Source organism: Stappia sp. MMSF_3263 (assembly GCF_030733745.1).
Taxonomy (GTDB): Bacteria; Pseudomonadota; Alphaproteobacteria; order Rhizobiales; family Stappiaceae; genus Stappia.
This window is the reverse complement of sequence record NZ_JASHIK010000016.1, coordinates 1-57544: the sequence shown is the minus strand read 5'-3', so window position 1 is coordinate 57544 and position 57544 is coordinate 1. Positions and strand designations below refer to the sequence as shown.

The window sequence follows — 57544 nt, the reverse complement described above, 5'->3', positions numbered from 1 at the left end:
CGACGAGAGCATTCGCTCGGCGGCAGACGCCCGAAAGGCGCTGGCCAACGATGCAACCCGGGTTATCAACATCAAGGTGGGCCGGGTTGGCGGCCATGCCGAGGCGATGCGCATCCATGACATCGCCGCCGCCTGGGCCGTGCCGGTGTGGTGCGGTGGCATGCTGGAAGCCGGCATCGGCCGCGCCCACAACATCCATCTCTCCACCCTGCCGAACTTCCGCAAGCCGGGCGACACATCGAGCGCCAGCCGCTATTTCCGCAAGGACATCATCATGGAAAGCCTGGAGACAGAGGACGGCATGATGGCGGTGCCGCAAGGCCCGGGCATCGGCGTGCGCCTCGACCGGGAGTTCCTGGAAAGCGTCACCGGCGAACGCGAAACGTTCTGAACCGCGAACGGGCCGGAGGCAGGCACAGGATGCGAAATCGCAGGGCTGCGCACGCATCCGGGCCGTGCTAGCTAGGAGCAATGTCAGCGGGGCCGGCAGCGTCCGGGCTTCCGCACCTCCGCCAGCCCTTCTCCTGCGGGATCAGCGAACCCATGCTCGAGCGCCGGATCTTCTGTTTCTGGACCGGGGAAAACCCGTTGACGGAGAACCGGAAGAAAGGGCTTGCAGCGCTTCGCTACCACTCCGGTTGCGAAATCGAGCTGATCACCGCCGAGCGGGTGGGCGAATTCATCCCGGCGGACCAGCTGCATCCCGCCTATCCCCATCTCAATCTCGCGCACCGGGCCGACTTCCTGCGCTGCTATGCCATGCTGCATCATGGCGGCGGCTATGCCGACATCAAGCCCCACTACCACAGCTGGGAACCCGCCTTTCGGCAGCTGGACGGCAACGCCGCGATATGGGCCGCCGGCTACCGGGAGCCCTCGCCCGGCGCCATTTCCAACATGTACTCGTCAAGCTGCCTGCTTGGCAAAAGCCTCGACCGGCGGGCGCAGGCCTACCTCCATCGCAAATGGCTGCAGCTGCAGTTCCGTAGCCTGATCGGCTGCTGCGCCTTCGTGTTCAAACCGCAAACGCCCTTCGCGAAGGCCTGGTGGGAGGAGATGAACCGGCGGCTCGACGCATTGCTGCCGGCGCTGACGGAGAATCCGGCGCGCCATCCGCGCGAACAACCCGGCGACATGCATGACGGCGAGGCATCGCGCTACCCCGTACCCTGGACCCATATTTTCGGAGACATTTTCCATGTCCTGGGCGGACGCCACCAGTCGAGGCTTTCGACGGTCCTGCCGGCGCCGGATTTCTCCAACTACCAGTAACCTCCCGGTGGCGGTCCGCAGCCGGTATCAGGCCGCGAGATAACCGCCGTCGACCGGAATGATCGCACCGTGAACGTAGGAGGCCTCCTCCGAAAGCAGGAAGGCAATGACCGATGCGATCTCGGCAGGCTGCGCCCAGCGGCCGAGCGGTATGCGAGCCTCGATCCGGGGGCCGCGCACCGGATCTGCCTTCGCCCGGGCCGACAGTTTCGTGTCGACCCAGCCCGGTGCCACAGCGTTGACGCGGACCCCGCGCCCGCCCCAGGCAACAGCCAGCGAGCGGGTCAGCGAGGAGACCGCCCCCTTGCTTGCGGAATAGGCCGGCGCGACACCATTGCCGAACCAGCTCCACATCGAGGCGATGTTGACCACCGCCCCGCCCCCTCGCTCAAGAGCCGGGAGAGCGGCCGTCGCGGCGGCGAAACTGCCCCCGACATTGATCGACATGACCTTTTCGAAGACATCCGCGTCCCATTCCGCATCGAAACGGATCACCCCGGCGCAATTGACGAGCCCGTGCAGCTCGATCACCGAGGAGAAGAGCGCCTTGCGGGCCCCCTCATCGGTGACATCGCATTCGAGGAAGGAAATTCCGGAGGAAAGGTCCGCATCGCACTCCAGACCTGCCGCGGTCACCTGCCAGCCGTGCCCTGCCAGATATTCCGCCGTCGCGCGCCCGATGCCGGTTCCCCCGCCCGTTACAATTGCCCTTCGCATCGCAGTTCCCCTCAGGTGTGGTGGGCGCATCAAGACCGCCGGTCGAGGGAGCGCATGGCCGCAACCAGATCGCCCGGCTCCAGCCGGCGCATGTAGTTCCCGGCATAGGGTGCCGTCAGCGAGATCTCGGCCATCTTCCGGAAATCGCCTTCCTCAGCGAGCCCGAATTCCGCGAACGACACCGGCAACCCCATTCTTTCGAAGAAGGCGGTCAGCTCCTCGATTTCCTCGTTGCTGCCCTGCCCGGCGGCAAGCTGTGTCAGCGTGCCGAGCGCCACCATCTCGCCATGCAGGAGGCGGGCGAGCTGCGGCATTGCCGAAAAACCACGCACCATGGAATGGGCGATGGAAAGTCCGCCGCTTTCGAAAGCCAACCCGCTCAGCAGGATCGAGGCTTCCACGACCCGCTCGAAGGCGTCGTCCGGTTTCCCGGCCCGCATCGCCGCTTCCCCGTCGTCCAGCAGGATGGCACGGGCGCGTTCGACGATGGCTTTTGTCAGCTCGGTCGGGGTACCGCCGAAGAAGTTCAGTCCGCCGCCTGCCAGCGCACCGGCAAGTTCATAGGGTTTCGACATGGCATCGCCGATGCCTGCGGCCAGAAAGCGGCGTGGCGCCGATGCGATAACGGCCGTATCGACGAGCACCAGAACGGGATTGGCCCGCATATGGCGCACGCCCTCGACGGCATGATCGGCCGTGTAAACCACCGCGATGTGGCTCGTCGGGCTGTCATTGGAGGCAATCGTGGGAACGATCGCTACTGGCAGGTCGCGCAGGATCGCCGCGCCCTTGGCCGTGTCGATCGCCTTGCCCCCGCCAATGCCCAGGATCAGGCGCGCGTCGCCGATCTCGGCGGCGCGAGCCTCGATCTCTCCTGCCGTACACTCCCCTCCGAACGACAGGAGGCGGGCCTGCGGTAGGCAGCGCCCGATCTGATCGCCGAGCAGGTCGCGGGCAACCGGGTCGATCACGATGGCAACCGGGCCGCCTCCCAGGCGTTCCACCTCGGCGCCGAGCGTGTCGATCGCGCCGGGACCCTGAACATAGCGTTGCGGGGCGCCGAGAATACGCAGAGCCATGACCTATCCTTTCACCGCGCCGGCCGTCAGACCTTGCACGAAATAGCGGGAGAGCAGGATGAAGGCGATAAACAGAGGCATCGCGATCAGGGTTGATCCAGCCATGATGTCGCCCCAGCGTAGGTCGAACGCGCCGATCATGGACGCAAGCCCGAGCGGCACGGTCTTGTTCACGTCCGAACCGATCATCACCAGCGCGAACGTGTAGTCGGTCCAGGACAGCAGGAAGGCGAAGATCGCCACCGTCACCAACCCCGGCACGGAGAGCGGCAGCACCACCCTGAGGAAGGCCCCGAGCCGCGTGCAGCCATCGACCATCGCCGCCTCCTCCAGTTCAAACGGCATCGCCTTGAAGAAGCCCCACAGGAACCAGACCCCGAGCGGCATGGTCATGGTCAGGTGCGAGATGACGAGGGAAAAGAGCGTGTCGTTCAGCCCGACCTTGGTGAACATCGCGTAGAGCGGGATGGCGAGCAGCAGCGGCGGGAACATGTAGGCATAGAGCATGCCGGCGATGATCGCCTTCTTGCCGCGGATCCTCTGCCGAGTGACGCCATAGGCGATCATCACCGACAGGAACATGGTCAGGACGACCGTCGACAAGGCAACGATCAGGCTGTTCAGGAACTGGCGGGGATAATCGGTCTGGGCCAGCAGGCTGTAATAGTACTGAAGGGTGAGTTCGGTCGGGACGAGCGTCGGATTGAGCAGCATCTCCTGCGTCGGCCGCAGCGAGGACGACACCATCCAGTAGATGGGAAAGGCGCTGTAGAGCGCGATGGCGATTGCCGCGAGATAGAGGCCGATACGGGCGAGCGGCCGGCGCGATGCGGTTGTCATGCATCGTCCTCCATGGGAAAGGCTCGGAAATAGAGGAAAACGGCCAGTGACAGGAACAGGAACGAGATCGTCGCGACCGCCGCGCCCGTACCGATGTCATAGAGCGCGAAGGCCGTCCGGTAGGACAGGATCGGAAGATGCTCCGTCGCCCCCAGGGGACCGCCGCCCGTCGTCAGCCAGATGACGTCGAACTTGTTGAACATCCACACCCCGCGCAGCAGCACGATCACCGTCAGGATCGGCCGCAGCACCGGAAGCGTGACGTGGAAGAAGCGGCGGACAGGACCGGCTCCATCGACGCGGGCCGCCTCATAAAGCTGGGTGGGCACGGTCTGCAGGCCGGCAAGGAAGGTCGTGGTGACGAAGGGCGTCCACAGCCAGACCGAAATCAGGATCACCGATATCATCGCCGCCTGCTCGGTCTCGAACCAGTAGATCGGCGGCAGGCCCCAATCGTCCATCAGGATGGTGACGATGCCGAGTGACCCGTCGACCATCCACTTGAAGGTCAGAACCGCGATCACGGTCGGCAGCAGGTAGGGCAGGAACGCCATCCCGCGCACCAGAGCCCGGCCGCGAAACGGCTGGTGCAGCACCAGCGCGAAACTGATACCCAGCACAACTTGGAGTACGATTGCCAGACCGGCATAGACGATGCCGTTCCACAACGCGTTCCAGAACTCCGCGCTTGCCAGCACGGCCTGGTATTTCGCCAGCCCCACCCAGACCGGGTCGGAGGTCAGCGACGGCAGATCGAAGAAGCTCAGCGACACGGCATAGACCGCCGGACCGACAATCAGCACCAGTGTCACGATCACGCCCACAGCCAGGAAGGCCGGCAGCATCCAGCGGGTCATTCTTGCACCCTTTTCGCAATCCGGAAGGCCGGAGGCGGCAGGTCTCGCCGCCTCCGGGTTGGTGTCGGGAACGAGACCGGCGGTCAGTTCACCAGGTCGCGCATCCGCGCTGCCGCCGTCTCGACGGCTTCCATCGACGACATGCCCTTGATCAGCTTGTTCTGGAGCATCTCCGGCATGACGAAGGCCTCGAACACCTTGCCCGGGCGGATATCCGGATACGGTCCCTGGGTGTCGATCGAGGTGACCAGCATCTTGTCGTCGGTGACCATCCCGCGCATCGTCTCGATCTGCTGGGAGTATTTCTTGATCATCGCGTTGTCGCGCCAGCGGTCATTGTCGTAGATGTCCAGCCGCGCCGGCTGGAAATGAACAGGCGCGGTGTGCAGGAAGTCGACCAGGCGGTCGGTGGTCATCCAGCGCATGAACTCCATCGCCGGGCCCGTGTTGTCGGTCTTCAGGACCACCCAGCCGTCATAGCCATGACTGACCGCCTTGTTGTTCCCGGCGCTGTCCATGTAGGGCATGATGCCGAGGTTTTCCGCAACCTGCGGATTGTCCCGCTCCGCCGCCTCGAGAACCCGCCCCGCATAGGCCCCATGCGCGACGGACCCGCCCACGACGTTGGACAGCACCGTCGCATAGTCGGCCTGGATCGCGCCCGGCGGCATGGTCGGGTAGAGCCGCTCCATGAAATCGAGATAGGCGGCGGCCTTGGACTTCATGCCCTCGGCATCCAGCGTGACATTCCACTGGTCGTCGAACAGCTTGACGCCCTCGGCCCACATGAAGGCGACCGACATCCAGTTGGTGGCGCCGTTTGAGCCGATGGGGAACAGGCAGCCCTTGCGCCGGCCCTCGATGGTGGCCTGGCAATTGGCGACGAAATCGTCCCAGGTGTTGGGGATCGACAGGCCTTTCTGCTCGTAGAGATCCTTGCGGTAGTAGATGACCGAAAGGTTGTAGTCGAACGGGTACCAGTAGACCTTGCCGTCCATCGGGAACAGGATGTTGTTGCCCCATTCATACGGATCTGTGAGTTCGTTCAACGGCACGATCTGCCCCTGGTCGGCCAGGATCAGCACATGACCGATGAAGCCGACATTGGCAATGTCGTAGGGCGTTCCGCTGCGAATGCCGTTGGTGATCTTGGTGAAGGCCTCGCCAAGGGGGACGGAATCGATCCGCACCTCGATGCCGGTCTTCTCCTGGTACTCCTTCGCGATCCTGTCGAAGAAGGCGAGCGTGTCCTTGCCGGTCTCGCAGTTCAGGAACCGGATTTCCTTGCGTCCCTGCGCGCGCAGGGCGGGTGCGCCGAGGCTGGACAATGCCGCGCCAAGGCCCAGAATGCCGGCCCCCTGCAGGGTCTGGCGCCGTGTGATCAGCGGTGAATTGCTTGATTTCTTCATGGTTTCTCCTCCCGAGTTGCCCCGCGTCCTCCGCCGCGGTGATTTCGTTCAGTCCCGCGCTGGTTCCGCAGAGGCGGACAGCGCCAGTCGCAGTTCGGTCTCCTTGTCGAAGAGATGGATGCCCGCCGGGTCGGCCGAAACATGTACGGTGTCGCCCGCGCGGATGTCGTCGCGCCGATCTTCCATGACGCGCAGCTGGTGCTCGCCGATCCGGCCGATCAGCAGGGTCTGCGACCCGAGCTGCTCGACGGCGCGCACGGCAAACGGAATGCCCTCGCCTGCGACAAAGAGCGCTTCGGGCCGCACACCGGCGATGACCGGCCCGTCCGGCGCGCCAGACGGCACCGGCAGCGACAGGTCGTCGGACGGCCCCATGCGCAGGCGTCCCTCGCCGATCTCGGCGGGAAAGAGGTTCATTTCCGGCGATCCGATGAAGCCTGCGACGAACACGTTGCGCGGCCGGTCGTAGACCTCCAGCGGCGCGCCGATCTGCTGGACGTGGCCGTCGCGCATGATCACGATGCGATCCGCCAGCGTCATGGCCTCGGTTTGGTCATGGGTGACGTAGACCATCGCCTTGCCGATGCGCTTCTGCAGCAACGCGATTTCCTCACGCATGCGCACCCTGAGCTTCGCATCGAGGTTCGACAGCGGCTCGTCGAGCAGGAACACGGCCGGGTCGCGCACCAGCGCCCGGCCCAGCGCGACCCGCTGCATCTGCCCGCCGGAAAGCTGGCGCGGTTTGCGATCCAGCAGATGCGTGATCGCCAGCATCTCGGCAACCTCGTCGACGCGCCGGGCCGTGTCGGCGGTGGTCATGCCGCGCATCTTCAGGCCGAAGCCCAGATTGGCGCGGATCGTCTTGTGCGGATAAAGCGCGTAGTTCTGGAAGACCATCGCGATGTCGCGATCCTTGGGCTCCAGGTTGGTGACATCGCGCCCGCCGATGAACAACTCCCCGCCGGAAATGCTTTCAAGGCCCGCCACCATGCGAAGCGTCGTCGACTTGCCGCAGCCCGACGGCCCCAGCAGGACGATCAGTTCGCCCTTGGCGATATCCAGGTTGACCCCCTCGACGGCAGTCACGCCGCCATAGGTCTTGCGCAAGTTGCGCAGGCTCACTTCGGCCATCAGTTCCCTTCCCTGCCGGCTGCGGCGATGCGATGGTTGACAGGCGTCAGCGCGTCCTTGGTCTCGCGGTAGATGGCAAAACCGTCCTCGTAACGCCGTGCGGCTTCCGGGTTGGGCCGCCGGGTTGCCTTGACCTCGATCACGGATGCCGCCGCCTGCGTATCGGCGAAGACGCCTGCGCCGAGACCGGCGATCAGGGCGGCGCCGAAGGAGGCATCGCCCTCGCGCGGGATCTCGATGACCAGGCCGGTCACATCGGCGATGATCTGCTGCCAGAGCTCGCTGCGCGTGCCCCCGCCGACCAACCGGGCCGTAGAGAACCCCATGTCGAGCCCGCGAAGCACTTCCAGGCAGTCGCGCAGACTGAAGGCGATGCCCTCGTAGAGCGCCCGCACGAAATGGCCGGGACCGTGGGCAAAGCCGAGACCGACATAGGAGGCCCTCAGGTCCGGGTCCCAATACGGGCTGCGCTCGCCGTTGAGATAGGGGTGGAAGACCAGTCCCTCGCTTCCCGGCGGCACGGCCTGCGCCGCACGGTCCATGCCATCGAAGCCGATGGTGCCGAACAGGGTGTCGCGCAGCCAACGATGCGCCGACGCACAGGAATTGGTCCCCAGGATCGTGTAGCAATGGCCAGGCACCAGATGCGGGTAATGGATGACCTTTTCCGAGAAGGACGGGGTTGCCGTCAGCGTCGACACGGTTCCCGCGGTCGCCAGCTTGAGCGCGCCGAGCCCTGCGCGGGTCATGCCGCCGCAGAAGGTCTCGGCATTGGTGTCCGACGTCCCGCAGATCACCGGCGTCCCGGCCATCAAGCCGGTCGCCTGCGCGGCGGCCGCCGTGACCGTTCCGGTGACCTGCGTCGAGCCGACGATGGGCGGCAGGACGGACGCGTCGATCCCCGCCATACGGCAGAGTTCATCCGACCAGCCGGAGCCACCGGCATCGGCCAGCATCAGCCCCCAGGCATCGGTGATATCGGTTGCATCGCTTCCGTCGATCTGGCGCCGCAGCCAGTCCTTGGCCGGACGGACCCGGTGGATGCGGGCGAACAGTTCCGGCTCGTTCTCCCGCGTCCAGACAAGCTGCGGCAGGGTCCAGGTCGCGCTGACCAGATTGCCCGACAGCTCCAGGATCCGCGCACCCTGCGCCTGCCGAAGAGCCGCCACCTGCCGCCCCGAGCGCTGGTCGTTCCACATAATTGCCGGTCGCAAGGCACGGCCGTCGGCATCCTCGAGAACATGCGTATGGGCGCCGGCCGTGAAGGCGATGCCACCGATCCGGGCAGGGTCGATCCCCTGCCGCCAGAGCTGCGACAGGGTGTCGATCATCGCCGTCCGCCAGCCGAGCGGGTCCTGCTCGCTGAACCCGGGATGCGGGGCCAGCGTCTCGACGGCGGCCGAGGCCGCGCCGTGGACCTTGCCGGCGCCGTCGATCACGGTCGATTTGAGCGAGCCGGCACCGAGGTCTATGCCCAGCAGCAACGGATCAGGCATGGTCCACCCTGTCTCGATAGGGGTCGATGGAGCCGGCGCGCGGCGGCAGGCCGAGCTTGCCGGGGTTGAAAAGGTTCTGCGGGTCGATCGCCTGTTTCACCGCACGCAGCAGGTCCATGCCGACCCCGAGCTCGTCATCCATCCAGGGACCGCGGAACAGGCCGCTGCCGTGATGGTGGGCGATGGAGCCGCCATGGGCGAGCGTTTCGCCCTCCAGCAGTTCCCACAGTCGCGCATGCAGCGGAAGGGCCTCGTCCTGCGGCATTTGCGGCAGGCGGATGGTCATGTACTGGCACACGCCCTCCGGATAGACATGCGACCAGTGGGCGCTGAAATGCGCCTCCGGGAAGATCCCCGGCACCTGCTTCTCGATCGCCTCGTAGAGCGCGGCGGCACGAGACCAGTTCACAGTCACCTCGATGGTGTCGTTGTAGTAGCCCTTGTCCTGCCACAGCTTGCTGATCGACTTGTATCGGGTCGCCCGCCATTCGTCGAAGGGCCGGGTTTCGGTTTCCACCGCGCCCGCCTCGGCGGCGAAGCTGCGAACCAACGCAGCCTCGGCGGCCACGAGGCCCGGTTCGCCGCACACCACGATATTGGCCATCACGGGCCGCTCGGCGAAGGCGGCGATGCCTTCGGTGCGCGATGCCGTTTCGCGCTCGTCATAGAGCCGCACGATCCTGGGATGCAGCCCCGCCTGCATGATACGGCGGGCAAGGCCGAGCGCCGCGGCACGCTCCGGCAGCGCGAACACCATGACCTCTTCCGCCTCCGGCTGTTTCCAAAGGCGCAGGGTGAGTTCGGTGATGATGGCAAGCGTGCCCTCGTTGCCAACGATCAGGTCGCGGATCGACGGGCCGGTCGCCCGCTTCGGCAAGGGCCGGACCTCCAGCAGCCGACCGTCGGGAAGCACTGCCTTGAGGCCGACGACAATGTCCTCGATCTTGCCGTAGCGGCTGGACTCCTGCCCGCCGCCCCGGCAGGCCGCCCAGCCTCCGGTGGTGGAAATGGTCAGCGACTGGGGAAGGTGGCCAACCGTGTAGCCTTTCGCATTGAGTTCCGCTTCGAAAAGCTCGCCGTTCATGCCCGCCTGGACCGTCACCAGCGCATTCTCGTAGTCGACGCCGGTGATCCGATCCATGCGCTGCATGTCGATCATCACCTCGCCCTCGAGCGGAATGGTGCCGCCAAGGACGCCCGAACCGCTGCCATAGGGGATGACGGGGAGACCGGCCTTGGCCGCATGGCGCACGATCCGCTGGACCTCGTCGGCCGAACCCGGGCGCAGGACGACACCCGGCAAGGTGCCGACCAGCGCCCCGGCGCGGGCCCGGAAATTCGCATAGGGCAGCTTGTCGTGGGCGTACCGCCTGCGGTCGTCCTCGGTTGTAAGGACGTTCTCCGCCCCGACGATATCCGCAAACTCCGCGAACCGCGTTTCACTGCTCACCATGGTCCTCCCTTCTCGACTACGGCGGCGTGATTTTGCGCGGCCGGACACTTGAGCAAACGTTTGTTCAAATAGAATGCAAAAGACCCGGCTGCGTCAACACCTAAATTTTCAGGGAAGAGGCAGAGCCCCGAACGACGAGGTTTCCCGGCGCCAGCAGCAGCACGGGAGGCCTTTGGGACGCTGCGTCGGATGGCATCCCGAGTTGATCCACAAGCATTCGCACGGCCTCGTGTCCCATTTCCGAAGTGGGCAGTCCGACCGTCGTGATTTCGGGATAGACGACCCGTGCGAGAAGGTCGTCATGCATCGTGACCACCGAAATATCGCCCGGCACGTCGAGCCCGAGCTTGTGCAGATGCGCGATGGTGGCCGCCCCCGTCAGCAGCGTCGCGGCATGGATGGCCGTCACCTTGCGCTCCAGCAGGCGATCGACCGCCGCCGGAACCCGCTCGGGATCGTATCCGGCCTCCGCTACCAGTTGCGGATCGGGGTCGAGACCGGCAGCCGACATCGCCTCCTCCCAGCCCTGCCGGCGGGCGTTGCCGTTGAAGCGCCCCAGCCGGCCCGCCACATGCCCGATACGCCGGTGCCCCAGATCGATCAGATGCCGCACGCCGATCGCGCTGGCCGCACAGGTATCAACAGCGACGCAGGGCACATCGCCAGGAAGGACGCGGTTGATGACCACATAGGGGCGGTTCATCGCCGCGATGCTCTGGCGCAGGCTGTCATCCTCGTCGAAGCTCGCGATGATGACGCCCTCGATCAGGCTGGACTGCGAGACCCGCTCCAGCACGCTCGCCGCGGAACCGTTCTGGTCATAGGCAACCAGCAGCACGTATCCCCTCGCCCGCGCCTCGGCCTCCGCCCCGAGGATGGCGGAGGCGAAGACCGGGTTCTCGATCTGCGGCACCACGATGAGCAGGGTGCGGGACTGCGCCGTCTTCAGCGCCCGGGCCAGCGGGTTCGCCCGGTACTTCAGCCGCTCCGCCGCCTCGATGATTCGCTGCCGCGTCTCCGCGCTGGTCCGCACGTCCTTGTCGTTCTTCAGGACACGCGAAACGGTGGAGACATCCACGCCCGCCGCCTTGGCCACGTCCCGCAAGGTGGTGTTGCGCGAACGCTGCGCGGAAGTCGTTTCCTTGGTCATTCCCGGCCGATCCTGATCCAGGGCCGGTCTGTCGGCCATTGGCCGCGCCGCATCCCGTTCCCATCGAAGCAGGAAAGTTGCCCAAACGTTTTCGCAGAGGCAAGGCCAACCTGCGGCACCAGTCGCCTATTCCGCCACCTCGTCTCCGGAAAGCGCCCGGCGAAGGCGGCGAATCGCCACGTTGCGACTCTTCTCGTCCGGCTCGGCGGAAAGCTGGTCGCTGATATCCAGCAGCAGGCGAGAGACGTCGTTGTGCCAATCGAGATGGGCCACCTCCTCGCGCGGCAGTCGCGGTGGCAACAGGCCGGCCAGCGGGATTGCACCTTCCCTCGTCAGCTCGAACGTCTGGTCAAGGTCGGGACGGAGCACGTGGTCGGCCTCAACGAGGCCGGGCAGACGGACGACAAGTCCCTCTATCGCCTCCGGCTCGCCGTGAACCAGGAACAGGTCGTGTGTCAACGGCAACCGTTCACCGATCCAGCTTGCCAGTTCAGGGCCGTCGGCATGGCCGGAATAAAGGTCGATCGAACGGATCCGGGCTCGGACAGAGAACTCCTCGCCCTGGATGCGGACGGACGGCGCGCCGTCCTGCAGTATGCGGCCGAGCGTGCCGGTTGCCTGGTAACCAACGAGCAGCACGGTCGCCTCGTCGCGCCACAGCCAGTTCTTCAGTCGGTGGCGGATGCGGCCGGCCTCGCACATCCCGCTGGCCGCGATGACGATGTGGAAGCCACGAACGCGGTCGAGCGCTTTGCTCTGCTCCACCGTCTCGGTCATCTGCAGGTTGCCGGCCGCGAGCCCCTGCAGCAGCGTCTCGCCGCCCTCCAGCTCGCGGGCATGGCGGGCGAAGACCCGGGTCGCGGCAGCGGCCAGCGGCGAATCCAGGTAGACCGGGATTTGCGGCAGGGCGCCCTCGGCCATCAGCTGGCACAGATCGCTGATCAGTTCCTGCGCCCGTTCCACCGCGAAGGACGGAATAAGCAGGGCACCGTTAGGGTTCATCGCCGCCTTCACTTCGGCACGCAGTTGCGCCCGCCGGTGCGCCGGGGTGGCGTCCTCCCGATCGGTGTCGCCATATGTGCTTTCGCAAATGAGATAGTCGATGCCGCTCGGTGCCTCCGGGTCGGGATGCAACAGCTTGTAGTCGGGGCCGATATCACCGGAAAACAGCAGCCGGATCGCCGGGTCGGCGATCTCCAGCTCGACCGAGGCCGAGCCAAGCAGGTGACCTGCATTCCAGAAGCGGGCGCGCAGGCCCGGTAGCACCTGGAACCAGTCGCCATAGGCATGGGGCCGGAACAGGGCGAGCGTTGCCTGCGCATCCTCGCCGGAATAGATCGGCTCGACCGTCTCGCGGCGACTGCGCCGGCGGTTGCGCCGGTTGAGTTGCTCGACCTCGATCTCCTGGATATGGGCACTGTCGGGCAGCATCACGCTGCACAGCTCGAACGTGGCTCCGGTCGCGAAGATCGGCCCCGCATACCCCTCGCGCACCAGCTTCGGCAGCAGGCCGGAATGGTCGATATGGGCGTGGCTGAGGATCACCGCGTCAATCTCGCCGGCGGCGAAGGGAAACGGGCGATAGTTCAGCTCCTTCTCGGTCTTCGAGCCCTGGAACAGGCCGCAGTCGAGCAGGACCGTGCCGCCTGCCGTCTCCAGCCGGTGGCAGGACCCGGTAACGCAGCCGGCGGCGCCATGGAATGTCAGCCTGGGGGCATCCGTTGCCATCGAACCTTCCTCCGTTCGGTCCTGCCTGCCGGCGCAAATACCAATGATGACGACAGGTTAGCACGGGCCGAATACCCTCGCCGAGCCCGAAGACACGGGTTCGCGGTAGCACGTAGGCGCTCAGGTTGGATCTTTCCGTCAGCCCTTGAGGCCACGCATTACCGAAGGCGCACGACCGAGAGGCCGAACACAGTTACATCGTTGAGGCTGATCGTCGCGCGGAGCGGATCTGCATCTCGCCAAGCACTGCAGTGGAAGCACAACCGCCCGGGCACCGGCAACGGGAGCGACAGAAGCGTCTTGCCGGGACCGGAACCTATCCGAAGTGACGCGCGACGAGCCGTTTTGCGTAATCCCAGAGCGAGGGCGAGCCCGCCTCGATCTGCGGACCGTAACGCGCATGCACCTGCTCCCTGGACACGTTGCCCTCGCTCCAGGTGCCCCCTCCGGCGGCAACGTTCTGGACGAGCGGCTGAAAGCGGTCGAGCGACTTGGCAAAACGCGCATCCGGCGAGGCACCCTCCTCGAACTCCAGCCAGAGTGCCTTCAGTTCCGTCCCTTGCGCACCGGGCAGCAGTCCGAAGATACGGTCGGCGGCGGCGGCCTCCAACGCCCCCTGCCGTTCCGGATCCACGGTGCCGTGGATCGGCGCGTCCCCCGCATCGATCTCGACGATGTCGTGCAGCAGAAGCATCCCGATCACGCGCCCGACGTCCACTTCAGGATCGGCACGTCCGCCAAGGACGAGTGCATAGAGGGCCAGATGCCACGAATGCTCCGCGCTGTTCTCGCGGCGCGATCCGTCGATCAGCGGCGAGGCGCGCACGACCCCCTTCAGACGGTCGGCTTCGCGCAGGAAACGGATCTGCGCCTCAAGCCCGGTATCGTCGCTCACATGGATCTCCTCTGGCCGTCTGTCGTCACGCTCTCCAGCATCTATCCGAGGGCTGCGGACTACAGAAGCTTGTAGAATTTCTCGAAGGCGAGATAGGTCGACTTGACGTGCTCCCGCGCGACGCTTTCCGCCTCGCGGGGGTCGCGCTCGGCAAGGGCATCGGCGATCAACTCGTGCTGGCGCTGGAACAGCGCCGCCTCCTCCCGGGAAACGAACTGCGCAAACCTGTGCGCGAAATAGTACTGCATGTTCCGCTTGATCAGCTCGATCAGCCGTTCATTTCCGGAAGCGGCGAATATCAGGCCATGCAGCTCACGGTTCGTCGTCAGGCGCTGCGCGACATCCTCGAAACCAAGGCTTGCGCGCGAGCGCGTCGCGGCAACGATCTCCGCGATCTGGGGGTCACTTGCGCGAATCGCCGCCTGCGCCGTCGCGAAGCCTTCAAGGGCCATGCGCACCTCGTAGGATTCGCGAATCTGGATCATGTCGAGTTTCCTGACCTCCCAGCCGCGCTTGCGCCGTGACAGAAGACCGTCCGCCGACAGCCGCTGCATCGCCTCGCGCACCGGTGTCCGGCTGACTGCCAGGGCATCGCCGATCTCCGCCTCGATCAACGGCGTGCCGGTCGCAAGAGCTCCGGTCCGGATGGAAATCCGGAGCAGCTCATAGACCCGCTCGACAAAGGCTATCGGCGGTGTTTCGCCATTTTCCTTGTCGCCCTGGTTGAGTCCCTCGATCCGCATTTCATCGGCGATCGTCCAGAAATCGGCGCCCGCGATCACCCTCTCCTCAAGGTCTCGCAACCAGGCTGGAGACACGCCCCCCGCCGACTCCGTTCTGGATCGGGCGAGCGGACCATGGATGATCCACGGCTCGATCGTGCGGGGTGCCTCCGTGCGGGCTGCCATAACGTCTCTTCCCTGCTCTTTGACCTTGCGTCAGCTAGCCATGCCAGCAGCCTCTTGGACTAGTCCACAAATGGCCACCGGATCAATCGTCCACACGTATGCCTTGACGCATTCAATCTTGCATGCTTTTTTGCATACAAAGTTTGTAACCAATTGGTGATGTGGCAATCAATGACGAATTCCCGGCTCGACGAAACACATGATCCCCGCACCGAAAGCTGGGTCGTGACGGCAAACGCCGCCGGCAGCGCGTTTCCGCTGCAGAACCTCCCGTTCGGTGTCGGGCGGGCAGATTCGTCTGAGATGCACTCGGTTTTCGTCGCCATCGGCGACCAGGCACTCAATCTCAAGGCCTGCGCGCAAGGCGGCCTGCTCGACGGGGTGTTCGACGGCGATGCGCGCGCTGTCCTTGGCGGCACCGACCTGAATGCCCTGATGGCCCGCTCGCCGCGGGACTGGCATGCGCTGCGCCTGTGGCTGCACCGTGCCCTGCGGGAGGGCTCACCGCTCCAGGAGGCACTGACGCCCCTCCTGTCGCCGGCGGGAACCTTGCAGATGACGGTTCCCGCGCAGATCGGCGACTACACCGACTTCTACTGTTCGGTCGAACACGCGACCAATGTCGGCAAGCTGTTCCGCCCCGACAACCCGCTGCTGCCGAACTTCAAGAGCCTGCCTGTGGGATATCACGGCCGGGCATCCTCGATCGTCGTGTCGCGGACCGATGTCCGCCGGCCGGCCGGCCAGATCAGGTCCGGCGACGGCATTGTCCACGCTCCCAGCGCGATGCTCGACTTCGAGCTCGAACTCGGCGCCTTTGTCGGCATCAGGGAAGACGAGCCGGGGCCCCGGCCCCTGCCTGCTGCCCGGGACCGGCTCTTCGGCCTTTGCATCGTCAACGACTGGAGCGCCCGCGACATTCAGGCCTGGGAATACCAGCCGCTCGGACCTTTTCTCTCCAAGAGCTTCTCCACCACCCTCTCCCCCTGGATCGTGACCATGGAGGCGCTCGCCCCCTTCCGTGTTCCCGCCAGACGCAGATCGGCCGGCGATCCGCCGCTCCTTGCCTATCTCAGCGATGCGGAGGATGCCGCGCAGGGGGCGCTGGCGGTCGAGCTGACCGCAAGCCTGACCAGCGAGAGCATGCGCGCGCAAGGCTGCGCACCGGTGGTCGTCACGCGAACCAACGCCGCAGGCCTCTATTGGACCTTCGCCCAGATGCTGACCCACCACATGTCCAACGGCTGCCCGATGCAGCCGGGCGACCTTGTCGCTAGCGGCACGATCTCCGGTGAGGACAAGGGCTCGCAGGGATGCCTGATGGAGCTGACCCGCCGTGGCGCCGAACCGGTCGACCTGGGGAATGGCGAGATCCGCCGGTTCCTGCAGGACGGCGACGAAATCGTACTCGAAGGCCTGTGCGAACGGGATGGCTTCCGTTCCATCGGCTTCGGTGCGTGCCGGGGAAGAGTAACCCCGGCCATTGAGTGGCAATAAACTCGATTGGGAGGAATACATGTCCAATACATACAGCAAACTGGCGCGGACAGCGTCCCGCTGGGCAACCCGCATCGGCATGACGGTCGCGGCCGTCGCCCTGACCGGCAACCTGGTGGCAGCGGCAGAGCTGAAGCCCGTCACTGTCGTTCTGCCCGGCTCTTCGGCGATGGCGTGGTACCCGATGATCGTCGCCCAGCAGCAGGGCTTCTTCGCCGAGGAAGGCCTTGACGTGACGATCAAGAGCCTCGACGGCTCCGGCGCCGTCCTGCAGGCGATGGCTGCCGGCCGTGCCGAATTCGGCGCGCCCGGACCGGGCCCCGTCCTCAACGCGGTCGCGCGCGGCGCGGACGTGAAGTTCTTCTACAACCTGTTCTCGCGCGGCCTCTTCGTGCTTGCCGGCGACCGCAACGATGGCATCACGTCGGCCGACGGCCTGCGTGGCAAGCAGATCGGCGTCTCCACCGCCGACGGCGCCGAGGTGTCCTTCGCCCGCAGCGCCCTGTCCTCCGTCGGCGTGCAGCCGGACGAGTACAAGTTCGTGACCATCGGCCAGGAAGGCATGGCCGTCACCGCGTTCGACCGCGACACGATCCACGCCTTCGCCGCTTCCTTCACCGGCATTGCCGTTCTCAAGGATCGTGGCGTCGACATCATCGACCTGACCCCGGAGGGGCTCGACCTGTTCGGCAACGGCCTTGCCGTGCGGGGCGACATCTATCGCGATTCCCCTGAAATGGTGGCCGGCTTCGCCAAGGCAGTTCACAAGGCCACGACCTGGGGCATGAAGAACCCCGAGGGCGTGCTGACCGATGGCGAGACCTACAACCCGCAGGAAGTGGAGCGTCGCGATTACGCCCGCGCCCTGCTGGACACGGTCAACCAGCAATACGCGCCTATCGGCAAGAACACGCTCGGGTTCCTGCCCGCAAGCGGCTGGGATGCCTGGCACAAGAGCCTGCTCGAGACGGGCGAGCTCGACAAGCCGATCGAGGATCTCTCCACGATCTACACCAACGAATTCGTCGAAAACCTGGGAGAATAAGGATGCAGGCGCCGCGGCCGGACGGGGATGCAATTCTCCGTCTCAACAATGTGAACAAGCATTACCGCCGCGCACGGAAAGGCCAAGCCGACATCATTCACGCTGCGAAGGATGTTTCGTTTGAGCTGGAGAGAGGCCAAGTGGCCTCTCTCGTCGGTGCGAGTGGATGCGGCAAGTCGACCGTTCTGAAAATGATCGCCGGCCTGATCCCTCCCACGGGAGGAGACATCCGGTTGAACGATCAGGCCCTGACCGGCCCGAACGAACAGATCGGCATCATGTTCCAGCAGCCGACCTTGCTGCCCTGGCGCAGCGTGCTGGAAAACGTGCTCCTGCCAATCGAGATCCGGGAAGGCCGCAAGGCCGCCGGCCTCGCCCGCGAGCGCGCAATGCAATTGCTGGAAATGGCCGGTCTGTCGGACTTCGCCAATGCGGTTCCCGCCGAGCTGTCCGGCGGTATGGCCCAGCGTGCCGCGATCTGCCGCATGCTGGTGACGCAGCCAGAGATCCTGCTGCTCGACGAGCCGTTCGGCGCGCTCGACGAGTTCACCCGCGAACAGATGAATGTCGAGTTCGAGCGTATCTGCCAGATGCGCAAGGCCACCGCGATCATCGTCACGCACTCCATCCAGGAGGCCATCTTCCTGGCCGATTCCGTGTTCGTCATGTCGCCGCGTCCGGGACGGATCGTCAGGCGGATCGAGATCGACCTGCCCCGCCCCCGCACGCCGGACATGATCACCGGCAGCCGGTTCAACGAATATGTCCGCGAGATACACGACCTGCTGTTCGGTAGCGGCGAGGAGGCAGCCCATGGCTGACAATACCAATGTCGACCCGGCGATCCTGATCGCGCTTGCCGAAAACGAGCGCAAGACCCTGATCGAGCGGACCCCGCAATGGCTGCTCGTGCTGCTGTTCGGCTCGGCGATCATCGCCGTCTGGCATGCCGCCGTGACCTTCAGCGGCATCTCGCAGCTCGTGCTGCCCGGTCCCTACCAGGTGTTGCAGGACCTGATTTTCACGCTGCACAACCTGTTCACGGGCGGTTATGTGGCCCATGCCACATGGATCACCCTGGTGGAGGTCGTGTTCGGCTTCATGCTGGCCGCCGCCGTCGGGCTGGGGCTCGGCATGATCATCGGTGCGACCGCATTCGGCCGCAAGGCGATCATGCCCTATGTGGTGGCGATCAACACCATGCCGAAGGTCGCTTTCGCACCGCTCTTCGTGGCCTGGTTCGGCTTCGGCATCGAATCCAAGATCATGATGGCGGCCTTCATCTCCTTCTTCCCCGTGACCATCAACACGGCGGCGGGACTGGCAGCGACGGACAGCAACATGAGCATGCTGTTTCGCTCGCTGGAGGCGAACCGCTGGCAGACCCTGATCAAGCTGCAGATGCCGTTTGCAACGCCCTACATCTTCGCGGGGCTGAAGCTCGCGGCCGTTTGGAGCGTGATCGGCGTCGTCGTCGGCGAATACATGGGTGGCGGCGAAGGCCTTGGCGAACTGGTGCGCGTTGCCGCGAGCCAATTGCGTGTCGGACGTGTCTTCGCGCAGATCCTGCTGCTCAGCCTGATGGGCCTGTCCGTATTCGGCTTCGTCACGCTCCTGGAACGCTACTTCGTCCGCTGGCGGCGCTAGCCGCCGGCCCTTCAGGGCGCCTGGAAAAGCCGGCATTCCGCACCCGCGGGATGCCGGCTTTCTTTTGCCAACAACCTGACGGCACCGCGACCGGAAGATCCCGCATTCTGGCCGGACGCGGCAGGCCATCGTGTGAACGGTGAACCGGAGACAGCCGGAGGGAGAGAAGAATGGTGGGCGGTGAGAGACTCGAACTCCCGACATCCTCGGTGTAAACGAGGCGCTCTACCAACTGAGCTAACCGCCCCGCGACAGGGTCGGGCAACACAGGCCGGACCGCGCGAGCATCCCGAACCGGCCACCGGTACCGGCGACGAGTTCAAGGCCCGTGCCTTTTAAGCCGAGCCGTCGGCGAATTCAACAGCCGCGTGCGCCTTGTCCCGTGCCCGGACCGGCACGGACCGCCCTGCCCGCCTGCCGCCGGACCGTCGCCAATCAGCCACCCTGCGACAACGGCCGGGAAACTTGCACATGGCGCGCACCCACCCTGCCCCGGCAGCCCGGCATCCGTCCGCGGCGTCGGAGTTTCGTGTCAGTCAGGTGCGACGGGTGCCTGTGTGATCTTGCCGAACCGCGGAAAGACCGGATCGGACAGAACCGCCACCTCCGCCTCGCTCAGGGACGGATGCCAGGTATCGACGGACAGGATGACCCGGTCGCCGCCGCTGCGGTGCTCGACCGAATGCGCGAAGGCATCGTCGAACGTCATGCAGCGCCCCATCACCCAGGGACGGGCCTCGCCGTCCACCACCATGGCCGCATCGGTGTCATCGGCCACTCTGAGGGCCAGATGACGCCGCGCCCGCAGGTTGGTCGAGCCCGAATGCGCCGCGATCTGGGTGCCCGCGACCGTTCCGGCGAAGAAGACGAAGCCGAAATTGCCGCAGACAGGCAACGCGTCGACCAGTGACATAAGCGCCGGCAGCCGCGTGCGTGCCTCGGGCATCTCGCCGCCCGCGCCGATGACGATAAGCGCTGGCCAGGCGCCCCGGGTGACGATCTCCTCGCTGTCGGGATGCGGCTGCATCGCCGCCCGTATATTCGTGAATTCGGCAAGGACGGACGCATGGGCGGCCTCCAGGCGGCGGTCGATCCCATCGGGCAGGAACCAGGGCCGCGTTGGAAGATCCGGCAAGTGCCAGACGCTCGGCGTCACCGCGCCCTGCCGAAGGCGTGGCGGTGGTCGCCAGCCGAGCCGGTCGAACCCGTGCGCGTCATGACGCGGGCCGGCAGAGGCGATCAGATCGTCCTGGAGGGCGCGTGAGGCGGCGATTTCGACAAGCGGGCGATCGAACCATCGCAGGGCGCGAAGACGCGCGCTGGCGGACGTCTCCAGAAGATCCGCGACCCGCACGCAATCCGCGCGAAAGCCGTCCGCCCAGTCTTGCCCGGGAACCGGTGCCTTGTCCTGCCCGCTCGCTCCGCCAGCCATGACGCCCCATCCTTGCCAAAAGGAAAGTTAGAAGCACGCGCCGGCCACGGCAAGTCCGGCCCGCGCAAGTGCAAAGCCGGTCGCAAAACGCAAAACGGCCCTGCGGGCTTTCGCCCGCGGGGCCGTCGGGTAAATCAGAACGGTCTGCCTTCAGGCGTTGACGGCGTCCTTGAGGCCCTTGCCGGCCTTGAACTTCGGAGTCTTCGACGCCGGAATCTGGATCGTCTCGCCGGTGCGCGGGTTGCGGCCCTCGGAGGCAGCGCGCGCGGAAACGGAGAAGTTGCCGAAGCCGATGATACGGACTTCGCCACCGCTCTTCAGGGTTCCGGTGATCGCGTCGAGCGCTGCGTCGACGGCTTCGCCGGCCTGCGCCTTGGTGAGGCCCGTCTTCTCTGCGACCGAGCCGATCAGATCGTTTTTGTTCATGGCAGTCCCTTTCCTGGAAACAGAAAGCCCGACGATTCGTGACAGGCTTCGGGGAGGGACACTCTTGCGAAATCGTGCCCGTGGCAAGCCGAAAAGCGCAGAAATCCGCGATTTTTTGGCCTTTTTGCATGACAAAGGGGCCCCGACTGGTGTCGGGGCCCCTTTTTTGTGAATAAGCAGTGGATCAATGCGCGATGAGCTTGCTGCTATCGTCGTCCTTGACAACCGCCTTGGCCGCCGCCTCAGCCGCGGCCTCGTCCCATTCGATGCGCTCGGGAAGACGCACGAGAGCCGTTTTCAGAACATCCTCCATCCGCGCCACCGGGATAATCTCGAGCCCGTTCTTGACGTTGTCGGGGATCTCCGCGAGATCCTTGGCATTGTCTTCCGGGATCATCACCGTGGTGATGCCGCCGCGCAGGGCCGCGAGGAGCTTTTCCTTGAGACCGCCGATGGGCAGCACCCGTCCGCGCAGCGTGATCTCGCCCGTCATCGCCACATGGCGGCGCACCGGAATGCCGGTCATCACCGAGATGACGGCGGTGGCCATGGCGATGCCAGCGGACGGCCCGTCCTTCGGGGTGGCCCCTTCCGGAACGTGAACGTGGATATCCCGCTTTTCGAACAGCGGCGGCTCGATGCCGAAGTCGACGGCCCGCGAGCGCACATAGGACGCGGCCGCGGAAATCGACTCCTTCATCACATCGCGCAGGTTGCCGGTCACCGTCATCTTGCCCTTGCCCGGCATCATGACACCCTCGATGGTCAGCAGCTCGCCGCCCACCTCGGTCCAGGCAAGACCGGTGACGACACCGACCTGGTCCTCCAGTTCCGCCTCGCCGTAGCGATAGCGGGGCACGCCCAGGAAATCCTCGACGACCGTCTCGTCGACCTTGATGGCCGGCTTCTCGGACATCAGGATCTCCTTGACCGCCTTCCTGGCGAGGGTCGCCAGCTCGCGCTCGAGGTTACGCACGCCCGCCTCGCGGGTGTAGCGGCGGATGACCAGCCTCAACGCGGCATCGGAGACCTCGAACTCGCCCTCCTTCAGGCCATGGTCCTTCTCGGCCTTGGTCAGCAGGTGACGGCGGGCGATCTCGACCTTCTCGTCCTCGGTGTAGCCGGCGATGCGGATGATCTCCATCCGGTCCATCAGCGGCGCGGGAATGTTGAGCGTGTTCGCAGTGGTCACGAACATCACATCCGAAAGGTCGTATTCGATCTCCAGATAGTGGTCCATGAAGGACGAATTCTGCTCCGGATCCAGCACCTCGAGCAGGGCCGATGACGGATCGCCGCGGAAATCCATGCCCATCTTGTCGATCTCGTCGAGCAGGAAGAGCGGGTTGGACTTCTTCGCCTTCTTCATCGACTGGATGACCTTGCCGGGCATCGAGCCGATATAGGTGCGCCGGTGACCGCGGATTTCCGCCTCGTCACGCACGCCGCCGAGCGACATGCGAACGAACTCGCGACCCGTCGACTTGGCGATCGACTTGCCAAGCGAGGTCTTGCCGACGCCCGGAGGTCCGACGAGACACAGGATCGGTCCCTTCAGCTTGTTGGCGCGCTTCTGCACGGCGAGATATTCGACGATCCGCTCCTTGACCTTCTCCAGGCCGTAATGGTCGGCATCGAGCACCTCCTGGGCATGTTTCAGGTCGTGCTTGACCTTGCCCTTCTTGCTCCAGGGGATCCCAAGCAGCCAGTCGAGATAGTTGCGCACGACGGTGGCTTCCGCAGACATCGGGCTCATCTGCTTGAGCTTCCTGAGCTCCGCGTTGGCCTTCTCGCGCGCTTCCTTCGACAGCTTCGTCTTGGTGATGCGCTCTTCCAGCTCGGCCACCTCGTCGCGACCTTCCTCGCCGTCGCCGAGTTCCTTCTGGATCGCCTTCATCTGCTCGTTGAGATAGTACTCGCGCTGGGTCTTCTCCATCTGGCGCTTGACGCGCGAGCGGATGCGCTTTTCCACCTGCAGGACGGAGATCTCGCTCTCCATCAGACCGAGCACGCGCTCCAGCCGCCCGGCAACCGATGTGATCGCGAGGATCTCCTGCTTCTCCGGGATCTTGACGGCCAGATGCGAGGCGATGGTGTCGGCCAGCTTGGAATTGTCGTCGATCTGACCGATCGCGCCGAGCACCTCGGGCGACACCTTCTTGTTGAGCTTGACGTAATTGTCGAACTCCGAGACCACCGAGCGCGACAGCGCCTCAACCTCGACGGAGTCGCTCTCCTCGTCGGTCAGCACGCTCGCATAGGCCTCGAACAGGTCGCTGCGCTCGGTATAGGAGGTGATCTTCGCGCGCGAAACGCCCTCGACCAGCACCTTGACCGTGTTGTCAGGCAGCTTGAGCAGCTGCAGCACGGTCGCCAGCGTGCCGATCTCGTAGATGTCGGAAGGATCCGGCTCGTCATCGGAGGCGTTCATCTGCGTGGCAAGCAGGATCTGCTTGTCGGCGCTCATCACCTCTTCAAGCGCGCGGATCGATTTTTCTCGGCCCACGAAGAGCGGCACGATCATGTGCGGGAAAACGACGATATCGCGCAGGGGCAGGACGGGATGAAGCGCATCTTCGCCCTCGGGCCGCACATCGAACTCAGTCATGGGTTTTCCTTTCCTTGCGAACCCGCCGCCCCGGGGAGTGGCAGACACGACGGGCGCATTGCCGGAAGCGGTGCCGGATGGCCTTTGCGCACGCCCGGCGAGTGTCGCCGTGTATGCACGTTCGGTCTCCTGGCTGGCCGATCTCCGCTGCCCCGTTTTCCGGGCACGGCGGCGGTCGCCCCGCTTGCCTGTTATGCCAATAGGTGGCGAGCCCCCTCCAGCGTGTCAAGGCGCGCCGTTCGCGCGTTCGCCCCGCAGTGTCACAAGACTACGCCCAATGCGGTCTGATTCGCCGAAAAACTGCGGTTCACACAGGATCAAACGGTGGAAATCCCGCTCGTTTACGCCGCCACCGCCTGCAAATGGTTCCTGAGCCGGTGAAGATATGCCCCGGCGGCAACTGACGGACACGAAAAGACCCCGAACCGCAAGCGGTCCGGGGTCTCTCGTTACACGCGCAAAGACAGCGGATCAGGCCGTCGTCGCGGAATTCTCCGCCCGGTCCTCGTAGATGTAGAGCGGGCGGGCCTCGCCGGTCACGACCTCGGCCGAGATCACGACTTCCTTGACGCCCTTGAGGCCGGGAAGTTCGTACATCGTGTCGAGCAGGATCGCCTCGAGGATGGAGCGCAGTCCGCGCGCACCGGTCTTGCGCTCGATCGCCTTGCGGGCGACCGCCTTGAGCGCTTCCTCGTGATAGGTGAGCTCGACATTCTCCATCTCGAACAGCCGCTGGTACTGCTTGACCAGTGCGTTCTTCGGCTCGGTGAGGATCTCGACCAGGGCTTCCTCGTCGAGGTCGCCAAGCGTCGCGATCACCGGCAGGCGGCCGACGAATTCCGGGATCAGGCCGAACTTCAGCAGATCCTCGGGCTCCAGCTCGCTGAACAGCTCGCCGGTTCGCCGGTCTTCCGGCGCCTCGACATTGGCCTTGAAGCCGATCGAGGTCTTGCGGCTGCGGTCGGAGATGATCTTCTCCAGGCCGGCGAAGGCGCCGCCGCAAATAAACAGGATGTTGGTCGTGTCCACCTGCAGGAATTCCTGCTGCGGATGCTTGCGTCCACCCTGCGGCGGCACGCTGGCGACCGTGCCTTCCATGATCTTCAGAAGCGCCTGCTGAACGCCCTCGCCCGACACGTCGCGCGTGATCGACGGGTTGTCGGCCTTGCGGCTGATCTTGTCGACCTCATCGATATAGACGATGCCGCGCTGCGCCCGCTCGACATTGTAGTCGGCCGACTGGAGCAGCTTCAGGATGATGTTCTCGACATCCTCGCCGACATAACCGGCCTCGGTCAGGGTCGTTGCGTCGGCCATCGTGAACGGCACGTCGAGAATCCGCGCCAGCGTCTGGGCGAGCAGCGTCTTGCCGCAGCCTGTCGGGCCGACGAGCAGGATATTCGACTTCGCCAGTTCGACGTCGTTGTTCTTCGACGCGTGATTGAGCCGCTTGTAGTGGTTGTGCACCGCGACCGAGAGAACCTTCTTGGCCGGACCCTGCCCGATCACGTAGTCGTCGAGAACGGCACGAATCTCCTGCGGCGTCGGAATGCCGTCGCGCGACTTCACCAGCGAGGACTTGTTCTCCTCGCGAATGATGTCCATGCACAGCTCGACGCATTCGTCGCAGATGAAAACGGTGGGGCCGGCGATCAACTTGCGCACTTCGTGCTGGCTCTTTCCGCAGAAAGAGCAGTAGAGCGTGTTTTTCGAGTCGCCGCCGCTGGCTTTAGTCATCAGGTAAACCCCGCGTGGTTCGGAAGACTACCGGTCTTCCGCTGTGTCTTGGCGAGATGAACGTTCAAACGTCCATCTCTTTCCCGGAACCGGACCTACGACGCGCCCGCACTCGTCCCGCAATTGTCATCATGCTTCCACCTCAAAAATCAATATACGTTTAAGGCGAACGCATGGCGCCGGTTTTGCCCGACGGTAGGAAGCCGCAACATCCATCGATTCGCGGCCTTCCCGTAGTCCGTTACATCACTTCGGCTTGCTCTCGCCGCCGGCAAGGCTCGAGCGGTCGGAGATGACCTCGTCGATGATGCCGAAGGACTTGGCTGTCTCCGCCGTCATGAAGTTGTCGCGCTCGAGCGCTGCCTCGACCTGGTCGAGCGTCTGCCCGGTGTGCTTGACGTAGATCTCGTTCAGCCGCTTCTTCAGCTTCAGGATCTCCTGGGCGTGCAGCATGATATCCGCCGCCTGCCCGCGGAACCCGCCGGAAGGCTGGTGCACCATGACGCGCGAATTGGGCAGCGAGAAACGGCTGCCCTTGGCGCCGGCCGCCAGAAGCAGCGACCCCATGGAAGCGGCCTGGCCGATACACAGCGTCGACACTTCCGGCCGGATGAACTGCATCGTGTCGTAGATCGCGAGACCCGACGTCACCAGCCCGCCGGGCGAGTTGATGTAGATCGCGATCTCCTTGGTCGGGTTCTCCGCCTCGAGATACAGAAGCTGGGCGCAAATCAGCGTCGCCAGGTGATCCTCGATAGGGCCCGTGAGGAAAATGATGCGCTCCTTGAGGAGCCGCGAATAGATATCGAACGCGCGCTCGCCCCGGTTCGTCTGCTCGACGACCATCGGAACGAGTGAGTTCACGGCGAAATCGACTGGATCCTTCATGCCTCGTCCATGCTCTGGAGGAACGCCCCTTGCCTTCGTCTTGAAGGCTCGATCTCTCGGACACGGTGCCAAGGCACGATCGGAAAGGAGCGGTCTCTGTATCGGTCTTGAGTCGAAAAAAGCGACACCCATACATAAGGGATGTCGCCTTGATCCGAAAGATAGGTACTGGCCAGCCGCGGGCAAGGGTTAAAACCCACAGGATCCGAGATACGAAACGGCCCCGGCATGGTGCCGGGGCCGTTCCTCGTTTCACTGGCCGGCGAAGGATCAGGCGGCGGTCTCGTCGCCCTCGTCTTCTGCCATCAGCTCGTCCTTGGTAACCGTCTTGTCGGTGACCTTGGCAAGCTCGAGAATGTAGTCGACGACCTTCTCCTCGTAGATCGGGGCCTGCAGGCTGGCGAGCGCCGTCGGATTGCTCCGGTAGAACTCGAACACTTCCTTTTCCTGGCCCGGGAACTGGCGAACCTTCTCGTAGAGGGCGCGCTGCACCTCTTCGTCGGTCACCTTGACCTCGTTCTTCTCTCCGACCTCGGAAAGGACGAGGCCCAGACGCACGCGGCGCTCGGCGATCTTGCGGTACTCGGCGCGCGCCTCGTCCTCGGTCGTCTCCTCGTCCTCGAAGGACTTGCCGGAGCGCTCCATGTCCTGCTCGACCTGGCGCCACACGCCGTCGAACTCGGACTGGACCAGACGCTCGGGCAGGTCGAACTGATAGACCTCGTCGAGCTTGTCGAGAAGCTGGCGCTTCACCTTCTGGCGGGTCATCGCGCCGAACTGGCTCTCGATCTGGCCGCGGATGATCTCCTTCAGCTTGTCGAGGCCCTCAAGGCCCAGCCCCTTGGCGAAGTCGTCGTCGACCGCGACCTCGCCCGGAGCCTGCACTTCCTTGACGACGATGTCGAAGGTCACGCCCTTTCCAGCCAGGTGCTTGGCCGGATAGTCCTCGGGGAAGCTGACTTCGATGACTTTCTCGTCACCGGCCTTCAGGCCGACGAGCTGCTCCTCGAAGCCGGGAATGAACTGCTTGGAGCCGATCACCAGCTGGCCGTTCTCGTCGGCGCCGCCCTCGAAGGGCTCTCCGTCGAGCTTGCCCAGATAGCTCATCTGCACGCGATCGCCGTCTTCCGCCGCACCGTCCTTGGTGGCGAACGGCTTGTTGTTGGCAGCGATCTGCGTGATCTGCTCATCGACCTCGGCATCGTCGATCTCGACGATCGGGCGCTCGATCTCGACAGTCTTGAAGTCGATGATCTCGAACTCCGGCAGAATGTCGTAGCTCAGCGTGAAGGCAATGTCGGCGGAGCCTTCAAGAATGGCTTCGGCGTTGCCCTCCGGCAGGTCGATCTCCGGCTGCAGCGCGGGCTTCTCGTTCCGCTCCTCGACCGCCTTGCGGGTGGTCTCGTTGAGCATCTCGTTGAGAATCTCGGCGGTCGCCTGGCGGCCGTACATGCGCTTCATGTGCGCCATCGGCACCTTGCCCGGCCGGAATCCCTTGATTTTCACCTTATCCTTGAGGTCTTCAAGATAGGTGTCGAGGCGGCTAGCAAGCTCAGACGCCGGAATGACGACTTTCAGTTCGCGTTTCAGCCCCTCGGCCAGCGTTTCGGTTACCTGCATGGTCGTGTGCTTCGTCCTTGATCGAGAACGTCTTTCCGACAGCTCGTGTGATTGTGGTCCCCGGCTCGGGAGTGCTTGGCCGGGTTCGCTAAAATCCGGTGCTCATCGCTTCGGGCCTGACGTGGTGCGGGCGGAGGGACTTGAACCCCCACGGCGTGCGCCACCAGAACCTAAATCTGGCGTGTCTACCAGTTCCACCACGCCCGCGACGTGCATAGGCGCCCAAAGTCAAGGCGCGGCCTCTATAACACCCCGTTTGGCAGGGTCAAAGGAAAATCCGGGAGCCGTCCACCACCCGCGGTCGCCCGGCGAGCCGCGGGTTTCCGGAGACTTCGGCCGGCCCGGGATGCCCTCGCCTCGCTAACCGGCGAAGTGTTCGCCGAGCGCCAGGCGCAACGCCGGCTCAAGATCCTCGGCCGTCAGCGCCGGACCGGCCAGAACGCCAGCCCGTCCGTGCAGCCAGACAGCCGCCGCGGCCGCCTCGAACGCCGGCGCGCCCTGCGCCAGCAGCCCGGTCACGATTCCGCACAGGACATCGCCCGATCCGGCCGTTGCCAGCCATGCGGGCGCATTGTCGTTGACCAGCGCGCGTCCGTCAGGTGCGGCAACCACCGTGTCGGGCCCCTTCAGCACGACAACACCGCCGGTCAGTCGCGCGGCGGCCCGCGCCCGCGTCAGCTTCGATGGCGCGCCGGCCCAGTCCACGTCTCCGAACAGGCGGGCAAACTCGCCGTCATGCGGCGTCAACACCACATCGCGTGCGCGCTTGCCGGACCGCGACGCGATCGCCTGGGCCAACTGTCCGGATGCCTCCTCGAACGCGGTCAGCGCGTCGGCATCGAGAACCACCGCCCGCAGGCCGGAAGAAAGCGCGACCAGCGCCAGTTCGCGCGTGCCGGCGCCCGCACCAGCCCCCGGCCCGATCGCGACCGCATTGAGCCGGCGGTCGGAGAGCAAGTCTCCCAGCCCGTCCTTCCCCTGGAACTTGCGCAGCATCACCGCCGTCAGGTGCATGGCATTGACCAGTGCCGCCGACGGCGGGGTCGCCACCGTGACGAGTCCCGCGCCTGAGCGAAGGGCAGCGCCTGCCGCAAGCCGCGCCGCACCGGTCGAAAGGGACGGGCCGGAGACGACCACCACATGCCCGCGCGCATATTTGTGATCGCCCGGGCCGGGTTCGCGGAGCGCCATGCCCCACAGCTGCGCATCGTTGCGCCAGGTTCGCTCCCGGGCGTCCTCGTGGACCGTGTGCAGGACCTCATCGGGAATGCCGATATCGGCGATCTCCAGCATGCCGCGCAGCCGGCGGCCGGGAAACAGGTAGTGCCCGGGTTTGCCCCGGAAGAAGGTTACCGTCCTATCCGCCTCGATGGCGGTCCCCAGGACCGTGCCACCCCCTCCCTCCACGCCCGAAGGCAGGTCGACACTAAGCACGGGCAGTTCGGACAGGTTGACCAGATCCACAGCCTCGGCGACCACCCCGGTGAGCGGACGAGCAAGGCCCGCGCCGAACAGCGCATCGATGACGATGCCGGCGGTCGCCAGCGACGCCGCGACACCACCGGCGGTCAGCTGAGTGCAGGCAATGCCGGCCGCCTCCATCTCCTCAAGCGCCAGCGCGGCATCGCCCGCGACCCGCTCGCGCGCGCCCAGCAGATGCACCTCGATCCGGTATCCGCGCCGACGCAGGACCGTCGCGGCGACGAACCCGTCGCCGCCATTGTTGCCCGGCCCGGCAAGAACCAGCACCCGCGCCGCCAGCGGAACCATCCGGGCGCAGGCGTCGGCAACAGCGAGGCCGGCACGGCGCATCAGGTCGATGCCCGGTGTGCCGCCCGCAACGGCAAGCGCGTCCGCCTCCGCCATCCCCTCCGGAGACAGAAGCTCGTTCACCCCTCGGCTCCACCGGCGAGCACGACGGCCTGGGGCTCCGAGAGTTCAACCAGATTGCCGTCGGGATCGCGGACATAGACCGAGCGCAAGGGCGACATCGCACCAGTGCGCGACACCGGCCCTTCCTCGATGGCGACATGAGCCTCCTTCAGCCGCTGTATCGCGTCGTCAAGCGAGGTCACCAGGAAGCAGAGATCGCCCGATCCCGGCACGGGCTTGCGTGCTGCCGGCGAGAACTCGGCCCCGGCCGCGTGCAGGTTGATCTTCTGTGCGCCGAAGCGCAGCGCCCGCCGGCCACCACCGAAAACCACCTCCTCCATGCCAAGCACTCCGCAATAGAAGCCAACCGTCCGGTCGAGGTCGGCAACCGTGAGCACCAGGTGATCGAGCGCCTCGATCCTCATGCCAGTCTCCCCATTGTTCTGCGGAGCAAACCGCCGCCTTCCACGGCACCCGCGGCTGTCGTCCGTCTTCCGGTTATCCCTTTGAAGAGTTTCCCGAACCGGAACGATGCGCAAGACGGCATCTTTGCGAGGTCGGGCAGGCAGCCTCCCTCACGGTCCATTGCGCTTCCACCAGCCACTCCGGTTCAACAAAGCGATTCCTGCCTATTTCTTGTTCAGAATGCATAGTGTTTAATCAGCATAAGCCGACTGTCCATTCGCCCGACCTGAAAATTCCGGGTAAATTGCCCGAATTACAGGCTCTTTTTTCGGCAGGCGAAGTTGGCACGCCGCGTGCTACTGAGGAGTTGGCACAGGCCCGGAACGGTCGGCATTTCGAAACAGAAACGACGCGAAGTGGCGGAGGCGATGAAGAAAATCGAGGCAATTATCAAGCCGTTCAAGCTCGATGAGGTCAAGGAGGCGCTCCAGGAGGTCGGTCTCCAGGGCATCACCGTGACGGAGGCCAAGGGATTCGGCCGCCAGAAGGGCCACACCGAACTGTATCGCGGCGCGGAGTACGTCGTCGACTTTCTCCCCAAGGTGAAGGTCGAGATCGTGCTCACCGACGATCTGGTCGACAAGGCCGTCGAGGCGATCCGCAACGCCGCCCAGACCGGCCGCATCGGCGACGGCAAGATCTTCGTGTCCACCGTCGAGGAAGCGGTCCGCATTCGTACCGGCGAGACCGGCACCGACGCGATCTGATCCGCTCGCGGGGCCAGATCGGACGGACACTGTCCGGGCGGGTCACTCCGCCCAATCTCGTAAACGAACACACTGACACCCAAGGAAAACAGGGAAGCTTTAAATGACGAGCGCCAGCGATATTCTGAAGGAAATCAAGGATAAGGACATCAAGTTTGTCGACCTGCGGTTCACCGATCCGCGCGGCAAGCTGCAGCATGTCACCATGGATGCCGGCCTCGTCGACGAGGACATGTTCGCCGAAGGCGTCGCCTTCGACGGGTCGTCCATCGCCGGCTGGAAGGCGATCAACGAGTCCGACATGACGCTCGTCCTCGATCCCGAGTCCGTGCATGTCGATCCGTTCTTCGCCCAGTCGACCGTGGCCATCGTCTGCGACATCATCGATCCGGTCTCTGGCGAGGCCTACAACCGCGACCCGCGCACGACCGCCAAGAAGGCCGAGGCTTACATGAGCTCGCTCGGCATCGGCGACACTGTCTTCGTCGGCCCGGAAGCCGAATTCTTCATCTTCGATGACGTCCGCTTCTCCGCCGATCCGTACAACACGGGCTTCAAGATCGACAGCATGGAACTGCCGTCGAACATGGGGTCGGAATACGAGACGGGCAATCTCGGCCACCGTCCGCGCACCAAGGGCGGCTACTTCCCCGTCCCGCCGATCGACAGCTGCCAGGACATCCGCTCCGAGATGCTGACGGTCCTGACCGAGATGGGCGTCACCGTCGAGAAGCACCACCATGAGGTGGCCGCGGCCCAGCACGAGCTCGGCATCAAGTTCGACACGCTGACCCGCAACGCCGACAAGATGCAGATCTACAAGTATGTCGTGCACCAGGTCGCCCATGCCTATGGCAAGACGGCAACCTTCATGCCCAAGCCGGTCTTCGGCGACAACGGCACCGGCATGCACGTTCACCAGTCGATCTGGAAGGACGGCAAGCCCGTCTTCGCCGGCAACCAGTATGCGGATCTCTCCGAGACCTGCCTCCACTACATCGGCGGCATCCTGAAGCATGCCAAGGCGCTGAACGCCTTCACCAACCCGTCGACCAACTCCTACAAGCGCCTGGTCCCGGGCTACGAGGCACCGGTCCTGCTCGCCTACTCGTCGCGCAACCGTTCGGCCTCCTGCCGCATCCCCTTCACGTCCTCGCCGAAGGCGAAGCGTGTCGAGGTCCGCTTCCCGGACCCCTCGGCAAACCCGTATCTGTGCTTCGCCACGCTGCTGATGGCCGGCCTCGACGGCATCAAGAACAAGATCCATCCGGGCGATGCGATGGACAAGAACCTCTACGACCTGCCACCGGAGGAGCTGAAGGAAATCCCGACCGTCGCCGCCTCGCTGCGCGAAGCCCTGGAAGCCCTCGACGCCGACCGCGACTTCCTGAAGGCCGGCGGCGTCATGGACGACGACCAGATCGACGCCTATATCGAACTGAAGATGGAAGAGAACATGCGTTACGAGATGACGCCGCATCCGGTCGAGTACGACATGTACTACTCGGTCTGATCCGCGCGCCTTTCGGCAACGCGATCTTTCAAGGGAAACCCCCGGCCTTGGCCGGGGGTTTTTCTTTGGGTGACAGCCTACACCAGCGCCAGCACCCGGCTCGGGCCGCCGGTCGCGCCCTTGATCTTCGGCGCGCCAACAACCAGCGTCGCCCCCTTGGCCGGCACCTCGTCGAGCCCGGCGACGCATTCCAGTCCCCAGCGCCCGGAGGGCAGCCACGTGTAATGCGTGTCGAAGGTCTTCGACGCGCCATGGTCCAGCGACAGCGTGTCGGAGGCCATGCCGACCACGCCCTTCTCCATCATGTAAAGGCAGGCCTCCTTGGAAAAGCCGGGGAAATGCATCGCCCCGTCCGCATCCGCGTTGCGGTATTTCTCGCTCGCCACATGGGCCGCCCAGCCGGAATTCATGGCAACGCATCCCCCGGACGGCAGATCGCCATGGGCCGCCTCATAGGCCTTCAGGTCCTCCACCGAAAGCTGGTAGTCAGCATCGGCCGCGGCCTTCTCGCGGACATCGACCACGGCAAGCGGCACGACCAGTTGCTCCATGGAGAGTTCGTCGGCGGATGCCCCGTCGGCGGAAAAATGCAGCGGTGCGTCAAGATGGGTGCCGGTGTGCTCCGCCAGGTGCCACGTATACATGTTGAAGCCGTCCTTGGAGAACTCGGCCGTGCGCTCCATCTGCAATTGCGGCTTGCCGAAGAAGGTCGGAAAGTCCTCCCCCAGCGCGTGGGTGAGATCGACGGCCCGCGTGAACGAGACATCCGCCGCCTGTGCGGCGCGCGGCGGGGGAAAAGCGCTGAAGACGGCCGCGCCCGCCGCCGCGCCCGCGACGCCCTTGAACAGGCCACGCCGGCTCAGACGGCGCGCCACGACTTCCTGACAACCCGGAACACACATGCTTTTCCCCTCTCGATTGCGATAGGCAGGACCTGCATCCTAGGCTGTGCGGGGGCAGCGTTGCAATTGGGTCACCTCAACGCCGCAACACGTCCGCCACCCCTTGCGCGACCGGCCGTTTACCGCCATTGATCCGCCCATGTTGCAGATCACCGACCTCACCTACCGTATTGCCGGACGCACGCTGATGGAGCGGGCCAGCGTCATGCTGCCGACCGGCGCCAAGACCGGCTTTGTCGGCCGCAACGGCGCGGGCAAGTCCACCCTGTTTCGCCTGATCACCGGCGAAAGCGCTCCTGAGAGCGGAGAGATACGCATGCCCAAGGGCTTGCGCATCGGTCAGGTTGCCCAGGAGGCGCCGGGAACCGAAGAAACGCTGCTGGAGGTGGTTCTTGCCGCCGACACGGAGCGCGCCCTGCTGCTTGCGGAAGCCGAAACCGCCAGCGACCCGCTGCGCATCGCCGAGATCCACACGCGGCTGGCCGATATCGACGCCCACACGGCGGAGGCGCGCGCCGCGCGCATTCTCGCGGGCCTCGGCTTCGACGCCGATGCGCAGGCCCGCCCGTGCTCCGCCTTTTCCGGCGGCTGGCGCATGCGCGTGGCGCTCGCGGCCGTGCTCTTTTCCGAGCCCGACCTGCTGCTGCTCGACGAACCGACCAACTATCTCGACCTGGAAGGCACGTTGTGGCTGGAAAGCTATATCGCGCGCTATCCGCACCAGGTGCTGCTGATCAGCCACGACCGCGACCTGCTCAACAAGGCCGTCGATTCGATCGTTCATCTCGACCAGTTGAAGCTGACCTTTTACCGCGGCGGCTTCGACAGCTTCGACCGGCAGCGCCGCGAGGCATTGATGCTGCAGGAGAAGAGCCGTGAGAAGCAGGAGGCCCAGCGCAAGCACATGCAGGCCTTCGTCGACCGCTTCCGCGCCAAGGCCTCCAAGGCCCGCCAGGCCCAGTCGCGGCTGAAGATGCTGGAAAAGATGGAGCCGATCGCCGCTATCGTCGAGACCGATGCGCTTCCGATCTCCTTCCCGGACCCCGACGGCCGGCTCGCGCCGCCGATCGTGCGCATGGAAAACGTCTCCGTCGGCTACGGCGACACGACGGTGCTCTCGCGCCTGTCGCTCAACATCGACAATGACGACCGCATCGCCCTGCTCGGCTCCAACGGCAACGGCAAGTCGACCTTCGCCAAGCTCGTCGCCGGGCGGCTGGAGAAGAAGGCCGGCGAGACCACCAAGGCCTCGAAGCTTAAGGTCGCCTTTTTCGCCCAGCACCAGCTCGACGAGCTGATGCCGGCCGAGAGCCCCGTTGCCCATGTGCGCCGGTTGATGCCGAGCGCGCCGGAAGCCAAGGTGCGCGCCCGCGTCGCGCGCTTCGGCCTGCCCACAAGCCGCATGGACACGCCCGCCAAGGATCTGTCGGGCGGCGAGAAGGCGCGTCTCCTGCTGGGCCTCGCCACCTTCGAGGGGCCGCATCTGCTGATCCTCGACGAGCCGACCAACCATCTCGACATCGAAAGCCGCGAGGCCCTGATCCAGGCGGTCAACGCGTTTGACGGCGCCGTCATCCTGATCAGCCACGACCGGCATCTGGTCGAGGCCTGCGCCGACCGCCTGTGGCTCGTCGCCGACGGCGGCGTCCAGTCCTTCGACGGCGACATGGAAGACTATCGCCGGCTCGTGCTGAAGCGCGACAAGGGCGAGCGCAACGGCAAGAAGGGAGCGCCTGCCACCAGGGCCGAGGCGCCAGTCGCAAGCGACGCATCCCCTGGCGAGCAGGAGCGGCGGCGCGGGACGGCGGAACGCCGGGCGCGGCTTGCGCCGCTGCGCAAGGAGGTCCAGGCCGCCGAGAAGGAGATCGCCCGGCTTCAGGAGAAGATCGGCAGGCTCGACGCGGCCCTTGCCGATCCGGACTTCTTTCTCAAGGATGCCGAGCGGGCGACGAAGTTCGCCAAGGAACGGGCCCATCTTGAAAAGAAGCTGGTCCGCACGGAAGAGCTCTGGCTTGAACTCTCCGCCGAGCTGGAAGGCACCTGAGACCGGCAACGGGAATCAATGATGGCACCGTCACGATTGACGACGATCGGCTTCGATGCCGATGACACGCTGTGGCACAACGAGCGCTTCTTCAAGCTGACCCAGGACCGTTTCGCCGAGCTTCTCGCCGACTATAGCGAGTGGGAAAGCCTGGAGGAGCGCCTCCTGGCCGCCGAACGGCGCAACGTGCGGCACTACGGTTACGGCATCAAGGGTTTCACCCTCTCGATGATCGAGACCGCTATCGAAGTGACCGACGGCACACTGCCGGCTTCCGTCATCGGCGAAATTCTCGAGGCGGGCCGCGACATGCTCTCGCACCCGATTGAGCCGCTTCCCCATGTGGAGGAAACTCTCGTCGCATTGGCGGGCGACTTCCGGCTCGTTCTGATTACCAAGGGCGACCTGTTCGACCAGGAACGCAAGATCGCGGCATCGGGCCTCGGCGAACACTTTCACGCGATCGAGATCGTGCACGAAAAGACGAGCGAGACTTACGAGACCCTGTTCGCACGCCATGGCGACGGCGCGGCGCGGGCGATGATGGTCGGCAATTCTCTGAAGTCCGACATCCTGCCGGCGCTGCAGGCGGGCAGCCATGCGGTTCACGTGCCATACGAGCTCACCTGGGCGCTCGAACACGCGGACGAGCCTGTCGACCATGACCGCTTCCACCAGGTCGCGCATCTGGGCGAACTGACGGACATGCTCGCCCGCCTGCGCTGAACCTAGCGGCACTGGAAGACAGCGCGAGTCCGCCGTCTTCCGGTGCGGAACGCTACCCTTTGCGACGCTCCATCTCGGTCCGGTACTCCAGTGCCCTGTGCTTGCCCGCATCCTTGGCCCCGTACATGGCCATGTCCGCCCGCCGCATCAGTTCGGCCGGGTTCAGAGGCTCGGTGGTCGTGGCATGGCCGATGCTGGCACTCACGGTGATCCGGTGTTCGCCGACGGTGAACGGTACCGAGAATGCCTGGATGACGCGTTCGGCAAGTCCTCCCGGAGGAAGCGAGCCGGTCTGCGCGAGCGCGAACTCGTCGCCTCCCAGCCGGCCGATGGCGGCGAAATACTCCTGGAACCCGGCGATGCGAACCGCCACCGCCGCGATCAGAATATCGCCAACGGCATGTCCCCAGGTATCGTTCACCTGCTTGAATCCATCGAGGTCGAGCATGTGCAAGGTCAGCGGCCGCCCGGGCGTGGTGTTCGGAGCCAGCACCTCCAGCGCTTCCATGAAGCCGCTGCGGTTCAGCATTCCGCTCAGCGGATCGCGCTTGGCCTGGTATTCCGCGATGGCGGCGATGCGGCGCAGTCTCAGCGACTCGAGCACGCCGGCGGCCAGGACCATCAGCAGGAACACCACCAGGATCGCGCCGGCGACGACAAGCATGGGCTGAAGGCGCTCGAACGCCCGATCTCCCGGTTGTCGGCTTGGCCAGGAAAGAAAGCCGATCGGGGCCCCCGAAACATCCTTCAGCGCCAGATTGAGCCGGTTGGCAAGCGGATCGGATTGTAGCGTCAAGCCGGCAATCTGGTAGTCCTTTGAAATGACTTCGACGATCGCCTCGTCCATCACCTTCAGCAGGATCAGGACCGGATTGTCACGACTTGCAGCCGGGTCCATGTCGAAGCGGCGGAGTGGCATCGCAGCCGCCGCGGCGATGCCCTCGCCGGTCCCGGCAAGGCCGGAGACCGGCGCGTCGTCACCATCGCGGGCCCTCGCGGCCAGCGTCATGAGCGGTGCTCCGGACACGAGCGACGGATCGAAAGGCTCTCCTTCCAGATAGGCCGACAACACGGCCCCGTCGCTGCCCAGCACGATCACGCCATCGTAGAGCGGGTAATCCTTGATCCCCCAATTGTCGAGGATCCAGGCCTGCGCCGTGTCGGAGGTAACGGCATCATAGGCCTCGTCCCACAACGCGTTGTCTCGAACCGTCAGGGACAGGCGTCGTTCCAGCGCCGCAACCGCGGCCGCGGCCGCAGCCGTCGCGCGCTCGTCGTCTATCGTATTGGCCGTCTCTCGCATCGACAGGACGACATGGGAAACGATCAGCAACAACGCCACGGCGACAGCGAGGAAAACCCCGGTCACCACGGAAATCGACCAGATCTGGCCGGGCGTGACCAGCGGCTGGATCCCCGATCCCGTCTGATCGGGCAAAGTCCTGCGCTTCCCCATGCCGCCAACCCTACCCTGCAGGCCACTCCAGGTCACGATTGACGCGCGTATCATTCGAGCGCATGGACCTGGAAGAGAAAAGCCTCGGCAAAAATCCCTAGTATTCGATCCTGCTTAGCTTGATTCGGTGCTTCAGGCACGCAGCCGCTGCGGCGCTGGCGTCACAATCGCATCCTCCGTCAAACGCCATGCCCGGGATGTTCGTTCCTCCATCGCCAGACGGCACGCACATGCGGGATCACGCGTTCTCCCCGGCGGACTTCGTAGGCATGTGTCTCCTGGCAGGCAAGGCCCAGCGCCTCGAACCGGGCGAGTTCCGAAGGGGTAAGCGGCCAGGGCGGACCGGAACTCTCCGTACCCTCCTCCCTGGAGCGGTTGATGACGAGAAGCCGCCCCCCGGGCGCGACAAGACGGGCAATGGCGGCGAAACCGGCCACCCGAAGCTCGCCATGGAGCGCCTGCAGCGTGTAGCACTCATGAACAAGGTCGAAGGCACCTATCCACTCGGGCGGCGGATCGAACAGGTTGGCGGCCCGATAGTCGACCGGACTTTGCGGGAAGCGCGCCCGCGCCCATTGGATTGCTGTTTCCGACAGGTCGAATGCGGTCGTCCGGTAGCCGGCCGCCGCCAGCGCCTCGGCATTGTCGCCGAGCCCGCAGCCGATATCGAGGGCGCTTTCGCCGGCAGCCGCGTTGTCCGCCAGCCAGTCGGTCAGTTCCTGCTTGGGCGCCAGATCCGCCCAGGGCACGGCTGCGGGATCTCCTTCGGCCGTGTCATAGACCGCATCGAACCAGGTCGAACGATCCTCGCGATTGCCGCCCTTGGCGCCGAACAACGTATCGAGCCGGTCGCGCGCCGCATCCCGGCGCCGGATGAAATCGTCGTCCCACGGCGTTGCACTCATGCCTTCTTCTCCCATCGTCCGCTCTCCGCCTGCTGCCAGTAGGTCAGCTCGTGCCCCGCAGCTTTCAGCGTCTTCCAGTGCGCCCGCGCATCGGCAAGCGCTTCCGGGTCGTGGCCGTCGAACAGGAACACACCGCGCGCGTAGGAGGACAGGTCAGGCGGCGCGGCCCGGTCGACGAGAAACCGCACGCTCGCCGCGTTCGGATTTTCCGGCCCCTCGGTCAGGTAGACGGGCTGCGCCTCGGCATGGCCGTCGGCCACCGTGCCGTGCGGCAGGAACGCATCGTCGCGATACGTCCACAGAAGCGAATCAATCGCCTCGCACCGCTCACGCGAGCCGGTCTGCACGACGCAGCGCCAGCCCCGCTTGAGGCTCGTCTCCAGCAGGCCCGGCAGCACTTGCTCGAGCGGCTTGATCATCAAGTGGTAGAACAGGACCTCCGTCATCCGCCCAAACCCCTTGCCAGAGAAAGCGTTTTTCTCCTGTCGCGGCGCCTTCCGGCCTTCCTCCCTGCGGCAGGTCTGCAACAGGTGCCGCGGGAAGTGACGCAGCGGTCGACAGCGGCTTTGATTTGCGAAGGATTCACGATTAACGGTTTCCCAACTTCGGCCCGGCAGATTGACGACCGGGCTGGACCCGGCATCGCTGCCGTTTTCCGCAACCCGCGATGATCGCCTCGACTGTGGTCACGATCACAACCGTGACACACACGGCAGGCTAGCATCCGGGACAGTGGCAAGACGGTAGAAAAGTAGAGACGCCGGGGCAACGGGAGACATTCGATGGCTTTGCGGATTGTGTTGTTTTTCGGTCTGGTACTCGGCCTTGCCGGCGTCACGACGGCAATGGGGACCGTGGTGAGCGAGCCGGTCGGCTCCTGCGCGGCCTACAAGACCTGCTGACCTGAAAAAAACGCCTGCTCCGGCAGGTGGTCCCGTCGCGATACGGACAGACAGAGCAACCCGCCCGTCAGGCGGGTTTTTTGTGTCCGGCGGGGCGTCGCCCCGGACAATGGAGCGGGAAGGCGCAAAGCCCCTTCCCGCTTTGCATCGTCCGTCAGCCTTCGTAGTGGTCGCGCACCAGCCGGTCGAGCAGGCGCACACCGTAACCCGATGCCCAGGTCTTGCTGATATCCGTCTTCGGGCTGCTCATCGCCGTGCCCGCGACATCGATGTGCACCCACGGCACGTCATTGACGAAACGCTGCAGGAACTGCGCCGCCGTGATCGAGCCGGCAAGCCGCCCGCCCGTGTTCTTCATGTCGGCATTGGGCGTGTCGATCAGCTTGTCGTATTCCGCCGACAGCGGCAGCCGCCAGACGCGCTCCTCCGTGGCCAGGCCCGCATCGGCCAGACGTCCGGCCAGTTCGTCATCGTTGGAGAAGATACCGGCATGCTGGCTGCCGAGCGCGATCAGCACCGCCCCGGTCAGCGTTGCCAGGTTGATCATGAAGGCCGGCTTGAACCGGTCCTGCGTGTACCAGAGCGCGTCGGCCAGCACGAGGCGGCCTTCCGCGTCGGTGTTGATGATCTCGATGGTCGCTCCCGACATCGCCGTGACAATGTCGCCGGGGCGCTGAGCCTTGCCATCCGGCATGTTCTCCACAAGACCGATCACGCCGATGGCATTGACCTTGGCCTTGCGGGCCGCCAGCGCATGCATCAGGCCGGTGACGGCCGCCGCCCCGCCCATGTCGCCCTTCATGTCTTCCATCGAGGCGGCCGGCTTGATCGAGATGCCGCCCGTGTCGAAGACGACGCCCTTGCCCACGAAAGCCACAGGCGCGGCATCCTTCTTGCCCCCGTTCCAGCGCATGATGACCATGCGCGGCGGGCTGTCCGAGCCCTGGGCCACGCCGAGCAGCGCGTCCATCTTGAGTTTCTTCATCGCCTTTTCGTCAAGCACCTCGATCTCGACGCCGAGCCCGGCAAGCTCGCTGGCGCGTTTGGCGAATTCCAGCGTCGTCAGCACGTTGGCCGGCTCGTTGACCAGGTCGCGGGCCAGCAGCGTGCCATCGCTGACGGCATCGGCATCCGCCCAGGCCTTCTTCGCCGCCTTGGTGTCACCGGTTGCCAGCGTAACCTTGGCGGCCGTTTTCGGCTTGTCCTCGTCATCCTTGCGGGTCTTGTAGCGATCGAACGTGTAGGCGCGCAGCTTCATGCCCATCGCGAAGGCCGCGGCCATGGCCGGCGCGACCTCGCCTTCAGCGGTCTCCAGCACCATCTCGGCCGCCTTCGCCCGCCCGACGGCGCCCATAGCAACGCCGCCAAGCGCTGCCCAGTCGTTCTCGCCAAGCCCGGAGACCGCACCCGCCTTGCCGAGGCCGATGACCACGAGCCGGTCGAGACCGGTACCGGCCGGGGCCAGCAGGTCCAGTACCGACTTCGACTTGCCGGAAAAACCGGCCGCGTCCGCCGCGCGCTTGACGAGGGCCTCGACGCCGTCGCCGATCGCGCCGGCGGTCTTGCCAAGTGCCAGGGCATCGTCGACGAAGACAACGGCCACGCCCTTCTCGGGGGCGGCCAGCTTTGCGAAGGAGATCTTGGGGAGCAAGGTTGAAACCTCTTGTCTGAGGGAAAATGGTCGTAACGGGTGCCAACCGCGGCAGGCCCGACCGGAAAGGTACGGCCGGATCGCGGCGGAGACCGCGCAGCGCGGCCGGCAGCGGGCGTTCGTCGCGGCCCGGCCGGCGCGTTCCCTCTCTACAATGGTACCAGTTTCGTCCCTCGGCAAGCCGGAGGCAAAGACGGAGCCTTGTTAATTTTCGCTTAACCCTTTTTCTTCTCGGAGTATTTACCTAAACTCGCGCCTAATCGGGCACAGTGGCAACGCAAGCCGCCGATGCGCCGGCGCAGGCCTCGCTTGCCGATTCATTCAACCGGGCCATGGGCCAATAGCGGCACAGCACGACACGGACCTGATGACCACCTTCGAGCGTTACGTCTTCCGGCGCCTGACTGCCGTCTTTCTGGTGACGCTGGCAGCGCTGGCCGGTGTCGTTTGGGCGACGCAGGCGCTGCGCCAACTCGACCTGGTGACGGCCAAGGGACAGACCATCGTCCAATTCATCGGCATGACCATGCTGGCGATGCCGTTCCTGGTGCTGGCAATCGCACCCTTCGCGCTGCTGATCGCGCTGATCGTCGTGCTCAACACCCTGTCCAACGACAGCGAGCTCATCGTCATCAACGCCTCCGGCGCCTCGCGCTCGGTGCTCCTGCGTCCGGTCCTGTGCTTCGCGGCAGCGGTCAGTCTTCTGTGCGCCACCCTGTCGCTGGTGCTGGCGCCGGCCGGGCTTGCCGCCTTGCGCGACGAGATCACCCAGGTACGCGTCGATCTCGTCGCCAACATCGTCCGCCCGGGCCGCTTCATCGGCATCGAGGACGGCCTCACCTTCCACATCCGCAACCGGGGCGGCGAAGGCCAGCTCGACGGTCTCCTGATGCATGACGAGCGGGCCGAGGACACCGTCTTCACCTACGAGGCCGCGCGGGGACAGATCGTTGAAGCGGCCGGCCGCACCCTGCTGGTGATGCAGGACGGCACGATCCAGCGGCGCACCAGGGCCAATGGCAGCATCTCCATCGTCCGTTTCCAGTCCTACGCCTTCGATCTGTCGAGCATGGTACCGACCGGCACGGTGTCCACCTACAAGTCGAGCGAGCGCTCCACTCTCGACCTCATCGCCCCGGACGACGGCGACGCCTACGCCGCCGACAACCGCAGCCGCCTCGTGGCGGAACTGCACGACCGGCTGAGCCAACCGCTCTATCCGCTCGCCTTTGCCCTGATCGTCTACCTGTTTGCCGGCGAACCGAAGACCACGCGGCAGAACCGGCACGTCGCGATTTTGGTGGCGCTGGTCCTTGCAATACTGCTGCGCACCGCCGGTTTTGGCGTGCTGACGCTCGTTCCCGGCCTGCCTGCGGCGCGCTTTGCCCTCTATCTGGTTCCCCTTGCCGCCATTGCGATCGCCGCCTGGGCGATCGCTGTTCCCCGCAGGCCACGCTGGATGAGCGCCCTTGCCGCGACCGGAGAACGGCTGGCCGAGCAGATCGAGCATCTCGTGTCGCGGCTGCAGGGCCGCCAGCAGGGCGGAGCCGCCTGAGATGCTCACCACCGCCCGCTCCGGTCGCACCCTTGCCGTCTATCTGGCCTTGCGCTTTCTCGTCTCGATCGGCGGCCTGTTCCTGCTCGCCGCCGTCCTGATCTTCGTCTTCGACGCGCTGGAATTGCTGCGGCGAGCCAGCGATCAGGAAGGCGCGAGCCTTGCGCGCATCGGCCTCATATCGCTGCTCAGGGTGCCCCAGCTGATGGAGCAGGTGCTCCCCTTCGCGGTTCTGTTCGGCGCCATAACCGCCTTTCTCGGGCTCAGCCGCAAGCTGGAGCTGGTGGTGGCGCGCGCCGCCGGTGTCTCCGTCTGGCAGTTCACCGCTCCTGCATTGGCGGTCGGCCTCCTCATCGGCATCGCCGCGGTGCTGGTCTACAACCCTCTTGCGGTGGTGCTTCGCACCCAGTCGGACGAGATCGCCTCGGGCCTGTTTGGCCGGGAGCAGAACTTCCTGCTGCAGACCACCGGCGACATCTGGTTGCGCCAGGACGGCGTCGATGGCGAATCGGTTCTTCATGCCAAGCAGATTCTCGACAATGGCGAGCGGTTGCTCGGCGTCACCGTCTTCACCTTCGACAGGAAGGGGTCCTTCGTCGAGCGCATCGAGGCGCGCGAGGCCGTCCTTGCCGACCAGTCCTGGCGACTTTCCAGTGGAACCGTCTATTCGACGAGCGGCGATCCTCGCGCGTTCACGTCCTATTCGGTGTCCACCTACCTGACCCCGACAGAGGTGCGCGAGAGCATCGCGGCTCCCGAATCCATCGGATTCTGGGACCTTCCGCGTGTGATCGAATTGTCACAGCGCGCGGGTTTACCGGCATATCGTTATTCACTTCAATATCAGACACTTCTGGCCCGACCCGCGCTTTTGGCCGCAATGGTGCTGATTGCCGCCTGCGTTTCCCTGAGGGTTTCGCGGATGGGGGGTGTCGGCCGCCTGATTCTGGGTGGAATCCTTGCCGGGTTCGTGCTTTACGTTCTGTCGGAGTTGGGCAAGGACCTCGGCGGCGCGGGAATCGTGCCTCCGCTCCTTGCCGCGTGGGCACCTGGAGTGTTTGGAGTCTTGATGGGGATCACGATCCTCCTTCACCTGGAGGACGGCTGATGAGCTTGGCCGTTCCTGCAGGCATTGCCGAATTGCCGCGCCGCATGTCCGTAAAGGACGCGGTGCGCGGTCGTGTTCGCACGCGCGCAGGCATGCGCGCCGCGATGCTTGCCGGCACCGTCCTGTCCGGAACGCTCCTTGCCGCCCTTGTCACCCTGCCCTTCCAGGCAGTTCCCGCAGCGGCGCAGGCAGACCTCGTCAACACGCTTGCCAACCAGGTCGATCCCGCAGATCCACTGCTGCTTGAGGCCAACGAGCTGCGATACGATTTCGACCGGGACGTGATCTCGGCCGTCGGCAATGTGCAGATCTATTACGGCGGCAACACGGTGGAGGCCGACCGCGTCGACTTCGACCGGCGCAACGGACGGCTGCGCGCCAATGGCAATGTTCGGCTGACGGAACCGGACGGCAATGTGCTGCGCGCCGGGTCCATGGACCTTTCCGAGGACCTGCGCGACGGTTTCGCCACCGCCCTGCAACTCGACACGCCGGAGCGCACGCGGTTCCTCGCCGAGAGCGCCAAACGCGAGGACGGCAACCGCACGACCTTCGAAAACGGCCTCTACACGGTCTACACGAAGCCCCGGAATCCGCCGGAGAAGCCGCCCCTGTGGCGCATTCGCGCGCAGACCATCGTGCACAACCAGCAGGAACGGACGATCGAGTTCGAGAAGGCCTCACTCGAGTTCTTCGGCCGATCGCTGGTCTATCTGCCCTATCTCTCGATGCCGGATCCGAGCGTCAAGCGGAAGTCCGGCTTCCTGATTCCCTCGGCCGTCTTCGGCGACCGGGTGGGTGTTGGCGTGCGCGTGCCCTATTACCTGGCACTGGGCGAGACCTACGACCTCTTGCTGTCGGCAACGCCGCTGACCAAGCAAGGCGTGCTCAGCCAGGCCGAGTGGCGCCAGAAGCTCATCGACGGCTCCTATTCGATCCATGTCGGCGGCCTCATCCAGGCCCAGCCGGGCGAATACACAACGTCGAGCGGCAACCGCCGGTTCCGCGGCGTGGTCGCCTCCAAGGGCGAGTTCGATATCAACGAACGCTGGAAATGGGGTTGGGACGCATCCTGGCGCACCGACCGGTCGTTCCTGGACGATTACAAGTTTACCCGCTTCGGCAATGCGGCCGACGTGTCGCAGATCTACCTGACAGGGCAGAGCGAGCGGAACCGCTTCGACCTGAGGAGCTATGCCTTCCGCATCTCCCAGGAGGACTACACGGCCGCCGCCGGCTTCAACGCCCCCGGCTTCAGTCCGGTCGGCAGCCGCCTGCAGGACAAGCAGCCCTTCGTCCATCCGGTTCTCGACTGGAACTACATCTTCGAGGATCCGATCGCCGGCGGCGAACTGTCCTTCACCGGCAACCTGACAAGCCTGACGCGTGACCAGACCGACGCGATCCAGGTCGGCGCGACCACCCGGTTCCGCGGTGTCGAGGGTACCTTTACCCGCACCAGCCTGCGCGCCGACTGGCGCTCCACGGTGATCGATCCCCTCGGCCAGGTGTTCACGCCTTTCGCCTATGTGAAGGGCGACCTCTACTTCCTGTCGTCGCAGGACAAGAACGTCGCCGCGCTGACCGATGAGTCCTTTGTCGGCCGGATCATGCCGGCGGTCGGCATCGACTATCGTTTCCCGTTCATCGGCACGTTCGAGGGTGGCAACCAGATCATCGAGCCTGTCGCCCAGGTCATCGTCCGTCCCAACGAGGGGCGCATCGGCGAGTTGCCGAACGAGGACGCGCAAAGCATCGTCTTCGATTCCACCACCCTCTTCGAATATGACAAGTTCTCCGGCTTCGACCGCAGCGAAGGTGGCACGCGCGCCAATATCGGCCTGAAATACAGCCTGCAGTTCGATGAAGGCTTCAATGTCAGCGCGCTGTTCGGCCGGTCGTTCCACATGGGCGGCACCAACTCCTTCAAGACCGCCGACATTCTCGACGCGACCAGCAGTTCGGGCCTTGCCACCAATTACAGCGACTATGTCGGCAGCCTCTATTTCGACAGCCGCCAGGGCCTGCGCGTCGGCGCCCAGGCGCGCTTCGACCACAAGAATTTCTCCATCCGCCGCGGCCAGATCGAGGCGACGGGCATCTACGGACCGCTGACCGGCAATCTCGCCTATGCCTATCTGTCGGCCCAGCCCAATCTCGGGATCGGCACGCCGCGCGAGGAAGTGATCGGCTCCGCCAGCCTGCGTTTGCAGGAGAACTGGCGCCTGTTCGGCTCGGTGCGCTACGACCTGCAGCGCAAGAACATGGTGCGCGACAGTTTCGGCATCGGCTACGACGACGAAGGCTTCTCCGTCTCGCTCGCCTATGCCGAGGACCGCAGCCGCAACAACGGGCAGACCACGGACCGGTTGTTCTTCTTCCGCTTCGGCCTGCGCACGCTCGGCGATACGCAGTTCTCGACCAACGGCAACAACTAGGCCCGACGGAATTTGGCCGTTTTCTGGTGCGAAAGCAGGAATTGCGGTCGGATGAAACCGGGATGCCGGGAGCGCATGCACACGCTCGCCGGCCCGCGCGCGAACCGATGAAAGAGACGCAACAGCCGGTGGCCAGCAACCCCGGAGCGCGCACACGGTCCGCGACACGCGACGACAGGGGGAACGGAATGACTGGAAAGCGCTGGATGCTCGCCACCCTGGCGATGCTGTTCGCAGCGAGTGTTGCGGGCACTCCCGTGGTGGCGCAGACCGCCATCAAGGTGATCGTCAACAACAAGCCCATCACCACCTACGATATCAAGCAGCGCGCGGGCCTGCTGCGCCTGACCACCGGTCGCGGTGGCTCCGGCACGACCCGTCAGGCGATGGAAGAGCTCGTCAACGACACGCTGAAGATGCAGGAAGCCACCCGCGCCGGCCTGAATGTCTCCAAGGCCGAGGTCGACGAGGCCTATGCCACGCTCGCCGGCCGGGTCAAGCTGACGCCCAGCCGCCTCACCCAGGTGCTCCGCCAGTCGGGCATCAACCCCGAGACGCTGCGCTCGCGCCTGGAGAGCGAGATTGCCTGGACGCAGATCCTGCGGGCCCGCTTCCAGCAGGAAGTGCGCATCGCCGAGTCCGATGTCATCGCCGCCCTTCGGAAAAAGGACGATGAGGACACGAACAAGAGCATGGAATACCGGGTCCAGGGCATCGTCGTCGTCGTGCCGGCGAAGTCCTCGGCCGGCACCAAGGCGCAACGCCGTCGCGAGGCCGACAAGTACCGGGCCCAGTTCACCTCCTGCAACGAGGCCGAAACGCTGGCCCGCCAGTACCGCGAGGTCGTCGTGCTGCCGATCAAGACCCGGCTGGAAACCGAAATCCCGGGCGAGCTGAAGAAGGAGCTCGACAAGATCGCGGTCGGCAAGGTCACTGCCCCGCAGACCACGTCGAACGGCTATGAGATGTTCGCGCTCTGCGACAAGCAGGAGATCGCCAGCAACGTCGCCGCGCGCATGGAGGTCGAGGACGAGTTGCGCGACAAGGAGGGGCAGCAGCTCAGCCGGCGCTACCTGCGCGAGCTCCGCCGCCGCGCCATCATCGACTACCGCTAGACGATCCGGATGCGAACCAGCCTTCTTCCGCTGGCGGTGACCATGGGTGAACCGGGCGGCATCGGGCCCGACACCCTGCTTGCCGCCTGGAGCGACCGCGTCGCGCGTGAACTGCCGCCCTTCTACGTGCTCGCGGATCCGGCCTTCCTCGCCGCGCGCGCCGGCCGGCTGGGTCTCACCGTGCCGCTCGCCGAACTGACGCCGGGAGAGGCGCTGGAGGCTTTCGCGGACTACCTCCCCGTCGTGCCGCTCGAGAAATCTGTCACGGACACGCCGGGAACCGCCGATCCGGCGAATGCGGACGCGGTGATCGCGTCGATCGAGCGCGCCGTCGGCGACACGATGAGCGGAGCCGCGGCGGGTGTCGTTACCAATCCGATCAACAAGAAGTCGCTCTACGACGCCGGCTTCGCCCATCCCGGCCACACCGAGTTTCTTGGCGAACTGGCGCGGCGGGCCGGAGGCAGCGACCACGAGCCGGTGATGCTGCTTGCCGGCCCGGACCTGCTGGTGGTGCCGGTGACCATTCACATCCCGCTGTCGCAGGTCCCTGCAACGCTCACGAGCGAACTGATCGTGCGCACCGCGCGCATCGTGCAGCGCGACCTGGTGCGCCGTTTCCGCATCGAGAAACCGCGCCTGGCCATCGCCGGGTTGAACCCGCATGCGGGGGAAGGCGGCTCGATCGGCCGCGAGGATGAAGAGGTGATCATGCCGGCGATCGCCGAACTGCGCGCGGAGGGGATCGATGCCATCGGTCCCCTGCCCGCCGACACGATGTTCCATGCCGAGGCCCGCAAGGACTATGACTGCGCGCTCGCCATGTATCACGATCAGGCGTTGATCCCGGCCAAGACGCTCGCCTTCCACGATGCGGTCAACGCCACGCTCGGCTTGCCCTTCGTGCGCACCTCGCCCGACCACGGCACAGCCCTTGCCATCGCCGCTACGGGCACCGCTCGTCCCGACAGCCTGTCCGCCGCCATTCGCCTTGCCGCCGTGCTGGCCGATCCAGACCTCGTGTGATGAGCCAGATCGACACGCTGCCGCCATTGCGCGAGGTCATTCGCGACCATGACCTGCAGGCCCGCAAATCGCTTGGGCAGAACTTCCTGCTCGACCTGAACCTGACGCTGAAAGTCGCCCGGACCGCAGGCGATCTGAGCGAGTGCACCGTTCTGGAGGTCGGCCCCGGACCGGGCGGCCTCACCCGCGCGCTGCTGGTTGCCGGTGCAAGACGTGTCGTGGCCGTCGAGAAGGATCCCCGCTGTCTGCCGGCGCTGGAGCAGATCGCCGCGCATTATCCCGGTCGGCTGGAGATCGTCCAGGGCGACGCCCTCGCCCTCGCGCTCCCGGAGATCGCCGCTGGCGGTCCGCTGAAGATCGTCGCCAACCTGCCTTACAATGTCGGCACCCAGCTCCTGATCGACTGGATCACCGGCGAGGACTGGCCACCCGTCTGGCAATCGCTGACGCTGATGTTCCAGAAGGAAGTCGCAGAACGGATCGTCGCGCCGCCCGGCAGCAAGGCCTATGGCCGGCTTGGCGTGCTTGCCGGCTGGCGCTGCCATGCAACGCTTGCCTTCGAGGTCGGGGCCAAGGCCTTCACGCCGCCGCCCAAGGTGACCTCGGCGATTGTCCACCTGACGCCGCGCGCCTCACCCCTTGCCTGCGATCTCAAGGCACTGGAAAAGCTCACGGCCGCTGCCTTCGGCCAGCGCCGCAAGATGCTTCGCGCCAGCCTGAAGCCGCTCGCCGGCGATGCCGAGGATCGTCTCCGGAGTGTGGGAACCGAACCGACACAGAGGGCCGAACAGCTCTCCATCGAGGAATTCGTGGCGCTTGCCAACGCTTTCGCGAAAGCCTGAGACATGCGGACCGACCGCGATGAGGCTCAGTCCTCGCCGGTCTCGCGCTTCAGATCCTCGACCATTCCTTCGATGAACGGGCCGATCGCCGGGCTGCGCTCGCGCCGCAGCCGTTCCGCCCTCAGGATCGAGCGGGCGCCGTCATAGGCGCGCTGCAGGTCGTCGTTGATGATGACGTAGTCGTATTCGTTCCAGTGCTTCATCTCGCCGACCGCCGTCTTGAGACGGCGCTGGATGACGTCCTCCGCATCCTCGGCCCGCCGATGCAGGCGCGACTTCATCTCGGCGATGGAGGGCGGCAGGATGAAGAGCGAGACCACGTCCGGGCGCACGGCTTCGTAAAGCTGGAAGGTGCCCTGGATATCGATGTCGAACAGAACGTCCTGGCCGAGCCCCAGCGCCTCCTCCACCGGATCGCGGGGCGTGCCGTAGTAATTGCCGTGCACTTCGGCCCATTCCAGCAGCTCGCCGCGATCCCGCATCTGCTCGAAACGCTCCCGGCTGATGAAATGATAGTGCACGCCGTCGATCTCGCTCGACCGACGTGGCCGCGTCGTCACCGAAACGGAGAGCTTCAGGTTTGTCTCCTGGTCGAGGAGCTGGCGGGCGATGGTCGACTTGCCCGCGCCGGATGGTGAGGAGAGCACCAGCATCAGCCCGCGCCGGCGCGCCTCGGCCTCCTCGGAGGTCACCATCGTTCCGCCTGTCGCTGTCGTCATGGCACCTGCCTCGCCCTATTCCAGGTTCTGAATCTGTTCGCGCATCTGGTCGATGACGGTTTTCAGCTCAAGGCCGACAGCCGTCAGTTCCGTTCCGTTCGACTTGGAACACAGCGTGTTCGCCTCGCGGTTGAATTCTTGTGCGAGGAAGTCGAGCTTGCGGCCGACCGGCCCGCCCGCATCGAGCAGCACCGTTGCCGCGTTGACATGAGCCACCAGCCGGTCGAGCTCCTCGCGAATATCGGCCTTTGTCGCCAGAAGGGCGGCTTCCTGGTGAAGACGCGCCGGGTCGAGGGCGACGGATGCGCCGGCAAGCGCCTCCACCTGGGTCGCCAGCCTGGCACGGATCGCCTCCGGCTGGCGGCATGGCGCGGCCTCGGCAAGCGCGGTCAGTCGGGCGATCTCGGCAAGTTGCCCGGCCAGGACCTCGGCGATCGCGCGCCCCTCGCTGCGACGCATTTCGGCAAGCGCGGCAAGTGCCCCCTCGAGGCTGGCGCGAAGTGCGCTCCCCAGAGCCTCCTTCTCGGCCGCCCCCTCTTCCGGTTCGGCCCATTCGATCACGCCACGCTGGGAGAGGATGCCGTCAAGCCCGACCGGAGCCGCATCCGGCACCCGACGGCGGATCGTCTCCAGCGCCGCCAGAACCGCGTTGAGTGCCGCCTCGTTGATGCGCGGCACCGCGTCGCCCTGGCCGCGCTGGTAGCTGAGGCCGATGGTGATATTGCCGCGCGCGAACAGCTTGCCCGCCGTCTCCCGGCAGACTGCCTCAAGGCTCTCCAGTCCGCCCGGCAGGCGGACCCGGACATCGAGCCCCTTGCCGTTCACCGACCTGACTTCCCAGGTCCAGCGTGCCGCCCCGGCCGCGCCATCGGCGCGCCCGAAGCCCGTCATGCTTGAAAGAGTTCCGGCCATTTCGCGTTCCTGCCCCCTGGATCGCGGCTTGCGCTATCCGCCGCTTCCCGCGGCGGCCGGCGCGGCTTGCTGCGCCTCGCGCTCACGCCGCTCGCGCTCGATCTGCCGCCAGCGAACGACGTTGCGCTGATGCTGCTCGTAGGTCTCGGCGAAGACGTGCCCCCCGGTGCCATCGGCAACAAAATAGAGATCCTTGGTGCGCGAGGGATTGGCGACAGCCTCCATCGCCGCGCGGCCCGGATTGCCGATCGGCCCCGGCGGCAGCCGGTCGATCTGATACGTGTTGTAGGGGTTGCGTGCATCGAGCTGAGACCGGGTGATCGCGGACCGGTCCTGAGACCAGGCCTCGCCGCCAAACAGGCCGTAGACGATGGTCGGGTCGGACTGCAGCCGCATACCCTTGTTCAACCGGTTGACGAACACGCCCGCAACCCGCGTGCGCTCGTCCGCCCGGGCGGTTTCCTTCTCCACGATGGAGGCAAGGATCACCAGCTCCTCCGGGGTCTCGACGGGCAGCCCGTCCGTGCGCCGGGCCCAGATATCGGCGACCGCCTTGGTCTGGGCATCGCGCATCTGCTGGACGAGCTGGGCGCGGGTCGTGCCGCGTGTGAACGTGTAGGTCTCCGGCAGCAATGCGCCTTCCGGCGGGATCTCGTCGATCGTGCCGGTAAGAACGGGATGCTCGCGCACTCGCGCGACCACCTGGGCGCTGGTCCAGCCCTCGGGGACGGTGACCGTGTGATAGACGGCCTTGCCCCCGACCAGGTCCTCCATGATCTGATGCATGGAACTGCCGGCGGCGAAGGCATATTCGCCCGCCTTCAGCTTGCCCGCGTTCTTGTAGGCCCGCACTCCGGCCAGGAAGACATAGGCGTTGTCGATCACCCCCTGGTTTTCCAGCGTGTCGGCAATCGCCTGGAGGCCCGATCCGGACGAGATGATCACCGTCTTCTCGGCCGCCAGCGGCCCCGGCGCCTCGAACTCCGCCTTGCCCCAGTAGAGCAGGCCGCCAACCGCGATCACCGTCAGGACGGCGATCGACAGGATGGCGTTGATGACGATGACGAATGGATTGCGGACGTGGCGGGAGCGGGCCGGCGGTTGCGGCGCCGGTTCCGGCTGGATCGCCTCGCGCGGGCTCTTGGGGTTCGGTCGAAAGGCGGCCGTCTCGCCATCCTTGGCGCGGTCGGACTCGTCGGTCGGCGTCTCGTTCATATGTCCCGTCCGGTCAGGTTGATCGAGGGAATGGCTCTGCCACTTGACTTGCAAATATGGCCAAACCGCGAAGAACCATGCCCAAACTCGGCGCCTGGCGGGAAAGCCCCTGCCCCGCCACCGCCCCGGTCAGCAGCCGGGGCGGAAATGCTGTGCTCAGGAAGCGACCTTGCGGAACACCAGCGACGCATTGGTGCCGCCGAAACCGAAGGAATTCGAAAGTGCCGTGTCGATCGTCATGCGCTTCGCGGTATTGGGCACGAGATCGATCTCGGTTTCCACCGAAGGATTGTCGAGATTGATGGTCGGCGGGGCAATGCCGTCGCGCATCGCCAGCAGCGAAAAGATCGCCTCGATCGCACCGGCGGCGCCCAGCAGGTGCCCGGTCGACGACTTGGTCGACGACATGGTCAGCTTGGCCGCCGAGTCGCCGGCCAGGCGCTGGATCGCGCCGAGCTCGATCTCGTCGCCCAGCGGCGTCGAGGTGCCATGCGCGTTGACATAGTCGATGTCGGACGCCGCCATGCCGGCGCGCTTCAGAGCTGCCTGCATGCAGCGATAGGCGCCGTCGCCGTCGGAGGCCGGGGCAGTGATGTGGTAGGCATCGCCCGACAGGCCGTATCCCACGACCTCGCCATAGATCTTGGCGCCGCGGGCGACGGCATGCTCGTATTCCTCGAGCACGACAACACCGGCGCCCTCGCCCATGACGAAACCGTCGCGGTCCTTGTCATAGGGACGCGAGGCGTCTTCGGGGCGGTCGTTGAAGCCGGTCGACAGGGCCCGGGCCGCGGCGAAGCCCGCCAGCGCCAGGCGACAGACGGGCGATTCCGCACCGCCGGCGATCATGACGTCGGCATCGTCCAGCGCGATCAGGCGCGCGGCGTCGCCAATCGCATGGGCACCGGTCGAACAGGCGGTGACGACCGCATGGTTCGGTCCCTTGAGGCCATGACGGATCGAAACATAGCCGCCGGCGAGATTGATCAGCCGGCCGGGGATGAAGAACGGGGAGATGCGGCGCGGACCCTTGTCACGCAACACATGGGCGGTCGCCTCGATGCCTTGCAGGCCGCCGATGCCCGAGCCGATCAGCACACCCGAACGGATCTGCTCCTCGCGCGTGGTCGGCTTCCAGCCGCAATCGGTGATCGCCTGTTCGGCCGCGGCCATGGCGAAGACGATGAAATCATCGACCTTGCGCTGTTCCTTCGGGTCCATCCAGTCGTCGGGATTGAAGGTTCCCTGGGAGCCGTCGCCGCGGGGAATCTGGCAGGCAATCTGGCAGGCGAGATCATCGACCTCAAAATGGCTGACACGGGACGCCCCGCTCTTGCCGTCGAGAATTCTGGACCAGCTTTCCTCGACACCGCACGCCAACGGCGTGACCATGCCAAGGCCGGTAACGACCACTCGCCTCATCATGAACCTGTATGTGGGCGCGTCGGGCGGACCTTGTCATCCGCCCGATGCGCGTAAACAATGGATTAGCCGGCGTTCTTTTCCAGGAACTTGACGGCGTCGCCGACAGTCAGGATCGTCTCGGCGGCATCGTCCGGAATCTCGACGCCAAACTCTTCCTCGAACGCCATGACGAGTTCGACCGTGTCGAGGCTGTCAGCGCCCAGATCGTCGATGAAGCTCGCCTCCATGGCCACCTTGTCGGCGTCGACGCCGAGATGCTCGATGACGATCTTCTTTACCCGATCCGCGATGTCGCTCATTTTAGATTCCTCAGTTGCTTCCAACGGTTTTCGCTAGTTCAGCGCTCTGCGCCGTACCTCGTACCCGATCCTCGGAACGCGGTGAATGGGGTCCAGCCCGCACCATGCCCGACCCGGGTTTTCACGCCGGCCTGACAGGCCATGCCCGAGCGCCGATCATTCGTGAACGGGTTCGCTGGCCGGCGGGTTCGTAACACACTTTATAGGGCTTGACCAGCCGCCGAAAGGCAACCGGGGCCCGCTCTCCCGGCGGCAATCTCCGGGAGAGGATAATCAAGTCAAATCATGGCCATACCGCCATTCACATGGAGCGTTTCGCCGGTCATGTAGGCGGCTTCGTCGCTGGCCAGGAAAACGGCTGCCGCGGCGATCTCGTCCGCCCTCCCCAGGCGGTTGGCCGGCACGCTGGTGAGGATCGATTCCTTCTGCTTGTCGTTCAGCGCGTCGGTCATTGGCGTTTCGATGAAACCCGGCGCGATCGTGTTCACCGTAATGTTGCGCGAGGCGACCTCGCGCGCAAGCGACTTGGCCATGCCGATCATGCCGGCCTTGGCGGCGGCATAGTTGGCCTGGCCGGGATTTCCCGTCACGCCGACGACGGAGGCGATGCCGATGATACGGCCGGAGCGGCGGCGCATCATGCCCTTCACCGCGGCACGGCAGAGCCGGAAACCCGCCGTGAGGTTGACCTCGATGACGTCATCCCACTCCTCGTCCTTCATCCGCATGAAGAGGTTGTCGCGGGTGATGCCGGCATTGTTGACCAGAATGTCGAGCGGCCCCATCGCGGCCTCGGCGGCCGGCACCAGCGCATCGACAGCCTCGCGGTCCGACAGGTTGGCCGGCACGACGTGGACGCGCTCGCCAAGGTCGGCGGCCAGCGCTTCCAGCTTTTCCGCCCGCGTGCCCGACAGGGCGACGATGGCCCCGCGGGCATGCAGCGCGCGGGCAATCGCTTCACCGATACCGCCGGTCGCGCCGGTGACGAGGGCTGTCTTGGAAGTCAGGTCGAACATGGTTGCGTATCCTCTATAAGAATGTCTGTGCGTATCAGGCCGAGCCGAGACGGTCCATCAGCATGTCGATGTCCTCGGCCGTGTTGACCGCCATGCCCGCCATGTCCTTGGCGATGCGCTTGACCATGCCGGTGAGCACCTTGCCGGTGCCGATCTCGCAGGCCGTATCGACGCCGGCCTCCGCCATCCAGGCGATCGTCTCGCGCCAGCGAACCGTGCCGGTGACCTGCTCGACGAGCCGCGCGCGGATCTCGTCCGGGTCGGCGATCGGCGCGGCCAGCACGTTGGCGACAAGCGGCACGGCCGGCGTATTGAAGCGGACCGAGGAGAAGGCCTCCGCCATCGCATCCGCTGCCGGCGCCATCAGGGCACAGTGGAACGGCGCGCTGACGGGAAGCAGGATCGCGCGCCGGGCGCCGCGCCCCTTGGCGATCTCGATGGCGCGCTCGACCGCCCCCTTGTGGCCGGAGACCACCACCTGCCCGGGTGCGTTGTCATTGGCCGCCTGGCAGATCTCGCCCTGCGCGGCTTCCTCGGCGACGGCCACGGCATCGTCGAAGTCGAGCCCGAGCAGAGCGGCCATCGCCCCCTCGCCCACCGGCACCGCCTGCTGCATCGCCGTGCCGCGAATGCGCAGCAGCCGCGCGGCATCGCCGATCGACAGCGTGCCGGCGGCGGCGAGCGCCGAATACTCGCCGAGCGAATGACCGGCCACATAGGCGACGGAGGCCTTGAGGTCGAGGCCGCGCGCCTCGAGCACCCGCATGGTCGCAAGGCTGACCGCCATCAGCGCCGGCTGGGCGTTGGCGGTCAGCGTCAGGTCGTCCTGGGAACCTTCCCACATGACCGTGCTGAGTTTCTGGCCGAGCGCCTCGTCCACTTCGGCAAAAACCGCCCGGGCCTCGGGAAACCGGTCCGCCAGTTCCTTGCCCATGCCCACCGTCTGGCTGCCCTGGCCTGGAAACGTGAATGCGATGCTCATGTCGATGGCTCCCACCGTTCGTTTGCGATCCGGATCGTTGACGTGGCCGGACCCTGCGCTGTCGAAGTGTGCCGCAAAGACACGGCCCTTGCGCGCCCTGTCAAGGTTGAAGCGCGAAAAAGCCGACCTTTCAACCGCGCACCGCTTGCGAACGCGGCCAACTGGTGTATAAGCCACGCTTCGTTCGGAACTCTGGCCGGGGGCTGAACGGAAGGCTCGTCATGCGAACGGTCCCTCTTAGGATCGATCGCGCGCCGGGCAGGATGGAACAAAGCGCCATCCGCCTTCCCGTGTCTCCGCCTTCGAAGTTGCTTCGAACCGCCTTTCTTGAAGGCTCGAAGAGGCTTAGCGCCGTGTTCCGGGGATTTTGGATCTAAGGAAAGGCACATCTCCATGCCGCTTTACGAGCATGTGTTCCTGGCGCGCCAGGACGTCTCGGCCCAGCAGGTCGAGCAGATGGTCGAGCAGTACAAGGCCCTGATTGCCGAGCACGAAGGCTCGGTCGGCAAGGTCGAGACCTGGGGTCTGCGTACGCTCACCTACCGCATCAACAAGAACCGCAAGGCTCATTACACGCTGATGAACCTGACCGCCTCCCCGGCCGCCGTCGCCGAGATGGAGCGCCAGATGCGCCTCAACGAGGACGTCCTGCGCTTCATGACCCTCAAGGTCGACGAGCACGAGGAAGAGCAGTCCGCGATGATGCAGAAGCGCGACCGTGACGACCGCCGTGGCGGTGGACGCGGTGGACGTGGTGAGCGCGGCGATCGTGGTGGTGACCGCGGCGATCGTGGTGACCGGGGCGATCGTGGTGATCGCGGTGATCGCGGCCCCCGCCGCTTCGACGAAGAATAAGGAGCTATCGCAATGGTCGATATCGCACAGCTGCCGACGCGCCGCCCGTTCTTCCGTCGTCGCAAGACCTGCCCGTTCTCCGGCGCCAATGCGCCGAAGATCGACTACAAGGACATCCGCCTTCTGCAGCGCTACATTTCGGAGCGCGGCAAGATCGTGCCGAGCCGCATCACGGCCGTGTCCGCCAAGAAGCAGCGTGAGCTGGCCCGTGCCATCAAGCGTGCCCGCTTCCTCGGCCTTCTGCCCTTCGTGATCAAGTAAGATCGCGATCAATTCCATCGGCTGGGGCGGTCCGGCATTACGCCACCGCCCCTAACCGCGCTTGAAACAGCGCGGGACAGACGACAAGGACCACCGACATGAAGATCATTCTCCTGGAGCGCGTCGCCAAGCTTGGCCAGATGGGCGAAGTGGTGAAGGTGCGCGACGGCTTCGCGCGCAATTACCTCCTGCCGCAGGGCAAGGCGCTTCGCGCCACCAAGGTCAACCAGCAGCGCTTTGACACCGAGCGCGCGCAGCTTGAGGCCCGCAACCTCGAGCGCAAGAGCGAGGCCGAAGGCGTCGCCAAGACGCTCGACGGCCAGTCCTTCACCATCATTCGCCAGGCAGGCGAGACCGGCCAGCTTTACGGCTCCGTCTCCACCCGCGACATTGCCGACGTGATGACCGAGGGCGGCTTCTCCTCGGCCCGCTCCCAGGTTCGCCTCGACCGTCCGATCAAGACCATCGGCCTGCATGACGTCACCGTCGTCCTGCACCCCGAGGTCGAGGTCTCGATCAGCCTCAACATCGCCCGCTCCGCGGACGAGGCCGAGCGCCAGGCGCGCGGCGAGGACCTGACCGGCCGCGAGCAGGACATCTTCGAGTTCGAGGAAGACGAGGACGAGGATGAAGACGCCGAGGGCGACGACGCCGACGGCGAGACCTCCACGGATGCCGGCGAAGAGGCTTCCGAGGAGGAGGCTCTCTGAGCCTTCCCCCCTCTCGGACCGACAAATTGAAAAGGCCCCGCCGGCGATCCGGCGGGGCCTTTTTGCTTGCGCCGGTCGTTTGCGCCGG

General features: G+C 65.4%; 52 protein-coding genes and 2 tRNA genes (1 of these 54 cut by a window edge). 20 read left to right on the top strand and 34 right to left on the bottom strand.

What is annotated here, in order from left to right; translation table 11 throughout:
* A protein-coding gene (menC, locus tag RBB46_RS16770; protein WP_306030161.1) for an o-succinylbenzoate synthase crosses the window boundary here: on the top strand, positions 1-391 show its 3' portion. It extends 743 nt beyond the left edge of the window; only the last 391 of its 1134 coding nucleotides appear in the window; its start codon lies beyond the left edge, outside the window; the stop codon is at positions 389-391.
* A gap of 152 nt (positions 392-543) precedes the next feature.
* Positions 544-1272: a hypothetical protein gene (locus RBB46_RS16765; protein WP_306030160.1), complete on the top strand. Its 729-nt coding sequence runs from the start codon at positions 544-546 to the stop codon at positions 1270-1272.
* 27 nt (positions 1273-1299) lie between these two features.
* Here RBB46_RS16765 and RBB46_RS16760 read toward each other — a convergent pair whose 3' ends face one another.
* The 12 genes from RBB46_RS16760 to RBB46_RS16705 all read right to left on the bottom strand — a co-directional run bounded on the left by RBB46_RS16760 (position 1300) and on the right by RBB46_RS16705 (position 14935).
* A complete protein-coding gene (locus RBB46_RS16760) occupies positions 1300-1989 on the bottom strand; it encodes an SDR family NAD(P)-dependent oxidoreductase (RefSeq protein ID WP_306030159.1) in 690 nt (229 codons plus the stop codon).
* Between the two features lie 29 nt (positions 1990-2018).
* Positions 2019-3068, bottom strand: coding sequence for a glycerol dehydrogenase (locus tag RBB46_RS16755; RefSeq protein WP_306030158.1), 1050 nt, complete (start codon positions 3066-3068; stop codon positions 2019-2021).
* 3 nt (positions 3069-3071) lie between these two features.
* On the bottom strand, positions 3072-3908 hold the full coding sequence (locus RBB46_RS16750; RefSeq protein ID WP_306030157.1) for a carbohydrate ABC transporter permease: 837 nt from the start codon (positions 3906-3908) through the stop codon (positions 3072-3074).
* Positions 3905-4765 carry a carbohydrate ABC transporter permease gene (locus tag RBB46_RS16745; protein WP_306030156.1) on the bottom strand — a complete coding sequence of 287 codons (861 nt, stop codon included), beginning with the start codon at positions 4763-4765 and terminating at the stop codon, positions 3905-3907. Before RBB46_RS16745 ends, RBB46_RS16750 begins: the two co-directional genes overlap by 4 nt.
* Positions 4766-4848: 83 nt before the next feature.
* Entirely contained in the window at positions 4849-6174 is a 1326-nt protein-coding gene (locus tag RBB46_RS16740; RefSeq protein ID WP_306030155.1) for an ABC transporter substrate-binding protein, read from the bottom strand.
* 48 nt (positions 6175-6222) lie between these two features.
* Positions 6223-7305: an ABC transporter ATP-binding protein gene (locus tag RBB46_RS16735; RefSeq protein WP_306030154.1), complete on the bottom strand. Its 1083-nt coding sequence runs from the start codon at positions 7303-7305 to the stop codon at positions 6223-6225.
* Entirely contained in the window at positions 7305-8801 is a 1497-nt protein-coding gene (locus RBB46_RS16730) for a xylulokinase (RefSeq protein WP_306030153.1), read from the bottom strand. The genes RBB46_RS16735 and RBB46_RS16730 overlap by 1 nt, the downstream gene beginning before the upstream one ends.
* Positions 8794-10254 (bottom strand): FAD-binding oxidoreductase, encoded by a 1461-nt coding sequence (locus RBB46_RS16725; RefSeq protein ID WP_306030152.1) that lies wholly within the window; start codon positions 10252-10254, stop codon positions 8794-8796. Before RBB46_RS16725 ends, RBB46_RS16730 begins: the two co-directional genes overlap by 8 nt.
* A gap of 100 nt (positions 10255-10354) precedes the next feature.
* A complete protein-coding gene (locus RBB46_RS16720) occupies positions 10355-11404 on the bottom strand; it encodes a LacI family DNA-binding transcriptional regulator (protein ID WP_306030151.1) in 1050 nt (349 codons plus the stop codon).
* A 126-nt stretch (positions 11405-11530) separates the two neighbouring features.
* Complete coding sequence (locus RBB46_RS16715; protein ID WP_306030150.1) at positions 11531-13132, bottom strand: MBL fold metallo-hydrolase; 1602 nt, start codon at positions 13130-13132, stop codon at positions 11531-11533.
* 316 nt (positions 13133-13448) lie between these two features.
* Entirely contained in the window at positions 13449-14027 is a 579-nt protein-coding gene (locus RBB46_RS16710; RefSeq protein ID WP_306030149.1) for an HD family hydrolase, read from the bottom strand.
* A 59-nt stretch (positions 14028-14086) separates the two neighbouring features.
* On the bottom strand, positions 14087-14935 hold the full coding sequence (locus RBB46_RS16705) for a GntR family transcriptional regulator (RefSeq protein ID WP_306030148.1): 849 nt from the start codon (positions 14933-14935) through the stop codon (positions 14087-14089).
* A 171-nt stretch (positions 14936-15106) separates the two neighbouring features.
* Here RBB46_RS16705 and fahA point away from each other — a divergent pair, with 171 nt between their 5' ends.
* Genes fahA through RBB46_RS16685 form a run of 4 tightly spaced genes read left to right on the top strand, consistent with a single transcriptional unit; the run spans position 15107 to position 19124 of the window.
* The gene (fahA, locus tag RBB46_RS16700) at positions 15107-16432 is read left to right on the top strand and encodes a fumarylacetoacetase (RefSeq protein WP_306030147.1); all 1326 of its coding nucleotides are present in this window, start codon (positions 15107-15109) and stop codon (positions 16430-16432) included.
* 19 nt (positions 16433-16451) lie between these two features.
* Entirely contained in the window at positions 16452-17477 is a 1026-nt protein-coding gene (locus RBB46_RS16695; RefSeq protein WP_306030146.1) for an ABC transporter substrate-binding protein, read from the top strand.
* A gap of 2 nt (positions 17478-17479) precedes the next feature.
* Positions 17480-18298 carry an ABC transporter ATP-binding protein gene (locus RBB46_RS16690; RefSeq protein ID WP_306030145.1) on the top strand — a complete coding sequence of 273 codons (819 nt, stop codon included), beginning with the start codon at positions 17480-17482 and terminating at the stop codon, positions 18296-18298.
* Positions 18291-19124, top strand: coding sequence for an ABC transporter permease (locus RBB46_RS16685; RefSeq protein ID WP_306030144.1), 834 nt, complete (start codon positions 18291-18293; stop codon positions 19122-19124). The genes RBB46_RS16690 and RBB46_RS16685 overlap by 8 nt, the downstream gene beginning before the upstream one ends.
* Before the next feature lie 171 nt (positions 19125-19295).
* Here RBB46_RS16685 and RBB46_RS16680 read toward each other — a convergent pair.
* From RBB46_RS16680 to lon, 4 genes are all read right to left on the bottom strand, one after another.
* Positions 19296-19371 (bottom strand) — tRNA-Val (locus RBB46_RS16680).
* A 285-nt stretch (positions 19372-19656) separates the two neighbouring features.
* Positions 19657-20556 (bottom strand): aspartyl/asparaginyl beta-hydroxylase domain-containing protein, encoded by a 900-nt coding sequence (locus RBB46_RS16675; RefSeq protein ID WP_306030143.1) that lies wholly within the window; start codon positions 20554-20556, stop codon positions 19657-19659.
* Between the two features lie 150 nt (positions 20557-20706).
* The gene (locus tag RBB46_RS16670) at positions 20707-20982 is read right to left on the bottom strand and encodes an HU family DNA-binding protein (protein ID WP_306030142.1); all 276 of its coding nucleotides are present in this window, start codon (positions 20980-20982) and stop codon (positions 20707-20709) included.
* Between the two features lie 184 nt (positions 20983-21166).
* Entirely contained in the window at positions 21167-23488 is a 2322-nt protein-coding gene (gene lon / locus RBB46_RS16665; protein ID WP_369293118.1) for an endopeptidase La, read from the bottom strand.
* On the opposite strand from lon, the gene RBB46_RS23360 reads away from it, so the two are divergent.
* A complete protein-coding gene (locus RBB46_RS23360) occupies positions 23436-23549 on the top strand; it encodes a hypothetical protein (RefSeq protein ID WP_369293117.1) in 114 nt (37 codons plus the stop codon). The genes lon and RBB46_RS23360 overlap by 53 nt on opposite strands.
* 512 nt (positions 23550-24061) lie before the next feature.
* On the opposite strand, the gene clpX is transcribed toward RBB46_RS23360, so the two are convergent.
* From clpX to RBB46_RS16635, 6 genes are all read right to left on the bottom strand, one after another.
* Positions 24062-25327 (bottom strand): ATP-dependent Clp protease ATP-binding subunit ClpX, encoded by a 1266-nt coding sequence (gene clpX / locus RBB46_RS16660; RefSeq protein WP_306030140.1) that lies wholly within the window; start codon positions 25325-25327, stop codon positions 24062-24064.
* Positions 25328-25573: 246 nt separating this feature from the next.
* Positions 25574-26215 (bottom strand): ATP-dependent Clp endopeptidase proteolytic subunit ClpP, encoded by a 642-nt coding sequence (clpP, locus tag RBB46_RS16655; protein ID WP_306030139.1) that lies wholly within the window; start codon positions 26213-26215, stop codon positions 25574-25576.
* 270 nt (positions 26216-26485) lie between these two features.
* Positions 26486-27835 (bottom strand): trigger factor, encoded by a 1350-nt coding sequence (tig, locus tag RBB46_RS16650; protein WP_306030137.1) that lies wholly within the window; start codon positions 27833-27835, stop codon positions 26486-26488.
* Positions 27836-27957: 122 nt separating this feature from the next.
* A tRNA-Leu gene (locus RBB46_RS16645) sits at positions 27958-28042 on the bottom strand.
* Positions 28043-28195: 153 nt separating this feature from the next.
* Positions 28196-29728 (bottom strand): NAD(P)H-hydrate dehydratase, encoded by a 1533-nt coding sequence (locus tag RBB46_RS16640; protein ID WP_336623172.1) that lies wholly within the window; start codon positions 29726-29728, stop codon positions 28196-28198.
* Positions 29725-30132, bottom strand: a complete 408-nt coding sequence (locus tag RBB46_RS16635; RefSeq protein WP_306030136.1) for a VOC family protein — start codon at positions 30130-30132, stop codon at positions 29725-29727. The genes RBB46_RS16640 and RBB46_RS16635 overlap by 4 nt, the downstream gene beginning before the upstream one ends.
* A gap of 408 nt (positions 30133-30540) precedes the next feature.
* Here RBB46_RS16635 and RBB46_RS16630 point away from each other — a divergent pair, with 408 nt between their 5' ends.
* Both RBB46_RS16630 and glnA read left to right on the top strand, forming a co-directional pair.
* Positions 30541-30879 carry a P-II family nitrogen regulator gene (locus RBB46_RS16630; protein ID WP_186389296.1) on the top strand — a complete coding sequence of 113 codons (339 nt, stop codon included), beginning with the start codon at positions 30541-30543 and terminating at the stop codon, positions 30877-30879.
* 103 nt (positions 30880-30982) lie between these two features.
* Positions 30983-32392 carry a type I glutamate--ammonia ligase gene (gene glnA, locus RBB46_RS16625; RefSeq protein WP_306030135.1) on the top strand — a complete coding sequence of 470 codons (1410 nt, stop codon included), beginning with the start codon at positions 30983-30985 and terminating at the stop codon, positions 32390-32392.
* Positions 32393-32469: 77 nt separating this feature from the next.
* Here the strand turns inward: glnA and RBB46_RS16620 are convergent, their stop codons facing one another.
* Entirely contained in the window at positions 32470-33294 is an 825-nt protein-coding gene (locus RBB46_RS16620; RefSeq protein ID WP_306030134.1) for a cyclase family protein, read from the bottom strand.
* Between the two features lie 139 nt (positions 33295-33433).
* Between RBB46_RS16620 and RBB46_RS16615 the strand changes: the two genes are divergently transcribed.
* Positions 33434-35338 carry an ABC-F family ATP-binding cassette domain-containing protein gene (locus RBB46_RS16615; RefSeq protein ID WP_306030133.1) on the top strand — a complete coding sequence of 635 codons (1905 nt, stop codon included), beginning with the start codon at positions 33434-33436 and terminating at the stop codon, positions 35336-35338.
* Positions 35339-35359: 21 nt separating this feature from the next.
* Positions 35360-36064 (top strand): HAD family hydrolase, encoded by a 705-nt coding sequence (locus tag RBB46_RS16610; RefSeq protein WP_306030132.1) that lies wholly within the window; start codon positions 35360-35362, stop codon positions 36062-36064.
* Positions 36065-36116: 52 nt separating this feature from the next.
* Here the strand turns inward: RBB46_RS16610 and RBB46_RS16605 are convergent, their stop codons facing one another.
* From RBB46_RS16605 to RBB46_RS16590, 4 genes are all read right to left on the bottom strand, one after another.
* Positions 36117-37502, bottom strand: a complete 1386-nt coding sequence (locus RBB46_RS16605) for a diguanylate cyclase (RefSeq protein ID WP_306030131.1) — start codon at positions 37500-37502, stop codon at positions 36117-36119.
* A gap of 197 nt (positions 37503-37699) precedes the next feature.
* A complete protein-coding gene (locus RBB46_RS16600; RefSeq protein WP_306030130.1) occupies positions 37700-38425 on the bottom strand; it encodes a bifunctional 2-polyprenyl-6-hydroxyphenol methylase/3-demethylubiquinol 3-O-methyltransferase UbiG in 726 nt (241 codons plus the stop codon).
* Positions 38422-38871 (bottom strand): DNA polymerase III subunit chi, encoded by a 450-nt coding sequence (locus RBB46_RS16595; protein ID WP_306030129.1) that lies wholly within the window; start codon positions 38869-38871, stop codon positions 38422-38424. Before RBB46_RS16595 ends, RBB46_RS16600 begins: the two co-directional genes overlap by 4 nt.
* Positions 38872-39481: 610 nt before the next feature.
* Complete coding sequence (locus RBB46_RS16590; protein ID WP_306030128.1) at positions 39482-40978, bottom strand: leucyl aminopeptidase; 1497 nt, start codon at positions 40976-40978, stop codon at positions 39482-39484.
* 367 nt (positions 40979-41345) lie between these two features.
* Between RBB46_RS16590 and lptF the strand changes: the two genes are divergently transcribed.
* The 6 genes from lptF to rsmA all read left to right on the top strand — a co-directional run bounded on the left by lptF (position 41346) and on the right by rsmA (position 49062).
* Positions 41346-42533 (top strand): LPS export ABC transporter permease LptF, encoded by a 1188-nt coding sequence (gene lptF, locus RBB46_RS16585; protein WP_306030127.1) that lies wholly within the window; start codon positions 41346-41348, stop codon positions 42531-42533.
* A 1-nt stretch (position 42534) separates the two neighbouring features.
* Entirely contained in the window at positions 42535-43641 is a 1107-nt protein-coding gene (lptG, locus tag RBB46_RS16580; protein WP_306030126.1) for an LPS export ABC transporter permease LptG, read from the top strand.
* Positions 43641-46079 (top strand): LPS-assembly protein LptD, encoded by a 2439-nt coding sequence (locus RBB46_RS16575; RefSeq protein WP_306030125.1) that lies wholly within the window; start codon positions 43641-43643, stop codon positions 46077-46079. The genes lptG and RBB46_RS16575 overlap by 1 nt, the downstream gene beginning before the upstream one ends.
* A gap of 188 nt (positions 46080-46267) precedes the next feature.
* Positions 46268-47194, top strand: coding sequence for a SurA N-terminal domain-containing protein (locus tag RBB46_RS16570; RefSeq protein ID WP_306030124.1), 927 nt, complete (start codon positions 46268-46270; stop codon positions 47192-47194).
* 9 nt (positions 47195-47203) lie between these two features.
* Positions 47204-48220, top strand: coding sequence for a 4-hydroxythreonine-4-phosphate dehydrogenase PdxA (pdxA, locus tag RBB46_RS16565; protein WP_306030123.1), 1017 nt, complete (start codon positions 47204-47206; stop codon positions 48218-48220).
* Positions 48220-49062, top strand: coding sequence for a 16S rRNA (adenine(1518)-N(6)/adenine(1519)-N(6))-dimethyltransferase RsmA (gene rsmA, locus RBB46_RS16560; protein ID WP_306030122.1), 843 nt, complete (start codon positions 48220-48222; stop codon positions 49060-49062). Before pdxA ends, rsmA begins: the two co-directional genes overlap by 1 nt.
* A 26-nt stretch (positions 49063-49088) precedes the next feature.
* Here rsmA and gmk read toward each other — a convergent pair whose 3' ends face one another.
* The 7 genes from gmk to fabD form a co-directional block, all read right to left on the bottom strand.
* Positions 49089-49781: a guanylate kinase gene (gene gmk / locus RBB46_RS16555; protein ID WP_306030121.1), complete on the bottom strand. Its 693-nt coding sequence runs from the start codon at positions 49779-49781 to the stop codon at positions 49089-49091.
* A 15-nt stretch (positions 49782-49796) separates the two neighbouring features.
* Positions 49797-50693: a YicC/YloC family endoribonuclease gene (locus RBB46_RS16550; RefSeq protein ID WP_306030120.1), complete on the bottom strand. Its 897-nt coding sequence runs from the start codon at positions 50691-50693 to the stop codon at positions 49797-49799.
* Between the two features lie 33 nt (positions 50694-50726).
* Positions 50727-51908: an endolytic transglycosylase MltG gene (gene mltG, locus RBB46_RS16545; RefSeq protein ID WP_306030119.1), complete on the bottom strand. Its 1182-nt coding sequence runs from the start codon at positions 51906-51908 to the stop codon at positions 50727-50729.
* 156 nt (positions 51909-52064) lie between these two features.
* Positions 52065-53330: a beta-ketoacyl-ACP synthase II gene (gene fabF, locus RBB46_RS16540; protein WP_306030211.1), complete on the bottom strand. Its 1266-nt coding sequence runs from the start codon at positions 53328-53330 to the stop codon at positions 52065-52067.
* Positions 53331-53395: 65 nt separating this feature from the next.
* A complete protein-coding gene (locus tag RBB46_RS16535; protein ID WP_186389281.1) occupies positions 53396-53632 on the bottom strand; it encodes an acyl carrier protein in 237 nt (78 codons plus the stop codon).
* Between the two features lie 278 nt (positions 53633-53910).
* On the bottom strand, positions 53911-54648 hold the full coding sequence (fabG, locus tag RBB46_RS16530; protein ID WP_306030118.1) for a 3-oxoacyl-[acyl-carrier-protein] reductase: 738 nt from the start codon (positions 54646-54648) through the stop codon (positions 53911-53913).
* Positions 54649-54682: 34 nt separating this feature from the next.
* Positions 54683-55630, bottom strand: coding sequence for an ACP S-malonyltransferase (gene fabD, locus RBB46_RS16525; RefSeq protein WP_306030117.1), 948 nt, complete (start codon positions 55628-55630; stop codon positions 54683-54685).
* A 393-nt stretch (positions 55631-56023) separates the two neighbouring features.
* Between fabD and rpsF the strand changes: the two genes are divergently transcribed.
* The 3 genes from rpsF (at position 56024) to rplI (ending at position 57456) form a co-directional block, all read left to right on the top strand.
* Entirely contained in the window at positions 56024-56485 is a 462-nt protein-coding gene (gene rpsF, locus RBB46_RS16520) for a 30S ribosomal protein S6 (RefSeq protein ID WP_306030116.1), read from the top strand.
* Positions 56486-56497: 12 nt separating this feature from the next.
* Positions 56498-56746, top strand: a complete 249-nt coding sequence (gene rpsR, locus RBB46_RS16515) for a 30S ribosomal protein S18 (protein ID WP_029057383.1) — start codon at positions 56498-56500, stop codon at positions 56744-56746.
* Positions 56747-56844: 98 nt separating this feature from the next.
* Positions 56845-57456, top strand: a complete 612-nt coding sequence (gene rplI, locus RBB46_RS16510; RefSeq protein WP_306030115.1) for a 50S ribosomal protein L9 — start codon at positions 56845-56847, stop codon at positions 57454-57456.
* The last annotated feature ends 88 nt before the right edge of the window (positions 57457-57544 follow it).

Coding starts and splice junctions, on each gene's coding strand:
- RBB46_RS16740 (WP_306030155.1), bottom strand. CDS start 6,174: ATGAAGAAATCAAGCAATTCACCGCTGATCACACGGCGCCAGACCCTG.
- RBB46_RS16570 (WP_306030124.1), top strand. CDS start 46,268: ATGACTGGAAAGCGCTGGATGCTCGCCACCCTGGCGATGCTGTTCGCA.
- mltG (WP_306030119.1), bottom strand. CDS start 51,908: ATGAACGAGACGCCGACCGACGAGTCCGACCGCGCCAAGGATGGCGAG.
- RBB46_RS16620 (WP_306030134.1), bottom strand. CDS start 33,294: ATGTGTGTTCCGGGTTGTCAGGAAGTCGTGGCGCGCCGTCTGAGCCGG.
- RBB46_RS16550 (WP_306030120.1), bottom strand. CDS start 50,693: ATGGCCGGAACTCTTTCAAGCATGACGGGCTTCGGGCGCGCCGATGGC.
- RBB46_RS16615 (WP_306030133.1), top strand. CDS start 33,434: ATGTTGCAGATCACCGACCTCACCTACCGTATTGCCGGACGCACGCTG.
- fabF (WP_306030211.1), bottom strand. CDS start 53,330: ATGAGGCGAGTGGTCGTTACCGGCCTTGGCATGGTCACGCCGTTGGCG.
- tig (WP_306030137.1), bottom strand. CDS start 27,835: ATGCAGGTAACCGAAACGCTGGCCGAGGGGCTGAAACGCGAACTGAAA.
- RBB46_RS16630 (WP_186389296.1), top strand. CDS start 30,541: ATGAAGAAAATCGAGGCAATTATCAAGCCGTTCAAGCTCGATGAGGTC.
- lptG (WP_306030126.1), top strand. CDS start 42,535: ATGCTCACCACCGCCCGCTCCGGTCGCACCCTTGCCGTCTATCTGGCC.
- RBB46_RS16750 (WP_306030157.1), bottom strand. CDS start 3,908: ATGACAACCGCATCGCGCCGGCCGCTCGCCCGTATCGGCCTCTATCTC.
- RBB46_RS16765 (WP_306030160.1), top strand. CDS start 544: ATGCTCGAGCGCCGGATCTTCTGTTTCTGGACCGGGGAAAACCCGTTG.
- pdxA (WP_306030123.1), top strand. CDS start 47,204: ATGCGAACCAGCCTTCTTCCGCTGGCGGTGACCATGGGTGAACCGGGC.
- RBB46_RS16690 (WP_306030145.1), top strand. CDS start 17,480: ATGCAGGCGCCGCGGCCGGACGGGGATGCAATTCTCCGTCTCAACAAT.
- RBB46_RS16725 (WP_306030152.1), bottom strand. CDS start 10,254: ATGGTGAGCAGTGAAACGCGGTTCGCGGAGTTTGCGGATATCGTCGGG.
- RBB46_RS16755 (WP_306030158.1), bottom strand. CDS start 3,068: ATGGCTCTGCGTATTCTCGGCGCCCCGCAACGCTATGTTCAGGGTCCC.
- RBB46_RS16695 (WP_306030146.1), top strand. CDS start 16,452: ATGTCCAATACATACAGCAAACTGGCGCGGACAGCGTCCCGCTGGGCA.
- clpP (WP_306030139.1), bottom strand. CDS start 26,215: ATGAAGGATCCAGTCGATTTCGCCGTGAACTCACTCGTTCCGATGGTC.
- RBB46_RS16730 (WP_306030153.1), bottom strand. CDS start 8,801: ATGCCTGATCCGTTGCTGCTGGGCATAGACCTCGGTGCCGGCTCGCTC.
- rplI (WP_306030115.1), top strand. CDS start 56,845: ATGAAGATCATTCTCCTGGAGCGCGTCGCCAAGCTTGGCCAGATGGGC.
- RBB46_RS16595 (WP_306030129.1), bottom strand. CDS start 38,871: ATGACGGAGGTCCTGTTCTACCACTTGATGATCAAGCCGCTCGAGCAA.
- lptF (WP_306030127.1), top strand. CDS start 41,346: ATGACCACCTTCGAGCGTTACGTCTTCCGGCGCCTGACTGCCGTCTTT.
- RBB46_RS16610 (WP_306030132.1), top strand. CDS start 35,360: ATGGCACCGTCACGATTGACGACGATCGGCTTCGATGCCGATGACACG.
- clpX (WP_306030140.1), bottom strand. CDS start 25,327: ATGACTAAAGCCAGCGGCGGCGACTCGAAAAACACGCTCTACTGCTCT.
- gmk (WP_306030121.1), bottom strand. CDS start 49,781: ATGACGACAGCGACAGGCGGAACGATGGTGACCTCCGAGGAGGCCGAG.
- RBB46_RS16685 (WP_306030144.1), top strand. CDS start 18,291: ATGGCTGACAATACCAATGTCGACCCGGCGATCCTGATCGCGCTTGCC.
- RBB46_RS16720 (WP_306030151.1), bottom strand. CDS start 11,404: ATGACCAAGGAAACGACTTCCGCGCAGCGTTCGCGCAACACCACCTTG.
- glnA (WP_306030135.1), top strand. CDS start 30,983: ATGACGAGCGCCAGCGATATTCTGAAGGAAATCAAGGATAAGGACATC.
- fahA (WP_306030147.1), top strand. CDS start 15,107: ATGACGAATTCCCGGCTCGACGAAACACATGATCCCCGCACCGAAAGC.
- RBB46_RS16575 (WP_306030125.1), top strand. CDS start 43,641: ATGAGCTTGGCCGTTCCTGCAGGCATTGCCGAATTGCCGCGCCGCATG.
- RBB46_RS16705 (WP_306030148.1), bottom strand. CDS start 14,935: ATGGCAGCCCGCACGGAGGCACCCCGCACGATCGAGCCGTGGATCATC.
- RBB46_RS16715 (WP_306030150.1), bottom strand. CDS start 13,132: ATGGCAACGGATGCCCCCAGGCTGACATTCCATGGCGCCGCCGGCTGC.
- fabD (WP_306030117.1), bottom strand. CDS start 55,630: ATGAGCATCGCATTCACGTTTCCAGGCCAGGGCAGCCAGACGGTGGGC.
- fabG (WP_306030118.1), bottom strand. CDS start 54,648: ATGTTCGACCTGACTTCCAAGACAGCCCTCGTCACCGGCGCGACCGGC.
- RBB46_RS16675 (WP_306030143.1), bottom strand. CDS start 20,556: ATGGCTGGCGGAGCGAGCGGGCAGGACAAGGCACCGGTTCCCGGGCAA.
- RBB46_RS16635 (WP_306030136.1), bottom strand. CDS start 30,132: ATGAGGATCGAGGCGCTCGATCACCTGGTGCTCACGGTTGCCGACCTC.
- RBB46_RS16535 (WP_186389281.1), bottom strand. CDS start 53,632: ATGAGCGACATCGCGGATCGGGTAAAGAAGATCGTCATCGAGCATCTC.
- RBB46_RS16760 (WP_306030159.1), bottom strand. CDS start 1,989: ATGCGAAGGGCAATTGTAACGGGCGGGGGAACCGGCATCGGGCGCGCG.
- RBB46_RS16735 (WP_306030154.1), bottom strand. CDS start 7,305: ATGGCCGAAGTGAGCCTGCGCAACTTGCGCAAGACCTATGGCGGCGTG.
- rsmA (WP_306030122.1), top strand. CDS start 48,220: ATGAGCCAGATCGACACGCTGCCGCCATTGCGCGAGGTCATTCGCGAC.
- RBB46_RS16600 (WP_306030130.1), bottom strand. CDS start 38,425: ATGAGTGCAACGCCGTGGGACGACGATTTCATCCGGCGCCGGGATGCG.
- RBB46_RS16745 (WP_306030156.1), bottom strand. CDS start 4,765: ATGACCCGCTGGATGCTGCCGGCCTTCCTGGCTGTGGGCGTGATCGTG.
- rpsR (WP_029057383.1), top strand. CDS start 56,498: ATGGTCGATATCGCACAGCTGCCGACGCGCCGCCCGTTCTTCCGTCGT.
- RBB46_RS16670 (WP_306030142.1), bottom strand. CDS start 20,982: ATGAACAAAAACGATCTGATCGGCTCGGTCGCAGAGAAGACGGGCCTC.
- rpsF (WP_306030116.1), top strand. CDS start 56,024: ATGCCGCTTTACGAGCATGTGTTCCTGGCGCGCCAGGACGTCTCGGCC.